The following is a 57,671-nucleotide window of genomic DNA, read 5'->3' as shown; positions in this document are numbered from 1 at the left end:
CAAGGGCTTGGGTGGTGGCGATCAGGCGGTCGAGGAGCGGGCCGAAGAACTGCCAGCCGAGGGCGATCGCGGTGTCGGAGACCTGCAGGTGGGCGCTGCGGCCGTCTGAGCGGCTTCTGAGGCGTTCGACGTGGCCGGCGGCCTCCAGGCGGTGGATCACGGCTGTCGTCGCCTGAGAGGTCATTCCCAGCTGCTGAGCGAGCCAGCTCGGCGTGGCGTCCAGGCCGGCCCGTTCGGCGTCCAGGAGGCGGATGAGCGCCCGTACGTCGGTCCCGTGCAAACCGGTCGTCCGGGCGAACTCCCCCGCCGCCAGCTCGAGCCTCACCGCGACCTCACGCAGCAGGTGCACCAGCTCCAGCGCCGCCGCCCGCTCGGAATCGGCCGGACGCACTCCTTCACGCATGCCGGCAGATTACCTCACTGAGTGAGCTATTCTCGACTCATGACCTTCCAGGACGCGTACGACGCCCTCCTCGCCCGCTGGGGAGTCCCGGTGGAACAACTCAACCTCGGCGGCACCCACGTGAACGCCTGCGGCCCCGCCGATGCCCCTCCCTTGGTGCTGCTGGCCGGGCATGGAGCCACCTCGACGGTCTGGTTCGCCGTCGCTCAGCACCTGGCGGAGGATCGCCGCGTCTACGCCGTCGACCTGATCGGCGACGCAGGCCGCACGATCGGAACGCCACCACGCACGGTCGACGATCTGATGACCTGGCTGACCGGAGTGCTCGATGCTCTGCACCTCGACCGCGCCACGCTGGCCGGACACTCGTACGGCTCATGGATCGCGCTCACTTACGCACTTCGCCACCCGGGAAGAGTCGACAAGCTCACACTGATCGATCCGACGGAATGCTTCGCCGGCCTGAAGGCGAGCTACGTCGCCAGAGCACTCCCCACGCTCCTGAAGCCCAGCCCGGCACATAACGAGTCCTTCCTGCGCTGGGAGACGCAGGGCCTGCCGGTCGCCCCGGACTGGTTGCGTCTGGCCGGACTGGCCACTCTCGAGCCCACCACCCGACCGGTCCGCCCGCAGCGGCCGGCACTGGCTGACATCGAGCGCTTGGACAGCGAGCTCGTTGTCGTCGTCGCGGATCGCGGCAAGGCGCATGATCCCGACGAGATCGCCCGACGCGCCAGTGCCGCCGGGGCGAGCGTCGTACGGATCGCGACCGCGACCCACCACTCGCTGCCGGAGTTGCATGCCGAGGAACTGGCCGGCGCCTTGCTGCGAGCAGGGTCGAAGGGTTTGTAGCTTCGTCTCCTCAGGTCTGTGGGCTCCTTCGGCGGCCACCGAGTGAGCCGAGCAGTGGGAGGCCGAGTTCGCGACCGGACGTGATTCCGCCGGGACGGAGGAGCAAGGTCAGCAGCAGCGTCAGGGCGAGGATCAGCTGCTGGATACCAGGGTGCGGAGCGAGCTCGAGCGGGCCTACATCGCCCCCGGCCTCGATCCTTCGGAGCAGCTCGGCCAGCACCGAGATGAACACGGTCCCGATGACGGCCCCGCTCAGGCTTCGGATTCCGCCGACTATGAGCATGAGCAGTGTGAGCAGCGTGAGCTGGAGGTAGACATCACCCGGGGTCAGCGCTCCGAGGAAGTGGGCATACAGGCCACCGCCGACGCCGCACACGAACGCACTGATGACGAATGCGATCGAGCGGTCGCGACGGATGCGGACCCCCAGCGCGGCGGCGGCGACGGGATCCTCGCGGGAAGCCCGCAGCCGGAAACCGGACCGGCTCAGTTGGTAGGCCAGGGCGACGGCGATCGCTCCGATGAGCCATGGGACGGTGGCGCCGATGGTGAGATCGGCCGGGATCCCCACGATCCCCTGCGAGCCACGCGTGACCGCGTCCCAGTTGCTGATCACGACGTTCACGCTGATGAGCAGTGCCAGGCTTGCGATGCCTGCCGCCATCCCGTCAAGCCGCAGGATCACCAGCGAGAAGACGGCGCCGAGCAGGAGGGAGAGCAGACCGGAGATGAGCAGCGCCTCGGGGAGGCTGAGCTCGAGCGCCGCGAGCCACCCCGGAAGCGCGGGCAGCAGGGCCTGCTTCAGGTTGTGGGGAATGGTCGTCAGCGCGGTGACATACGCACCCACGGCGACGAACACGACGTGACCGAAGGACAGCACGCCCGAGTTGCCGACGAAGATGTACGTGCCGACGGCGATGACACCCATCACGAGCATCTGCGTGGCTGTCCGCTGGGTCGTCTCCGAGCCGATCAGGGCCAGGCCACTGACCGCCAGCACCAGCAGCGTGCAGACGACGGCGGGGGCGCTGCGTGCGAGCACGGAGGTCCGCGGGTGCGTCATACGCGCACCGCCCCGGGGCGGCCCGCGATGCCATGCGGCCGGAACATGAGGATCACGACGATCCCGAGGTACACCAGGGCGTCTCGGTACGGGGCCATCTCGCCGGGCAGATATGCCTGCAGCATCACGGAGAGCAGGGCGAGCACAAACGCACCGAGAGCCGCCGCCCACAGCCGGCCGAGCCCACCGAGCACGACCGCGACGAAGCCGGTGAGCACCGGACTCAAGCCCATGGCCGGCGTCAGCGTGCCCGTTCTCGCAACCAGGAAGATCGCCGCGATCGCCGCGAAGGCGCCGCTCATCCCGAACGCGGCAGCGACGACGAGGTTGGCGCGCACCCCGAGCGCGCGGGCCATTCTGAAGTCCTCGGCCGCAGCACGCATCTGGACGCCGAGCGGCGTCGCCCGCAGGAACCACGCGAGCCCCAGCAGCAGCACCGCGGTGACACCGACGATCGCGATGTCGAGCTTGCCGACGGACAATCCGGCCACCTCCACGCCCGCGCCGAGGCTCCCGAGCACGTCGGCGCTCTTCGGGTTGGCGCCCTCGAACAGCAGGACGCCGCCCTGGACGAACAGGCTGAGGGCGAAGGACGTCATCAGCAGCGTCTCCCCGGTCGCCCCACGCACGGAGCGGAAGGCGAGCCGTTCCATCGCGAGACCGCACCCGATGACGACGGCCACGACGAGCACCGCCGCCACGGCGAAGGGCAGCGCGGCGAACCACAGCAGCGCGTACCCGCCGATCATCACCAGCTCGCCGTGAGCGAAGTTGATCAGTCCCATGATGCTGAACAGCAGGGCGATACCTATGGCGATCAAGGCGTCGAGGCTGCCGAGGCTGAGCGCGTTGACGAGGTTCTGAGCCATCCCGCTCACCCCATGCCCAGGTGCTTGGCCCGGAACGAGGGGTTCCGCAGCAGTTCGCCGGGCTCGTCCACCCGCTCGATCACGCCCCCGCGCAGCGAGTACAGGTGGTCGGCGAGCCTCACCGCCCGCGCGACGTTCTGCTCGACGAGGAGGATCGTCCGGCCCTCGTCGCGCAGCGCGGCGAGGTTGGCGAACAGGTCGTCGAGCACCACCGGAGCGAGCCCGAGCGAGGGCTCGTCGAGGATCAGCAACTCGGGCGCGGCCACCAGTGCCCGTCCGATCGCGAGCTGCTGGCGCTCGCCACCCGACAGCACGGCGGCGCGCTCGGAGAGGCGATCCGCCAGCGCGGGAAAGTGCCGCAGGGCCAACTGCACCCGCTCCGAGACATCGACGCCTCCGGCGAGCGCACAGCCGGCCAGCCGGAGGTTCTCACCGATCGACAGCGTCCGGAACACGCCGCGCGACTCCGGGACGAACGCGATGCCGGCCCGTGCCCTGCGCTCGGGCGCCCAGTCCGTGATGTCCGCGCCGCGCCAGCGGACCGTTCCGCTCCGCGATCGCACCAGACCTTGGATCGCCTGCAGGATGCTGGACTTGCCGGCCCCGTTCGGACCGACGACTGCGACCACGTCGCCTCGTTCGATGCTCAGCGAAACCCCTTTCACGGCGTCGATCGGCCCGTACGAGACCTGCAGGTCGGAGATCTCGAGCAGCGTCATCCCATCGCCTCCGCCCCCAGGTACGCGGACACGACCTCGGGATCGGTCCGGATCTCGTCGGGGCTGCCGACCCGGAGCGTGACGCCGTGGTCGAGGACATGCACGCGATCGCACAGGCTGAGGATCATCCGCACGTCGTGTTCGATCACGACGATCCCGCAGCCGAGCTCCTCGTGAATCTGCCGCACGGTCTGTGCCATCGCGACGCTCTCGTCGTCGTTGAGGCCCGCCGCCGGCTCGTCGAGCAGGAGCACTCGTGGCCGGGCGCACAGGGCGCGCGCCATGCCCAGGCGCCTCTGCACTCCGTACGGCAGGTCGCGGGCGAGGACATCGGCGCTCTCATCCAGGTCGAGCCAGTCCAGCGCCTCGCTCGCACGAGCGCGCGCGGCCGCCCAGGTTCCGCCGCAGCTGACCACCGCCGCCTCGCAGTTCTCGCGCACGGTCATCTGCGGGAACAATCGGACGTCCTGGAACGTCCGGCTGATGCCCGCCCTCGCCCGCCGGGGTGGATCCCAGCCGGTGATCCGGAGGCCGTCGAGCTCGACCTCGCCCGTGGTGGGGCGCTGGAAGCCCGACAGCACGTTGAGCAGCGTCGTCTTCCCGGCCCCGTTCGGCCCGATCAACCCGAGGATCTCGCCGTGGTCCAGCTCGAGTCCGACGTCGTCCAGCGCGCACAGTCCGGCGAAGCGCACGGTGACGTGGCTCGTGCACAGCAGCGGCCGCATCGGGCTCAGCCTTTCGCGATCTTGCGTCCGCCGGCGTACATGGCGACCGGGCTGACCCGGCCTCCGTCGACGCCCATGATCACCGCGGGACGGTCGGTCACGATGTGCTGCGTCGCGCTGTACCCTGCCGGGCCGGCGATCGTCTCGTACGACCCCAGTCCGTCGATCGCCTTCGCCAGCGCAGCGCCGTCGGTGGTCTGAGCCGCCTCGATCGCCTTGGCGATCACCTGGATCGTCGCATAGCCGGTGAGCGCGTAGGCGGTGACAGCCGGCTCGCCGAACTTCGCTTTGTAGCGCGCGAAGAAGTCGTTCACATCCGCGCGCGGATCACCGCCGTACAGCGACCCGAAGGCGTCGTAGTAGAAGTTCTTCAGGTTCGGAACGCTCTGCAGCCAATAGTTGCCGTCCATGGCGATGTTCGACATCACCGGGATGTCGACGCCCGCGGCTCGGAGCTGACGCAGCGCCGTGGCCGCTCCCGGGTTGTAACTGCACAGCTCGAGCACGTCGGCGCCGGACTCGCGCAGCCGCGCGATCTGGCCGGCGAACGACGCGTCGTTCTGCTGGATCGTCTCGGTCCCGACCACCTTGGCCTGCGGCTGGGCACTGAACTTCGAATCGAACGCGGCGCAGGTCTCCTTCGTGTGCGTGATGCTCGGGTCGAGCCAGAGGAACGCCTTCCGGTAACCCTTGTCGTAGGCGAACTGGGCGACGTTCTCCGCACCGGCCGCGCTCTTGGTGCCCATCGAGTACGCAAGCGGTCCCAGCGTGGGCACGTCGAACTGCGAGGAGCCCGCACAGGGCGACACTGCCACAACGTTCTTGCTGGTCGACGCGATGGCAGCGGGACTGCCCAGGTCGAAGTCGCACGTGACGAGCATGACCTGCGCTCCGTGCGACAGCAGGTCGAGCCCCACGGTGGTGCCGAGCGCCCGGTCGGACTTCGTATCGCCGTACTTGAGTTCGAGGTGGTGGCCCAGGACGCCGCCGCGGGCGTTGAGGTCCGCCACGGCGAGCTCGGCGCCGCGAGACGGCCCGAGGTCGTACGCCGCAGCGAACCCGGAGCGCGCGACCGCCATTCCGATGACGATCGACCCGTCCGGCAGCTTCGCCTTCGCGGACGACCGCCCTGAGTCGTCATGGCCGCCGCAGCCGGCGGCCACGGTCAACCCAAGGATCCACACAGTCAGGAGAACGACGATTCGGCGCATCGCAAATTCCTTGATCTCGAGGGCGAGCTTGGCATTTGCAATCTAAGGCACTGAAATCTCAATGTCTAGCATCAGATATCTCAACTGCTCGGATCGGTGGACCAGGCCGGTTCGGGCTCGTGACCCGACTCGGGCCGGTGTGCCGCCTGGGGGATGCGCGGCCAGGTGCGGTGGGAGGTGCTCGCTGGGTCCTCCGCGCGTCGAGCCGTCGTTCAGGGTCGCGGACCTGGCCGCCGGGCTTCGTCGAGCCCGTCGAGTTCTTTACGGAGATTGCTCACCCGATCCCCAGGGTGGCGCGGCGCCGCACCAATTCCTGTGGCGGGCCGAACAATGCGGCGTCCGCCATTCAGAGGCATTCTTCGGGTCGACAAGGAATATGTAACCGCACAATTCTGTAAACGTCCCAAGCAACTCCGGCAAACTGCGCCTGGCCGGTCGGCCACCTCCGCGGAGGCAGTCGGCGTACACGGGCGTTCGACCGTTCCAGGCAAGAGAGTTCCACCGCTACCTGAGCCATCAACGACACAGTTGCGCTGATGTCTGCAAGGTCGGCAGTCGGCGCGGCCACACGCTACATGTGACCGCAGTCACTAATATTCGAGCCCCATTCGCCGGGACCGCGCACGTGCCAATCTGCCAATACTCGCCGTGTGCCGCTAAAACCCCGCGACAACACCGAATGGGTCACTGACAGGAAGGCGCCGGCCAGCACGAAAACTGCCCGCAGGCTTGTCGCATCTCCGCTGTGGAGGTGTGACCAGCCTGCGGGCAGCCGATGCGCCGGCGTCAGGAGAGGGCGGAGCCGGCCTTGTAGACGGCCCAGGTGGTGTTCCAGTCGGTCCAGCCGTTGCCGGGCTCCATGTGGCGGGTGGTGCCGACGACGGTGACGGGGTCGCCGCGCAGGGTCTGGGCGTAGAACCACTGGGCGTCCGCGAGGCTCATGCCGACGCAGCCGTGGCTGACGTTGGCGCTGCCCTGGCTGCCGGCCGACCACGGCGCACCGTGGATGAACTCACCGGAGCTGGTCACCCGCTGGGCCCACTTCACGTCGCTGATGTTGTAGTAGTTCGGGTCGCCCGGCTTGATGCCTACGGTCGCGGCGTCCATCCGCTTGGTGGGGAACTTCTCCATGATCACCTTCACCCCGCTGCGGGTGGTGAAGCCTTCCTTGCCGGCGGTGATCGGGATGGTCCGGGCCAGCTTGCCGTTGATCGCCACGGTCATCGTGTGCTTCGTCACGTTGACGGTGCTGACGACCGACTTGCCGATGCTGAACGCGATCTTGCGGCTGCTCGTGCCCCAGGTGTTGTTGCCGGCGTTGACGCCCTGGGTGTCGATGGTGACGGTCACCTTGGTGCCGGCCGGCCAGTAGTTCATCGGCCGGTAGTTGACCTGCTTGTTGTTCACCCAGTGCCAGGTGCCGGTGACCGGAACCGAGGTGGTCACCTTCAGCCGCTTCTCCACCGCCGCACGGTCCTTGACCGGGTTGTTCCAGTAGATCTGGATCGGCAGCGCGACGCCGACGGTCTCACCGTTGAGCGGGACGACCGAGGCCTTCAGGCTCTTCGTCGCCTTCAGCGTCCTGAAGTTCGAGCTGATCGGCACGGTCCCGCCGTCGGTGCCCTCGGCGGAGCCGCTCAGGGTGTACGACGCGCCCGGCTTGAGGTGGTCCGACGAGGTCCACTGGGTCTTGTCCGTGTTGAAACTGCCGTCGACCTTGTCGCCGTCGTCGTCCTTCAGCGTGACCTCGGACAGCTTGCCCTGGGACGTGGACACGGTCACCGGCTTGTCCGGCTGCACCGACGACGCGCCCTGGGCGGGCACTATCGTGAGATTCGACGCGGCCGGATCCTGCGACGGGGTGGTCGACGCACCCGGGGTCGTCGACGCGCCGGGTGTGCCATTGCCCTGCGTCGTGGACGCACCAGGTGTTGACGGGCTGTTGCCGCCCGCCTCCGTGTCGCTGCACGCCGTGCCGGCCAGCAGCAGCACACAGATCCCCGCCACGGCAAGGCCGTGCTTCCTCACCGAACCGCTCACCATTCCCCAGCTCTCCCCTGTTTGGTCAAACCGTCGCAAGGGTAACCCGCCATACGGACAGTCCCGTGCAACGCACCGCCACCGGAGTGGTACGGACCACAACGGCCTGTTACCGGTGGCGTCTCTAAAGACGCACGAAAACGCCGCCCGGTTCGTTCCCGGACGACGTTTTTCGTACGACGCTCAACTAATGAGCGTGGTCACCGCGGTAGTACTCGAAGATGAAGCCGCTCAGGGTGACGATGCCGATGCCACAGCCGGCGATGAACAGCCACCAGCCGAAGACGATGCCGAGCACGGCCACCGCCAGCGTCAGCGCGGTCCACAGCGGCCACCACGAGTACGGCGGGAAGAAGCCGAGCTCACCGGCTCCCTCGACGATCTCTGCCTCCTTGCGGTCCTCCGGACGGGGGTCCATCCGGCGGGCGGTGATGCTCAGGTAGAACGCCACCAGCAGAGCCAGGAAGAACGTCATCGTCAGCGCGGTGGTGCCGGTCGGGTCGTTCGACATCAGCCAGTAGACCGGCGTGACGACCAGCACGAACACGCTCAGGATCCCGAAGACCCAAGCTTCGACCTTCACGCCTTGTCCTTCCCCTCAGCGTCGGTATCCGCGGCGACGACCTGCCCCAGGTGCTCGACCCGGCCCTCGTCCTCACCCGCGTCCAGCAGGTTGTCCTGGCCGGCCCGGTTGTCCGGGTACTCGGCCAGGGCGAGGTCGGCGTGGTGCAGGTCGAACGCCGGGCTCTCGGACCGGATCCGCGGCAGCTTCTCGAAGTTGTGCCGCGGCGGCGGCGAACTGGTCGCCCACTCCAGCGACCGGCCCCAGCCCCACGGGTCGTCGACGCCGACCTTCGGCGACTTGCGCGACTTGTAGACGTTGTAGAAGAACGGCAGCATCGACAGACCGAGGATGAAGGCACCGACGCTGGACACCTCGTTCAGCGTCGTGAAGCCCTCGTTCGCGCCGTACGACGCGTAGCGCCGCGGCATGCCCTCGACACCGAGCCAGTGCTGCACCAGGAACGTGGTGTGGAAGCCGATGAACAGCAGCCAGAAGTGCAGCTTGCCGAGGCGTTCGTCGAGCATCCGGCCGGTGAACTTCGGCCACCAGAAGTAGAACCCGGCGAACATCGCGAACACGACGGTGCCGAACACGACGTAGTGGAAGTGCGCGACCACGAAGTACGAGTCGGACAGCTGGTAGTCCAGCGCCGGCGAGGCCAGGATGATGCCGGTCAGACCCCCGAAGAGGAAGGTGGTCAGGAAGCCGATCGCCCAGAGCATCGGCGTGTCGAACGACACTGATCCGCCCCACATCGTGCCGATCCAGTTGAAGAACTTCACGCCGGTGGGGACCGCGATCAAGAACGTCATGAACGAGAAGAACGGTAGGTTCACCGCTCCGGTGACGAACATGTGGTGCGCCCACACCGCCACCGACAGGACCGCGATGCCCAGCGTCGCGCTGACCAGACCGATGTAGCCGAAGACCGGCTTGCGGCTGAACACCGGCAGGATCTCGGTGATGATGCCGAAGAACGGCAGCGCGATGATGTACACCTCGGGATGCCCGAAGAACCAGAACAGGTGCTGCCACAGCAGTGGCCCGCCGTTCGCGGCATCGAAGACGTGAGCCCCCAAGGCTCGATCCGCCTCCAGCATCAGCAGCGCGCCGGCCAGGATCGGGAACGCGATCAGGACGAGGATCGACGTGACCAGGATGTTCCAGGTGAAGATCGGCATCCGGAACATCGTCATCCCCGGGGCGCGCATCGTGATGATCGTCGTCACGAAGTTGACCGCACCGAGGATGGTGCCGAGACCGGCCATCCACAGACCCATGATCCACAGGTCACCGCCGATACCCGGCGAGCGGACCGCGTTGGACAGCGGAGCGTACGCGAACCAGCCGAAGTCGGCCGCGCCGCCCGGGGTGAAGAACCCGCTGAGCGTGATCAGGCCGCCGAACAGGAACAGCCAGAAGCTGAACATGTTCAGCCGCGGGAACGCCACGTCGGGGGCGCCGATCTGGATCGGCATGATCTCGTTCGCGAACCCGACGAACAGCGGGGTCGCGAACAGCAGCAGCATGATCGTGCCGTGCATGGTGAAGAGCTGGTTGTAGACCTCTTCGTTCACGATCTGCAGACCCGGCTTGGCCAGCTCGGCCCGCATGACCAGCGCCATCACCCCGCCGATCAGGAAGAACGCGAACGACGTGATCAGGTACATGTGGCCGATCAGCTTGTGGTCGGTGGTGGTCAGCCACTTGACCGCGATCTGGCCCTTGCTGCGCCGCCGCGGCAGCACGGTGGTGGTGGTACCGATAGCGCCGGTGCGCTCGGCGATGTCGGTCACTTGCCGCCCTCCTGCTCCCCGTGACCGGGAATGGTGGTCGCATCCGAGCCGCCGGTGGCGGCGCCGGTCTGGCCCTTGGCGGCCAGCTCGCGCAGATGCGCGTCGTACTCGTCGCGGGAGACCACGTTCACCGAGAACACCATCCGGCTGTGGTAGAGCCCGCAGAGCTCGGCGCACTTGCCGGCGAAGATGCCGGTCTTGGTCGGGGTCAGCTGGAACTTGTTCGTCCGGCCCGGGATGACGTCGAGCTTGAAGTAGAACGACGGCACCCAGAAGGAGTGGATCACGTCCGCCGAGTTCAGGACGAACTCGACCGACTCGTCCACCGGCAGCCACAGCTGGGCGGGCTTGGACAGTGTGCCGGTCTCCCAGACGCCCTGCTGCCCGTCGACGGTGTCCTTGTAGTTGAAGGTCCACTGCCACTGCTGGCCCACCACGTTGATGGTGTGGTCCGTGCTGGCCGACATCTTCGTGACTTCGTTGCCATGCTCGATGGTGTAGAAGAACAACACCCCGATGATCGCGAACGGCGCCAGCGTGTAGAGCACCTCCAGCGGCAGGTTGTACCGCACCTGCCGGGGGGCGTCGTCGTTGCGCTTGTGGTATCGCACCACGACCCACAAGATCAGGCCCCAGACCAGCACGCCCACGATCAGGGCGGCGATCCAGGCACCGACCCAGAGGCTCTCGATGGCCCCGGTCCGATCCGATGCACCCACGGGGAGACCGAACCGTTTCCACTGCTCCTTGGTCGCCTGCGAACAACCGGTCAGCAGGAGGGTGCCGAGCACCACTCCCGTACCGACCAGCAGGCGTCGCTTCGCCGGACGTGTGGCGCCGGCAGGTACTGCCGTGCGCTCCTCCACTCCGGGCGTGCCGTTCGAACCCACGGGGCGCCTTTCCCTTCCCAAGTGAGACTGACGACCAAACACTACTGGACACCTTTGGCGATCTTGCGCACAGGTAGGAGTTAGCGTTTCCCGTGTGAGTCAGCGTGCCTATCTGGATGCCGCGTCGGCCGAGTCGTTGCACCCGGCCGCGCGGGAAATGTTGCTGTCGGCAGTCGATTCCGGGTGGGCGGATCCGGTCCGGTTGCACCACGAGGGACGGACCGCGCGGCTGTTGCTGGACAACGCCCGCGCGGTGCTCGCGGACGCGGTCGGAGTGCGTGCGGACGAGCTGTATCTGACCACCTCGGGTACGGCGGCCATCCACGCCGGACTGACTGCGATCACGGCCGCCCGGACGCGGGCTGGGTCCACCGTTGTCCACAGTGCTGTCGAGCATTCCGCCGTACTGCACACCGCGGGTGCCGACGGTGTAGAGGTCGGCGTGGATTCGGTCGGCCGGGTTGATCTGGATGCGTTTGCGGCGGCGGTGCGGCAGACCGGGGTGGCGGTGGCGGTGCTGCAGTCGGCCAATCACGAGGTCGGCACGCGGCAGCCGATCAAGGCCGCGGCCGAGGCGTGTGGCGACGTACCGCTGTTCGTCGACGCGGCCGCGTCCATCGGGCACGACGCCGTACCCGCGGGGTGGTCGGCGTTGACGGCGAGCGCGCACAAGTGGGGTGGACCCGCGGGCGTCGGCCTGCTGGCGGTCCGGAAGGGCACGCGGATCGCGCCGGCCTGGCCGATGGACGAGCGGGAGGACGGCCTCTCCCCCGGGTTCCCGGACGTGCCGAGTGCGTTGGCAGCCGCTGCCGCGTTGCAGGCCCGGCTCAGCGAGGCCGAGGAGCTGAACAAACAGCACCGGGCCTGGATCGACGAGGTACGACGCCGAGTGGCAGCGGACATCCCGGATGTCGAGGTGGTCGGCGATCCCGACGACCGCCTGCCGCACATCCTCACGTTCTCCTGTCTCTACGTGGACGGCGAAGCACTCGTGACCGCATTGGACGCCGAAGGGTTCGCGGTCTCCAGTGGTTCGGCCTGTACGTCGAGCACGCTCAAGCCCTCGCATGTCCTGGCCGCCATGGGCGTCCTGACTCACGGCAACGTCCGCATTTCCCTGACGCGCGACACGACCTATGCGGAGATCGACCGGTTCTGTGCGGTGGTGCCAGGCGTAGTCCGGCGGATCCGGGCGGAGGTGGGGATGTGAACGTCGACCTCGACTGCAGCGGCCTGCTCTGCCCACTCCCGGTGATCAAACTGGCCAAGACGCTTCCGACCGTTGCCGTCGGCGATACCGTCACGGTCCGCGCAGATGATCCGGCCGCGGCCACCGACATCCCGGCCTGGTGCCGGATGCGCTCCCAGGAACTGGTGTCGGCAGTCGAAAACACGTACGTCGTTCGACGGGTCAGCTGAGAGACTCCGCGGTGTGACCGACTTCGCCCACAAGCCGACCCTGACCGGTGAGCTCGTCATCCTGCGTCCGTTGGACGAGAGCGACTACGACGCGCTGATGGCGGCGATGGCCGATCCCGAGGTGAGCAGGTTCACCGGCGACCACGCCGGTGGTGGCGTCGAGGAGGAGACGTACCGGGACTGGCTGCGGACCCGGAAGGATCAGACCGACCGCCTGGATCTGGCGATCGTGTCGAAGCCGACCGGCCGGACCGTCGGTGAGGCGGTGCTCAACAAGTGGAGTCCGGAGGACGAGTCCTGCAACTTCCGGATCCTGATCGGCTCGGAGGGCCGCGGTCAGGGACTCGGCTCCGAGGCGACCCGGTTGATCGTCGGCTACGGGTTCGAGCAGCTCGGCCTGCACCGGATCTCGCTCATGGTGTTCGCGTTCAACCCGCGGGCACAGCGGGTGTACGAGAAGGCCGGGTTCGTCGAGGAGGGCCGGCTGCGGCACGCGCTCAAGTGGGACGGTGAGTGGGTCGACGACATCGTGATGGCGATCCTGGCTCCCGAATGGGAGGCGCTACGGTCGAAGGCGTGATCGACGCCGAACGCATCGCCGTACTGACCGGAGCCGGGATCTCGACCGCGTCGGGGATCCCCGACTTCCGCGGGCCACAGGGGTTGTGGACGAAGGACCCGGCGGCGCAGGCGATGTTCGACATCGACGAGTACGTCGCCAGTCGCGAGGTCCGCGTGGAGGTGTGGAAGCATCGCCTGGCCGCGCCGGCCTGGACCGCCGAGCCGAACCCGGGTCACCTGGCGCTCGTGGAGCTGGAACGCCAGGGGCTGACCGGACTCATCACCCAGAACGTCGACGGCCTGCACCAGAAGGCCGGCTCGTCGCCTGAACTGGTCCACGAGTTGCACGGCACGGTCTGGTTCGTCGACTGCCTCGGCTGCGGGCGCCGGATCCCGATGGCCGACGTACTCCCCCGGCTCGAGGCCGGCGACGAGGACCCGGCCTGCGAGGTCTGTGGCGGGATCCTGAAGTCGGCGACCGTGTCCTTCGGCCAGTCCCTCGACCAGACGGTCCTCGACCGGGCCGTCGCGGCCACCGAGGCCGCCGACGTCTTCCTCGCCGTCGGCACCTCCCTGCAGGTCTACCCGGCTGCCGGTCTCTGCGACCTCGCACTGACCGCCGGCAAGCCGCTGATCATCCTCAACGCCCAGCCGACCCCGTACGACGACGAGGCCACGACCGTGCTCCGCACGCCGATCGAGACCACGCTGCCCGGCCTCGTCATCTGACCGCGACCTCCCAGCCCTTCCCACGATGGAAGTCGCGGGTTAGCGTCCGCCCAGGGTCACCGGCTGGGAGGGAACCGTGATGCGTGGGTTCAGGCGATGGACGGCAGGCTTCACCGCGGCTGCGGTGATCGTTCTCGGACTAGGTACGGCGACTTCCGCGCCGGCGCAGGTGGCGGCGGAGCGGGTGATCACACTCGCCGGGTCGCTGCAGAGCGAGCTCGGGTGTCCCGCTGACTGGGACCCGGGATGTGACGCGACCAGTCTCGGGACGAGTGCGCCGTACACGAAGGTGTTCGACGTGCCGGCCGGCACGTACGAGTACAAGGTCACCGTGAACCGTGCCTGGGACGAGAACTACGGCGCCGGCGGTGTGCTGAACGGGGCGAACATCCCGCTCGCGATCCAGGGTCCGGCCAAGCTGGTGTTCAGCTACGACGACACCAGTCACGTCGTCACGGTGAAGCCGGTCGATCTCGCCGGGCCGACCGTGACCGCGGCCGACAAGACGCTGGCGTCGCCGAGTCTGCGCAAGGACCTCACGAAGGAGCGGTTCTACTTCCTGATGGCGGACCGGTTCGCCAACGGCAACACGGCGAACGACGCCGGTGGCCTGACCGGCGACCGGTTGCAGACCGGACTGGACCCGGCCGACAAGGGCTTCTACCACGGCGGCGACCTGTCCGGCGTGATCCAGAAGCTCGACTACATCAAGTCCCTGGGTACGACGTCCATCTGGCTGACCCCGTCCTTCAAGAACCGGCCGGTGCAGGGCGACGGCGCGAACGTGAGCGCCGGGTACCACGGCTACTGGATCACCGACTTCACCCAGATCGATCCGCACCTCGGCACCAACGCGGACATGAAGCAGCTGATCAGCCTCGCGCACCGCAAGGGGATGAAGGTCTTCTTCGACATCATCACCAACCACACCGCGGACGTGATCGACTACCAGTCCCATCAGTACGGGTACATCCCGAAGTCGACGTCGCCGTACAAGGATGCTGCCGGCAACGTCTTCGACGACAAGACCTATGCGGGCGGTGACACGTTCCCGCCGCTGGACAAGAACACCTCGTTCCCGAACGTGCCGGTGTTCCGGACGCCGGCGGACGAGACCGTCAAGGTGCCGGGCTGGCTGAACGACCCGACGCTCTACCACAACCGCGGCGACTCGACCTTCGCCGGCGAATCCGCGGAGTACGGCGACTTTGTCGGCCTGGACGACCTGTTCACCGAGCAGCCCAAGGTCCGCGACGGGATGATCGACGTCTACAAGACCTGGGCCGAGTTCGGCATCGACGGGTTCCGGATCGACACCGTCAAGCACGTGAACATCGAGTTCTGGCAGAAGTTCTCCCCGGCGATCCTGGCCGCGGCCAAGAGCGCGGGGTCGAAGAACTTCTTCATGTTCGGCGAGGTGTTCGACGCGAATCCGCAGTTCATGTCGACGTACACGACGAAGGGCGCGTTGCAGGCCACGCTCGACTTCGGCTTCCAGCAGAGCGCGGTCGCCTACGCGAAGGGTGATCCCGGCACCAAGCTGCAGGACTTCTACGCGGGCGACGACTACTACACCGACGCCGACTCGAACGCGTACCAACTGCCGACCTTCCTCGGCAACCACGACATGGGCCGCGTCGGCATGTTCCTCAAACAGGGCGGCGCGTCGGGTCAGGAACTGCTGGCGCGGGACAAGCTGGCGCACTCGCTGATGTTCCTGACCCGCGGGCAGCCGGTCATCTACTACGGCGACGAGCAGGGGTTCACCGGTCCGGGCGGTGACAAGGACGCGCGGCAGGACATGTTCGCGACCAAGACCGCGGACTACGCCGACGACGAGGTCGTCGACGGATCCGGTACGACGACGATCGGCAGCAAGGACCGGTACGACGTCAACGCGCCGATGTACAAGCACATCGCGGCCTTGGAGCAGCTGCGGGCCAAGTACCCGGCGCTGGCCGACGGCCGGCAGGTGCACCGCTACTCGTCGAACACCAACGGCCTGTATGCCTTCAGCCGGCTCGGCACCGACAACGTCGAGTACCTGGTGGTCGCGAACAACTCGAAGACGGCCGCGTCCGCGACGATCCCGACGTACGGCCCGAACACCTGGCTCAAGCCGGTCTATGGCGGCTCCAACGCGGTCAAGACCGACCGTGAGGGCAGAGTGCTGCTCAGCCAGGCGCCGCTGTCCGTGACCGTCTACCAGGCGGCCAACAAGGTCCCGTCGCTCTCGAAGGCGCCGGCTGTCTACATGACCTCGCCGGAGCTCGGTGCGACGGTCGGTGGGCGCGCCGAGATCGGTGCGGCCGTGCCGGAGAACACTCCTGTGACCGTGACCTTCGGCTACCGGCCGGTGGGTACGACGGCCTGGCAGCGACTCGGCTCCGACGACAACGCGCCGTACCGCGTGTTCCAGGACGTGTCCGCGCTGCCCAAGGGGACGCTGCTCGAGTACCGGGCCGTGCTGCGGGATGTGTCGGGCAACTACTCGGTGTCCGGCTCGTACGGTGTGGTCGGCGATGCTCCGACGCCAGGTGGTGGCGGTGGTGGGACCGGTCCCGTCGTACAGCCCGCCAACGTCAGCGTGCCTGGTGATCACAACAGTGAGATGGGCTGCGCCGGTGACTGGGATCCGGCCTGCAGCCAGGCACAGCTGACGCTGGATCCGAAGGACAAGGTGTGGAAGGGGACGTACACCCTCCCGGCCGGTGAGCACGCCTACAAGACTGCGATCAACAAGACCTGGGACGTGAACTACGGTGCCGGCGGCGTCCTGAACGGCGCAAACATCTCCTACACGGCTCCAACCGGTCCGGTCACCTTCTACTACGAACACGGGCGGCATTACGTCACGTCCAATGCCGAGGGCCCGATCATCACTGTGCCCGGCTCGTTCCAGTCGGAGCTCGGCTGTCCGGGCGACTGGGACCCGTCGTGCATGCGACCGTGGCTGACCGACGAGAACGGCGACGGGACCTACACGTGGTCGACCAGTGAGTTGGGAGCGGGGAGTTATGAGGCGAAGGTCGCGCACAACCTGTCCTTCGACGAGAACTACGGCGCCGGCGGAGTCAAGAACGGCGCCAACATCCCGTTCACCGTTCCGGGCGACGGCCTGGTCGTCACCTTCTCCTACGTCATCGCAACCCACGTGCTGACCGTGACAACGTCCCGGCCGGGTGCCCAGCCGGACCTCAGCCAGGCCAAGGCCTACTGGCTGACTCACGACCTGCTCGCCGTACCGCCGGTCGCCCACCCGGAGCAGTCGCGCTGGCGGCTGCACTGGTCGGACGACGGCTCGCTGAAGGTCGACGCGAACGACATCGGTGGCTCGTCGTCCGGACTGCGTTATGACCCGGCCGGGATCCCTGCGTCGGTGCTGGCGAAATTCCCGGCGTTGAAGGGCTATACCGCGCTCAGACTCGACCACGCCGACGTTCAGAAGATCCTCACCGGGCAACTCGGGCTCGCACAGTACGACGACGTGGGACGGTTGCTGGACGCGACCGGCGTCCAGATCCCGGGTGTGCTCGACGATGTCTACGGCAGTGCCGCGGGGCGCACGTATGGCGTGAACTGGCACGGTGGTGCGCCGACGTTCACCTTGTGGGCGCCGACCGCGCAAGCGGTGACGCTGCTGGTCGGGTCCAGCCGGGTGCCGATGCGACTCAACAACGATGGGTCGTGGTCAGTTGACGGACCACGGTCGTGGAAGAACGCGTCGTACCGCTATGAGGTGGAGGTCTACGCGCCTTCGACGGGCAAGGTCGAGACGAACGTCGTCACCGATCCGTACTCGGTCGCGCTCACGACGGACTCGGCGTACTCGGTCGCCGTGGACCTGAACGATCCGGCCGGGAAGCCGGCGCTCTGGTCGGGTACGCCGGCGCCGAAGCTGGCGCGGGGTGTCGACTCGACGATCTACGAGCTGCACGTCCGCGACTTCTCGATCAACGACAGCAGCGTGCCGGCCGCGCACCGCGGGACCTATCTCGCCTTCGCCGACCAGGGCAACGGGACGAAGCACCTGCAGGCACTTGCGGCGGCCGGACTCAACACCGTGCACCTCTTGCCGACGTTCGACATCGCGTCGATCCCGGAGACCGGGCAGCAGACGCCGGCCTGTGATCTGAAGTCGTTCCCGGCGGACTCCGATCAGCAGCAGGCCTGCGTGACGGCGGTCGCGGCGAAGGACGGGTTCAACTGGGGCTACGACCCGTACCACTGGCTTGCGCCCGAGGGCTCGTACGCGACCGCCCGTGATGGCCTGGCCCGCGTCGCCGAGTTCCGCACGATGGTCGGCGGACTGCACAAGTCGGGGCTGCGCGTCGTACTGGATCAGGTCTACAACCACACCCCGGCGGCCGGTCAGGCGCCGACGTCCGTGCTGGACAAGGTCGTGCCCGGGTACTACCAGCGGCTGAACGCGACCGGGAAGGTGGAGACGTCGACCTGCTGCAGCAACATCGCCACCGAGCACGCGATGGCCGAGAAGATCATGGTCGACAGCACCGTCAGCTGGGCGCGCAACTATCGGGTCGACGGCTTCCGGTACGACCTGATGGGCCACCACAGCAAGGAGAACATGCTGAAGATCCGCGTCGCGCTGGACAAGCTGACTCTGGCCAAGGACGGGGTGGACGGCAAGAGCATCTACTTGTACGGCGAGGGCTGGAACTTCGGCGAGGTCGCGAACGACGCGCTGTTCGTCCAAGCGCGGCAGGGCAACCTCGGCGGCACCGGGATCGGTACGTTCTCCGACCGGCTCCGCGACGGGGTCCGCGGCGGCGGTCCGTTCGACGACAATCCGCGGATCCAGGGCTTCGGCTCCGGCGAGGCGAGCGACCCGAACGGCGACCCGATCAACGGCACGCCCTCCGAACGCGCCAAGCGACTCGCCCACGACACGGATCTGATCCAGCTCGGCCTGGCCGGCAACCTGCGCTCGTTCACCTTCCGCTCCACCTCGACCGGCGACGTCGTCCGCGGTGACTCGGTCGACTACAACGGCTCACCGGCCGGGTACGCCGACCAGCCGGACGAGGTGATCAGCTATGTCGATGCCCACGACAACGAGACGTTGTGGGACACGCTGACCTACAAGTTGCCGACAGCCATGACAATGCCGGACCGGATCCGGATGAACACGGTGTCACTGGCAACGACCGCGCTGGCCCAGACGCCGTCGTTCTGGCACGCGGGCGCCGACCTGCTGCGGAGCAAGTCGCTCGACCGCAACTCCTACGACTCGGGCGACTGGTTCAACACCCTCGACTGGACCGGTGCCGACAACGGCTTCGGCCACGGTCTGCCGCCCAAGGCCGACAACGAGGCCAAGTGGTCCTACATGAAGCCGCTGCTCGCGAACCCGGCGCTGAAGCCGACCGCGGCCGACGTGGCGACCGCCTCAGCCGCAGCCGCCGACCTGCTGAAGCTGCGCTTCTCGAGCCCGCTGTTCCGGCTCGGCTCCGCGGAACTGATCAACCAGAAGCTCACCTTCCCGGTCAGCGGCACGACGCCCGGTGTGATCACGATGCGCATCGACGACACCGTGGGTCCCAACGTCGACCCGGCGCTCAAGGGCGTCCTGGTCGTCTTCAACTCGACGGGAGCGGCGGTCTCACAGCAGATCCCGGCCTTGGCCGGCGCCAACCTGGCCCTGTCTCCCGTCCAGGCGAACGGCTCCGACGCCGTCGTCAAGCAGACCACCTGGACCGCCGGAACGGGCACAGCAACAGTCCCACCGCGGACTGTCGCCGTACTCGTCCAGCGCTAGGAGCAGCGGACCGCCAGGCCATCACAATTGCCGCCACCGGGCGGCCCTGACGCTCAACCGCGCTGATGGCAGCCGATTGAGATGGCCTGGCGATCCGGCCTTGCCGCGATGCATGCGGGTTGGTCAGGTGAGCGCCGCGAAACGGCTGGCTGCGACGAAGGAGGCGAGGGCCAGCAGGGTGACGTTGGCCGCGACCGACTTCGGTTCGCGGAGCGAGGCATGGGAGATGGCAGCACCGATCATCACGATGGTGAGGCCGACGGCAGCCAGCGGCGTGAGGACGCGGGCCTTGTCTGTCAGCCAGGGCGCGAAGAGGCCGGCGACGGCGAACAGCTCGGAGATGGCGACGACGCGGACCAGGGGCATCGGGAAGGGCGCGATGCCGGTCTGGCCGGTGGCGATCAGGCGGGAGCGGGACATGGTGGCCTTGACGGCACCGGAGTACGCGAAGATCGCGGCCAGGATTCCGGAGAAGACCCAGGTGACTGTGTTCATGCCGATTGCAGACGATCGGCGATCCGATCCTGTGACACTGTCACTGGGAGACGTCCTCGATCGTCTGTGAAAGGTGTGATGGAGGAACTCAGGCCACTGCTGCTGTCGATCGCGTACCGGATGCTGGGGAGCTTCGGTGACGCGGAGGACGTCGTGCAAGAGGCTTATCTCCGGCTGCATCGAGAGGACCAGGTGGAGTCGCCGAAGGCGTTCCTGACCACGGTGACGACGCGGTTGGCGATCGATCAGTTGCGGTCCGCACGCCGGCAGCGCGAGACCTACCTCGGCCCGTGGCTGCCCGAGCCGGCCGTCGACGAGTACGTCGACCTCGCCGACCGGGCCGCGTTGTCGGACTCGCTGTCCACCGCGTTCCTCGTCGTACTCGAGCGGCTCTCCCCCGACCAGCGCGCGGTCTTCCTGCTCTGCGACGTCTTCGGCTACTCGTACGACGAGGTCGCCGGGATCATCGCGAAGACGCCGGCCGCCTGCCGTCAGCTCGCCGTCCGCGCCCGGCGCCGGATTGCCGACAATCGACCGCGCTACGACGCGTCACCCCAAGAGCGCGACGAACTGGTCCGGCGCTTCGTCGCGGCCGCTGAGGACGGTGAGCTCGACGCCCTCGTCGACCTCCTCGCACCCGACGCCACCTTCACCGGGGACGGCGGCGGCAAGGGCGGCTTCCCGCGACCGGTGCACGGCGCCGGCAATGTCGCCCGGATGCTGATCGGCGCCTTCGGCAAGTTCGGCCACCTGACCGTCGAAGGAGTGCACGTCGGCGGCCAGCCGGCGCTCCGCATCCACGACCCGGCCGATCGCACCATCGCCATCTGGTCGTTCGTCATCACCGAGGGCCGGATCACGACCATCCACGGCGTCGTCAATCCCGACAAACTCACCCATCTGGGGCCGTCAGGGAACCCGCACGACCACGGCTGACGGATCGACCGAGGCGCTGAGTGAGCGGCCGTCGGCGATGGTGTCGCCGTCCAGCTCGCGGCGTACCGTCTTCGCGGCCGTCACCTGGATCCGCTTCCCGGTGAACCGCTGGACATGCTGCTCGCGCATCGACTTCACCACCAGGCTCAACGCCAGCCGCGGCCATTGGCTGACCCGCCGGGGCGACAGCACCACAGCGTCGATGAGCCCGTCGTCAGGGACCGCGTCGGGCAGCAGCGGGATGTTCGCCTGCAGGGTGCCGACGTTGCCGATCACCACGGTCCGCGCCCGGTGGCGTACCGGCGGCTGGTCGTCGACGGTGATCTCGACCCGCACCGACGGATGGTTCAGGTTCTTGATCGTGGACACGACGTACGCCGCCCAGCCGACCCGCTTCTTCAGGTCGTCCGGCGCGTCCGCGATGATCGCCGCGTCCAGTCCGAGTCCCGCCATCACGACGAACCGGTCGGTGGTCAGCTCGTCGCCCTCGATCAGCACACTGTCGATCCGCCGCTCGGTGCCCTCGAGCACCTCGGCCAGCGCGTCGTCCATGTCGAGCGAGATCCCGAGGTTGCGGGCCAGCAGGTTCCCGGTCCCGGCCGGCAGGACGGCGACGGGGATGCCGGTCCCGGCGAGCTCGGCACAGACGATCCGCACGGTGCCGTCCCCGCCGGCGACCACGACCAGGTCGACGGCGTCCTTGACCGCCCGCTGGGCCATCGTCACGCCCGCATCGTCCTCGGTCGTCTCCAGCCACAGCGCGATGTCGACGCCGCGCTCGGTCACCGCGGTCTCGACGGTCCGGCGAAAGTCGTCGGGCACCTTGATCGGATTGACAATGACAGCTGCTCGTCTGGCGGAACTCACCTGATATTTGTCCGTTCGGGAAGATAACGTGCTTGGAATGAGCAGACTTGCACGGAGTACGCCAGAAGCCCAGGGGTTGTCCGCCGCAGCGCTCGACGCATTCGTCGCGGCGCTCGACGCGTCCACGCCGGAGATCCAGACCGTGATGCTGCTTCGGCACGGTCACGTCGTCCTCGAGGAGGCCTGGTCACCCTACCGGCTGACCGATCCGCACCTGCTGTTCTCGGTGTCGAAGAGCTTCACCTCGACCGGCGTCGGCCTGGCGATCGACGCCGGCCTGCTGTCGCTGGACGACCAGGTCATCTCGTTCTTCGAGCCCGACGAGTTGCCCGCGACGATCAGCGACAACCTGGCCGCGATGAAGGTCCGGCACCTGCTGACCATGACCACCGGGCACAGCCAGGACACCGTCGAGGCGCTCTCCCGGGACCGCCGGATGATCAAGGTCTTCCTCGGGCTCGACGTCGACCACGAGCCGGGCACGGTGTTCGTGTACGACACTGGCGCGACGTACATGCTGTCGGCGATCCTGCAGCGACTGACCGGTGAGCGGCTGCTCGACTACCTGCGCCCCCGGCTGTTCGAGCCGCTCGGCGCGACCGAGGCGTCCTGGCAGGTGTCGACGGAGGGCATCACCGTCGGCGGCTGGGGGCTGAGCATCAACACCGAGTCGCTGGCCTGCTTCGGTCAGCTCGTGCTCCAGCGCGGCGTGTGGGAGGGCAAGCAACTCGTCCCCGCCGAGTGGTACGAGGCGGCCACCTCCAAGCAGGTGCCCAACGACAATCAGGACAACCCGGACTGGAAGCAGGGGTACGGCTTCCAGTTCTGGCGCGGCCGCCACGACACCTACCGCGGCGACGGCGCGTTCGGCCAGTTCTGCCTGGTCTTCCCGGCGTACGACGCCGTCCTGATCGTCACGAGCGCGACGGAGGACATGCAGGCGATCCTGAACACCGTCTGGGATCACCTGCTCCCGGCCCTCGAAGGCAAGGAGGTCACCCCGGTCGCCCGCCCGTCGCGGCTTGAGTTGGCGCCGCCGACCGGTGCCGCACCGGCCGGCGGGAACGGACAGACCTACCGGTTCGCCGACGACAACGCCACCGGGCTGACCGCGGTCCGGCTGGACCCGGACGGGACCGGCACGTTCACGTTCGCCGGGCTCGAGCCCGGCGCGACCGACCCGGTGGACATCGTCTGCGAGCCGGGCGACTGGCGGGAGCTCACCTCCGTCGGCGTTCTCAAGGAGGCCGATCCCCAGGCCCGGCAGCGCGTCGTCTCCAGTGCCCACGCGGACGGTGACAAGTTCGTGGCGACGATCCGCTTCCTCGAGACGCCGTTCGTCCTCACCCTCGCCTGCCACCCGCCGACCGACCACCTGACCATCGACGTCACCCAGAACGTGTCCTTCGGGCCGACCTCGTTCACGGTCACCTCGGAGGCGTGATCGGCGTCACTGTCACACGCCGAGGCCGGCGCGTGTCCTCCGGGTCGTAACGACAGACGACGGAGGAATGACATGAAGGTCTTGGTAGCAGGTGCGACCGGCGGACTGGGCCGGTCGCTGGTGCCGCAACTGGTCGCGGCTGGGCACGAGGTGACCGGGATGATCCGGTCGGAGTCCAGCGCGGCCGGGGTGCGGGCGTTCGGGGCGGACGTGGTTTTCGCGGACGGCCTCGACGCTGCCGCGGTGACAGCTGCGGTGGAGTCGGTCCGGCCGGAGGTCGTCGTACACCAGATGACGGCACTCAAGGGTGGGATCGACTTCAAGAAGTTCGACGACAGCTTCGCGCTGACGAACCGGCTCCGCACCGAGGGCACCGACAACCTGCTCGCCGCTTCCCAGGCTGCCGGCGTACGACGGTTCGTCGTCCAGTCGTACGCCGGCTGGAACTTGCAGCACGGTGGCTCCGCGACGAAGACCGAGGCGGATCCGCTCGACGCCGAGCCGGCGACGGCGCAGCGCAAGACGATGGCGGGGATCAGGCACCTCGAGTCGGTGGTGACGAACGCCGAGGGGATTGAGGGCGTCGCGCTGCGGTACGGGAGCTTCTACGGCCCGACCGGTGACATCGGCAAGGGCGGCTCGATGGTGGAGCTGATCCAGAAGCGCAAGCTGCCGGTGATCGGCGACGGCGCCGGAGTGTGGTCGTTCATCCACTACGACGACGCGGCCGACGCGACGGTGAAGGCGGTCGAGAGCGACGCGACCGGAATCTTCCAGATCGCCGACGACGACCCGGCGCAGGCGGCGGTGTGGTTGCCGGAGTTCGCCCGCATCCTCGGGGCGAAGCCGCCGCGGCACGTTCCCGCGTGGCTGGGCCGGCTCGCGGCCGGCGATGTCGGGGTCGCGGCCTTCACCGAGATCCGTGGCGCGGACAACAGCCTCGCCAAGGCGACCTTCGGCTGGCAGCCCGGCTACGCCTCCTGGCGCGAGGGCTTCCGCAACGGTCTCTGAGGCTTGGCTGGGACCGCCCGACTCGCCCTAGCGCCGGTCGAACGAAAGAGTTTCGCCGCGGGCGCCGCACATCCGGCGGTCCTGACAAGCCGCGGCGAACTCCTCGAGGTTCTCGACGACCCTCCGAACACGTTGCCCCGGACCCAGCCCTTGTCCAGGCTGACGGTGATGTGCTTGCTCAGCGTGCCTCCAAGGTGGGTGTGCGGAGATGCCAGTCGGTGGCCGCTTGATACGCCTGGCCGACGCGCAGGGTGAGCGCATCCGCATGCCTCGCCGCAACCACCTGCAGTCCAACGGGAAGCCCCGCCTGCGTGAACCCACACGGCACGCTGAGCGCCGGCTGCTGGGTGAGATTGAACGGATAGGTGTACGGCGTCCAGCTCGTCCAATCCGGTGACGCCGAACCGTCCGGCACATCCTGGCCGACCGGGAACGCCGTGATCGGCAGCGTCGGCGTCACGAGGACGTCGTACGTCTGATGGAACCGTCCCATCAGCTGCCCGAGCTCCATCCGGGTAGAGGTCGCGTCCAGGACATCCGAGGCCGAGTACGACGCTCCGAGCGCGGCAACCCGGCGCAGTCCGGGATCGACGCGATCGTCGACCTCGTACGCCGACAGCACCTTCGCGGCGCCCGACCACCACAGCACGTGGAACGCGTCGACCGGGTCCGCGAACCCCGGATCGACTTCGCTCACCTCGGCCCCGGCGTCCGCCAGCACACCGACCGCTGTGCGGACGAGCGCCTCGACCTCGGGGTCATTGTCGACAATCCCAAGATCGGACGAGAAGGCAATCCGCAGGCCGGCAACACCGTCGTCGAGCCCACGCAGGAACGACGTGGCCGGCGTGGGCATCGCGGACCAGTCGCGGGCGTCGTACCCGGTGATCACGTCGAGCAGCGCGGCCGCGTCCCGGACCGACCGCGTCATCGGCCCGCCGTGCGACAACGTCCCGAACGCGCTCGGCGGATACAACGGGATCAGCCCGTACGTCGGCTTGAGCGCGACCGTTCCGGTGAACGCGGCCGGGATCCGGACCGATCCCCCACCGTCGGTGCCGACCGACCACGCGCCCATGCCGAGCGCGACCGCGGTCGCTGATCCGCCGCTCGAACCGCCGGGGGTCGTCGACGGATCCCAGGGGTTGCGCGTCACGCCGTACCTGGAGGAGTCGGTGACGCCCTTCCACGAGTACTCAGGCGTGGTCGTCTTGCCGAGGATGACGGCGCCGGTCTCCCGGAGGCGGGCGACGGCCGGGGCGTCCTCGTCCCACGGCCCGGCCTCGTCGATCAGCGTGCTGCCTCGCAGGGTCGGCCATCCCTTTGTCCACAAGGCGTCCTTGATCGACGTCGGTACGCCGTCGCCGGGGCCCACTGGCTCCCCAGAATGCCACCGGGCCTCCGACTCCTTCGCGGCGGCGAGGGCGCCCTCGGCATCCACCAGGACGAACGCGTTGACCTGGTCGTCGTACTGTTCGATCGCGTCCAGTGCCGCTTGCGTCGCCTCCACCGGCGAGATCGTGCCGTTCCGATATCCGTCGACCAATTCGGTTGCCTGCGTCATCGGGCTCCTGTCGGGACGTAGCCGAGCTTCTTGTCCACCACGTTGAGCAGGGGTTCCCCGGCCAGCCAGCGCCGGACGTTGGTGGCGAACTGTGCGGCCAGGGTGTCCCGCCAGCCGATCACGTCGCCGGACATGTGGGCGGTGATCGTCACGTTCGGCTCGTCCCACAACGGATGGTCAGGCGGCAACGGTTCGCGGTCGAAGACGTCGAGGGTGGCCGCGATTCGCCCGTCCGGCAGGGCGTTCAGGAGCGCGACTTCGTCGACAATCGGACCGCGCGCGATGTTGATCAGGTGCGTTCCGGGCCGCATCGCCGCCAATACCTCGGCGTCGACCAGTCCTCGGGTCGCGTCCGTCAGCGGCGCCGCCAGGACCACGTGATCGGCCCACCCCACCTCGGCGGAAAGATTGCTACTGGCAACGACCTCGCCGAAGTCCGGGTCGTCCGGGCGTGCGACCCGTCCGGCGCCACGGACCTGCAGACCGGCCGCGCTGAGCAGCCGGGCCGTCTCGCGTCCGATCGCCCCGGTGCCGACAATCAGCGCGGTCGCACCGAGGATGCTGCGGGTCTCGCGATGCTGCCACTCGTGCCGTCGCTGCAACTCCAGGCTGCGCCGGCCGTCCTTCGCATGCGCGATCACCGCGCCCAGCACGTACTCCGCGATCGGCCGGTCAAACACACCATGAGCATTCGTCACCACCACGTCCGAGTCCCGAAGCTCGTCGAACAGCAACGTGTCCACCCCGGCCGCCGTCACATGAATCCACTCGACCGAACCCGCCTCAGCCCACACATCCCGAACCGCCGTCGAAAAGAAGTCCCACAACATCAACCCCCGAGCCCCCCGCACCGCCTCCCCCAACCCGCCCGCATCACAAAACCGAAACTCAACCCCCAACCCCTCCAACCCCGGCGGCACCAACAACCCACCCACACCCGGCTCCGCGCCGACACCCACCTCGGCGCCCACACCCGCACCTGGCACCGTGCCCGCACCCGGCGCCCTCGCCGCACCCGGCTCCGTGGCTGCCGCTGGGGACCGTTTGCAGAGCACCGTGATGATGGGGCGCTCGGCGGGGGGTGGCATGCGTCGAGGCTAGGAACCCGTCCGTAGGATTGTCAACAATCCTGCCCAGCCGCACACTGTCGCATGTTCACGCGTCCGTCTGTTCGAACCGATCGTGGTCACCGCCGGCGGCGTCGAGCGCCTGAGCGATCTGTCCGACGAGCTGACCAGCAGGAGGTAGTTCCGTGCAAGCTCTCCCGTACGCCGCACGCGTCGCCGGGCTCGTCGGGTCGGTGATCGACTCGAGTACGTCGTTACTGCACAAGCAGACCCACGACATCGTCCGGTTCGCGATGGGATCACCGGCCGCGGAAGCAGTACCGTCGAACGTCCTCGCCGCGATCGCTGCCGAACAACTGAGCCGCCCCGACGCGTACGACTACGCGGCCACCGAAGGAGATCCACCGCTGCACGCCGCCCTGCTCGAGATGCTCCGCGGCACCTCCGACGAGACCACGGCCGACCGGCTCACCATCACGGCCGGCGGGATGCAGGGCCTCGACCTGTTCTGCAAGCTCTTCGTCGACCCCGGAGACCTGGTCGTCGTCGAATCGCCGACGTACACGAACGGCAGTGCGACCGCACTCTCGTACGGCGCCGAACTGCTGGAGGTCCCGGTCGATGTCGACGGGATGATTGTCGACGATCTACCACGGCTCCTCGATGGAAGACGGCCGAAGGCGATCTACACGATCCCGACGTTCCAGAACCCGTCCGGCGCGACACTCTCCCTCGAGCGGCGGCACAAGCTGCTCGACCTCGCCCGCGCGTGGGGCTCGATGGTGATCGACGACGATCCGTACGGGCTGCTGCGGTTCGCCGGGGACCCGTTGCCGTCACTGCGTGAGCTCGGCGCGGGCGATCCGCTCGTGTTCGCCGTACGCACGTTCTCGAAGATCGTCGCGCCGGGACTCCGGGTCGGCTGGGTCGACACCGATCCCGAACTGCAGCCGTTGCTGATCAACGCGAAGCAGGCGATGGACACCTGCACGAACCTGCCGGCCCAGCGGCTGCTCACCGGGTTCCTGACCGGCGGCCACCTCGAGGAGCACCTGGTCACGCAGCGACTCGAGTACAAGTGCCGCAAGGACGCGATGCACACGGCACTGCAGGAGAACTTCGCTGACATCGCCCGCTGGACCGATCCCGAGGGTGGCTTCTTCCTCTGGGTCACATTGGAGAACGGCATCGACACGAGCGAGTTGTTCGAGATCGCGCTGGCCGAAGGCGTCGCGTTCATCCCCGGCCCGGCCTTCTCTCCCACCGGCCGCTTCCACGACGCGCTCCGACTCTGCTTCGCCTCGACGCCACCGGACCGCATCCACGAGGGCGTCGCCCGCCTGCGCCGGGCCGCTGACAAACTGTTGCCCTAGGCAATCCCGGCCCATGGAACCGCTGCAACCGCAGCCCGCGGGCGCCGGCAGAGCTCTCTGTCCTCTCACCACTTCGGCCCCCGGTGAGAGGATTCGTTAACCGTCTCGTTACACCTCAGGACGCCCACCGAAACCGGCGCGCCCTGAACTAAAGAAGACCCGCCGCCAGGGCGGGGCGCCCCTAGGGTTCCGCTGCCGATCGCGGCAGGTCTGGTCCGAGAGGGGAGGCGGTGCCGTCACGACGGCGCCGTTCCACGGCGGGACAAAAGCCCGGGAGGCCTTGAAGGCCCCGGGTGCCGTGTGCGTTCCGGGCCGATCCGATGGAGGCCGGAATGTCAGCCACCCCTGAAACACTGACCTCACCCACCGACGACCTCGGCGCGAACGACCTGGGCCGGTTCGGCTACACCCAGCAGCTCTCGCGCCGGGTCGGTAGCTACGCCTCGTTCGCGGCCGGCTTCTCGTTCGTGTCGATCCTCACCACGGTCTTCCAGTTGTTCGGACTGGGCTTCGGCTTCGGCGGTACGGCGTTCTTCTGGACCTGGCCTGCGGTCCTGGCCGGCCAGCTGATGGTGGCGTTGTGCTTCGCCGAACTCGCCGCGCGCTACCCGTTGTCCGGAGCGATCTATCAATGGGCCAGGCGGCTCGGCGGCGCCGTCATCGGCTGGTTCGCCGGCTGGACGATGGTGATCGCGCAGATCATCACGCTAGCCACCGCGGCGATCGCCCTGCAGGTCGTGCTGCCCGCGGTCTGGTCGGGCTTCCAGCTGGTCGGGACCGACTCGGCGCTCTCGTCGAAGGATGGCGCGGCGAACGCCGTCGTCCTTGGCTGCCTGCTCCTCATCGCCACCACCCTTCTCAACGCGACCAGCGTCCGCATCACCGCGGTGGTCAACTCGGTCGGCGTGACCTGCGAGCTGGTCGGTGTCGTGCTGATCGTCGTTTTGTTGACAACCAGAGCCGAGCGCGGGCCGTCCGTCGTACTGCACACGACGAACCTCGACAGCACCACCGGGTACGTCGTACCGCTGCTCATCTCGGCGCTGATGGCGGCGTACGTGCTGGTCGGGTTCGACAGCGCGGGTGAGTTGTCGGAGGAGACCCACCGGCCGAGGGCGACCACGCCGCGGACGATCATCCGGGCCGTTGTCGCATCCGGGATCGGCGGGGCGTTCCTTATCGTCGCCGCGCTGATGGCGGCGCCCTCGCTGACCGACGGCGACCTCGCGACGCAGGGTCTCCCCTATGTACTGACCAGCCGGCTTGGTTCGACGGCCGGCAAACTGCTGCTCCTCGACGTCGCGCTCGCCGTGTGCGTCTGCACGCTCGCGATCCAGACCGCGGCTGCGCGGATGATCTTCTCGATGGCACGAGACAACGTCCTGCCGGCGTCGCGTCAGTTGCGCCAGGTGTCCCGCCGTACCGGCACGCCGGTCGCGGCGACCATCGTGCCCGGCGTCCTCGCCGCCGTCTGCCTGGTGGTGAACGTGGGCAACGCGGGCCTGTTCCTCGGCCTCGCCAGCGTTTGCATCATGCTGCTCTACGTCGCGTATCTGATGGTGACCGCACCTCTGCTGGTACGACGGCTGAGCGGCAACGGACCGGCCGCCGGGGTCGACGAACAAGGCCGGCCGCTGTTCTCGCTCGGACGGTTCGGTCTGATTGTCAACATCGTCGCGGTTTCCTACGGGCTCGCGATGGCGATCAACCTCGGTTGGCCGCGGGCTGAGGTGTACGACCCGGCCGGCGCGGGCTGGTATCTGCACTATCTGCCGCTGATCACCCTCGCGATCGTGGGCCTCGGCGGAGTGATCGCCTACCGGTACCAGCGCCGCGCGTACCACGCCTCGATCGGCCTGGTCCTGCCGTCAGCTGCGGCGCCCGCCGTCGCCGAAGCGGAAGGAGCCGGCGCATGAACCACGAGATCCCTGCCGCCGCGGCCTGGTCGGCACCGGTCCGGGCGGGGCGAAGCCTGACCCTCACCGCACTGGCCGACGGCGCGAATGCGTCGGTGCTGATCATCGGGTCCGACCGGCTCGATCGGCTGAACATCCCGGACACACTGAAGTCGCAGATGTCCGCGCGGATCCGCACCGGCATGGTCCTGATGTCCGACCGCGGCCTCGCCCTGGCGACCGTTGTCGCATCGACGCTCGATTGGCACGATTGCCTCACCGGCGGGCGCCCCGATCGATTGGTGCTGCTCGAACTGGCCAAGCACGGTTTCGGAGCAGCCGATCTGCATGCCTGCATCAACTTCTTCTCGAAGGTCGCGATCTCTGACGACCCGCACGCATCGCTGGCGTTCGTACCGGCACACGCACGAGCCGGCGACACCGTGACACTGCGAGCCGAGCAGGACCTGCTGGTCGTCATCTCCGCCGCGCCGCATCTGCTGTCCGACGGTCCGGCCGCGGGAGTCGCCGTACACATCGAAGCCGCCACCCCAGGCGATCCGGAGCTTCGCGAGGAAGCGGTGCGTGCGCTCGAGCTGACCCGGGAGCTGATCGCATGACCATCACCGAGACGAGTACCGCTCTGGATACCGTGGTCGAGCCTGGCGATGGCGCACTGCTCACCGTGCCGGCAGGTGGTCGATTGCAGATTGTCGACCTGCAGGGCAATCAGGCTGTCGACACCTTGCTGTACGACGCGCACGACATCGACAACCGGTACTCCGCCTTCGACACGATCCGCGAGCAACGGGCTGTCTTCCTCACGACCGGATCACGGCTGTTGTCGACCAGGCTCGACGAGCTCGCGGTGATCAGCGACGACACCTGCGGCCGGCACGACACCGTCGGCGGCGCGTGTTCCCAGGAGAGCAACGTCATCCGGTACGGCGAGCACACCCGGCACCAGCACGCCTGCCGCCAGACCTTCCTCTGGTACGGCGCGCAGGCCGGCATCGGGCAGCGTCAGCTCACCCACAACATCAACTTCTTCATGAACGTCCCGGTCACCTCCGGCGGAGACCTGAGGTTCGACGACGGTCTCTCCGCCCCGGGCCGGTACGTCGAGCTCACCGCCTCCCGGGACATCCTGGTGCTGATCAGCAATTGTCCGCAGGTCAACAATCCCTGCAACGGCTGGAATCCGACGCCGATCCAACTCGTGGGCTGGTGGTGACGGTGGCCGTCATCACCATCGTCACTCCCGGGACCCAGACCACGATCCAGGACCTAACCGGTCGGCCGGGGCTGTGGGACGTCGGCGTACCGCCTTCCGGCGCGGCCGACGAACTGACCTTCGCACTGGTCAACGCCGCGGTGGGCAACCCGGACAGCGCGGCCGGACTGGAGTGTGTGGTCACCGGACCAGTGCTGACCTGCGACGAGGACCGGCTGATCTGCGTTGGTGGCGCGGTCCGCAACGCGACGATCGACGGGTTCGGGGTCCGCCCTGGCATGGTCGTCCGCCTGCCCGCCGGGGCCGTGCTCGACCTTGGTGCATTGGACGGCCCGGGTCTGCGCGCGTACCTGGCGATCGAAGGCGGCCTGGACGTCCCGCGCATCCTCGGCAGCCGATCGACCTTCGTGCTCGGTGGTTTCGGCGGTCACGACGGCCGCGCGCTCACGGCAGGCGACCAGCTCCCCTTGGGTCGGCGGGAGAACCTGCTCACCCCGCTGTCGGTCGACCTTCCGGAGCTCTCCGGGAGTTGGCGAGTCCGGGTGATCGCCGGCCCGCACGGCGCCCCGGACCATCTCACCGCTGAGGGTGTCGACGAGTTCTTTGCCAACCGTTGGATTGTCGACCATCGATCCGATCGCACCGGGATCAGGCTGGTCGGACCGGTGCCGGGCTGGGCCAGGACCGACGGCGGTGAGGCCGGATTGCATCCCTCCAACGTGCACGACTCCGCGTATCCGGTCGGCGGCATCATGCTGTCCGGAGACACCCCGGTCATCGTCGGAAAGGACGGCCCGTCGCTTGGCGGCTTCGTCGTACCGGCCGTGGTGATCGAGGCCGATCGATGGATGCTCGGGCAGCTCCGCGCCGGCGACACGGTCGACCTGGTCCCGGTGACGATGGCCGCGGCGACCGAAGCAATCCGGGTACGGCGTCATTGGTTGAGTGATCTCCGGCAGGACCCGGCCGAGCTCGCCTCCCCGATCAGCACCACGGACCGTCCGAAGGCTCTACACCATGCCGAACGCGCGACCACGGCTCCGCCGTACACGATCAGATGCGCGGGCGAGCGGCATCTGCTGGTCGAAGCAGGCCCGGCAGAGCTCGATCTCACGGTCCGGGTGTGGATCCATCTGCTGGCGCAGTCCTTGCGCGCCGACCGGCCGGACGGTGTGACGGAGATCGTCGAGGGTGTGCGGTCGATGCTGGTGGCGGTCGACTCGTCGCGGCTCGCGCTGACCCAGCTCGCGGAGCGACTGGCGTTCCTCGCCGCCGGGCTCGAGGATCCTGAGACCGTGGTGCTGCCGGCGCGCGACGTGACGCTGCCGATCGCGTTCGACCACCCGGAGGCCCATGAGGCGATGCGCCGGTACGCGACCTCGGTCCGGCCGGACGCGCCCTGGTGCCCGGACAACGTGGAGTTCATCCGGCGGGTCAACGATCTGCGCGAACGCGACGAGGTCTTCGAGATCGTGCAGGCCGCGACGTACCTGGTGGTCGGACTCGGCGACGTCTACCTCGGCGCGCCGGTCGCTGTACCGATCGATCCGCGGCACCGGCTGGTGACGACGAAGTACAACCCGGCACGCACCTGGACGCCGCAGAACGCGGTCGGGATCGGCGGGATCTATCTGTGCGTGTACGGGATGGAGGGACCCGGCGGCTACCAGTTGGTCGGCCGGACCGTCCCGGTCTGGCGGCTCTCCCCCGCAGACGAGCAGCCTTGGTTGCTGCGGCAGTTCGACCTGATCCGCTTCACCCCGGTGAGCGCAGAGCAACTCGCCCACGAGCGAGCCGAGATCGCAGCCGGCCGGGCCGACCTCCGGGTCACCCCGTCCACGTTCTCGATCGCCGACGTACGCCGCATCGAACAGGAGGCACCCGTGGACATCGCAACCCTACGAGCCAAACGCCGAGCCGCCTTCGAGGCCGAGCGGGCCCGGTGGGGCGCATGAACGAATGGATCACCCGCGTCGAGCCGGTCGAAGCTCGGCCCGGGCCGCTGCATGGGCTCACGATGGCGTTGAAGGACAACATCGACCTGGCTGGGGTGCCTACGACCGCTGGGGATCCGCGCAATGCCGAGCAGGCGGCGCAGAACGCCTTTGTGGTCGACCGGTTGGTTGCAGCGGGCGCCGTACCGCTCGGGAAGACGAATCTCGATCAGTATGCGACCGGGCTGGTTGGCACGCGGTCGCCATACGGCGCTTGTCACTCGGTCTACTCGGCGGAGCATGTGTCGGGTGGATCGAGTTCGGGCAGCGCAGTCGCGGTTGCGAGCGGGCAGGTCGACTTCGCGCTCGGTACGGACACCGCCGGGAGCGGCCGGGTGCCGGCTGCCTTCAATCGGATTGTCGGCATCAAACCGAGTCGCGGGATCGTCTCCGCGCGTGGCGTCGTACCGGCCTGTCGGTCGCTCGACTGCGTGACGGTGATGGCCCGGTCGGTCGCCACTGCGCGCCGCGCCTTCGATGTGATGGTTGCCTTTGACCCGGAGGACGCGTGGTCCCGGCGGTACGAGTCGCTGCCGCACAGCCGGCCGGGCCGAGTGCCCGGGTCCCCCGCGGTGATCGGCGTACCGGATGTGTCTCTCGAGCTCGACCCACTGCCCGAGGAGGCGTGGCAGGCGACACTGGACCAGGCTTATCGGCTCGGCGACGTGGTGAAGGTGGATGTGCAGCCGCTGCTGGCGGCCGCCGACCTGCTGTACTCCGGCCCTTGGCTGGCCGAGCGTTGGCTGGCCTTCGGGGACAAGCTCGTCGATGATCCGGCGGTGGACCCAACTGTGCGGTCGATTGTCCACAATGGTGCCGCCCTGACCGCGGCCGATGCGTTCGCCGGGTTCGATCGACTGGCGATCCTGGCGCGGGCGAGCGAACACCTGTGGACGCAACTCGACGCACTGCTGCTGCCGGTGACGCCGGAGCATCCGACCCTGGCGGAGGTCGCGGCGGATCCGATCGGCGTGAACAGCCGGCTCGGACGGTTCACCAACATGGTCAACCTGCTCGATCTGTGCGCTGTCGCCTTCCCCGGGCCGGACCGGAGCGACGGGCTGCCGTTCGGGATCCAGTTGCTCGCGCCGGCGGGGCACGACCGCGTACTGATCGACCTCGCGGCGACCTGGGGTGGTGAACCCGCGGAGGAGATCCTGCTCGCGGTCGCGGGGGCACATCTGTCCGGGCAGCCGCTCAACCACGAACTGGTACGACGGGGTGGACGGCTCGCGTTCGATGCGCGGACGGATGCGTCGTACCGGATGTATCTGGTGGACGGACCACGGCCTGGTCTGACCCGGACGGTGCCGGATCAGGGCGGCGCCGGGATCGAGGTGGAGGTCTGGAGTTTGCCGGCGCTTGAGTTCGGCGGGTTCTTGGCGACGGTCGAGCCGCCGTTGGCGATCGGCCCGGTGGAGTTGTCGGACGGGCAGCGGGTGCTCGGGTTCGTGTGTACGGCTGATGGCGCGGATCCGGCGCGCGACATCACGTCGTACGGCGGCTGGCGCGCGTACCTGGCAGGGAGGTCGGCCTAGGCCAGGGCTGTCTCAGCGCGGTGACCGGTCGAGAGTGCGCGCGGTTCTCAGCTGCCTCGCAGTCCGATGCTTTGTCCTCGAGGTGCGGCTCCAGGGAAGAAGCGGTCCGGATACAGTCGTCCGGTGTCCCGGTCTCGCGGGCGACGAGCACGGGGGCGCGGCGAGTCCGTCCCGCCGGCCGCGAGACTCCGCAATGCATCCGGGCGGCGAGAGCAAGGAGGAGCGAGATGATCACGTGCGTCGTCGACTACGTCATCGATCCGGCGGAGATCGAGGCGTTCGAGGAGTTCGGCCGGCGGTGGATCGAGCTCGTCGAGCGGCATGGTGGTACTCATCACGGGTACTTCTTGCCTGCGGAAGGCGCCAGCGATCGGGCGCTTGGGTTGTTCAGTTTCCCGAGCCTGGCGGCGTACGAGAAGTACCGCGCGCTGTTCGGGGTGGATCCGGATTTCGTTGCCGCGGACAAGATTCGGGACGACAGCGGGTGCGTGCTGCGTTACGACCGCAGCTTCCTCCGCCCGCTCGAGCGGTGAAGGTTTCCGCTGCCGGCCCCGGAGGACGATGCGGCGGAGTCGGCGCGGCAGTTGTTCCGGTCACGTCGTACGGCGGCTGGCGGGCCAACCTGACCGGGAGGTCGGCCTAGGCTAGGGCAGCATGAGCGTGACGTCCGCCGAGCAGGCTGTGCTGGATCGTATCGACGAGGATCTGCTGGTGCGGGTCACCACGGAACTGTTGCGGGCGCCTGGGCAGAACCCGCCCGGCGATGAGGCGGCGACAGTCGCGGTTCTGGCCGCGGCAGGCCGGGAGCTCGGGCTCGAGGTGGCCACCACGCCCGTCGAGCCCGGCCGCGACAACCTCACCATCACTCTTGCCTCCGGCAATGATGCGGGGGTGTTGCTGCTTGGGCACACGGACGTCGTGCCTGTTGGTGACGGGTGGACGACCGATCCGTTCGGCGGGGAGGTTCGCGACGGGCGGATCTACGGCCGCGGAGCCTCCGACATGAAGGGCGGCCTCGCGGCGGCCCTGGTTGCTCTCGCCGCGCTCCGCGGCACCCGCCTGAGCGGACCGGTCGAGCTGGCGGCGGTCATGGACGAGGAGGAGACCGGCAAAGGCATCCGCGCGTACGTCGCCGACGCGCAACGATCCTTCGTCGGGTGCGTCACCGCCGAACCGACCGACCTGCAGACAATCATCGCCGCTCGGGGCGACTCGTACCTACGCGTCGCAGTCCACGGCCGCGCCTGTCACGCCGGCAACCCGGCAGATGGCGCGAACGCGATCTACGGCGCGGCCGCAGTCGTCGCCGAAATCGAACGGCTGCACACGATCCTTGCCGCTGACCCCCATCCGCTGCTCGGCCCCGCGACCTGGAGCGTGGGTCAGATCAACGGCGGCACCGGCGGATCGATCGTCCCGGCCGAGTGCGTGATCGTCGCCGATCGCCGGCTCCTCCCGGGCGAGTCGCCGGCCGCCGTACTCGACGATCTCCGTCACCGCGTCGCGGCGCTCCGGCTGGAGGACCGTGGGCTGACGGTCGACCTCGACATGCCGATGGAGATGCCCGCCTTCGAGACCGCGGCCGATACCGACCTCGTCCGCATCACCGAGGCCGCCCGGGTCGACGCCGGCGGTCCTGAGCTCCCGTTGGGCGGCTGGACCGCGGCTTGCGACGGCGGGTACGTCGCTCGCGATCTCGGCGTACCCGTCGTCGTCCTCGGCCCCGGCTCGGTCACTACGCAGGCGCACCGTGCCGACGAATCCGTAGCGATCCACGAGCTCGTGACGGCTGCCCGCGCGTACGCCCTCACCGCCCTGCGCCTTCTGAGCTGAACAGGATCAGCCCCCGGCAGGGCTCACGTGCACTGTGGCGCTGTGGAGTTTGGGCAGGGAGTGGGACAGGCGGTGGTGGGCGTCATGCGCAATCGCGTGCGCATCGGCGAGAGTCAGGGACGGATCGACGACAACGCTCGTCTCGGCCCGGATGCGATGTCCCGTCCAGCGGAGGCGGAGGTCCTCGATCGCGGTCACGCCGGGCGTGCCACGCAGGGTGGTCTCGGCGGTGACGAGCAGCTCCGGATCGATCGCGTCCATCAGCCGCCGGTAGACGTCGGTCCACGCGCTCTTCAGTACGACGAGGATCGCGACCGTGATACCGAGGCCGACGAGTGGGTCGGCCAGCGGGAAGCCGGCCAGTACGCCGATCGCGCCGAGCACGACCGCGAGTGAGGTGAACCCGTCGGCGCGGGCATGCAGTCCGTCCGCGACCAGCGCCGCGGAGCCGATCCGGCGGCCGACCCGGATCCGGTACGCCGCGACGAGTTCGTTGCCGGCGAATCCGACCAGACCGGCGATGATCAGCACCGCCAGGTGCTCGGGTGGCCGCGGGTCGACGAGTCGGCGGATCGACTCGTACCCGGCGACGACTGCCGACAGCGCGATCATCGCGACGATGAAGATCCCGGCGAGATCCTCGGCGCGCCCGTACCCATAGGTGTAGCGCCGGGTCGCCGGCCGGCGCGCCAGTACGAAGGCCGCCCAGAGCGGGACGGCGGTCAACGCGTCCGAGAAGTTGTGGATGGTATCGGCGAGCAGCGCTACCGAGCCGGTGAGGAGGACAAGACTGGCCTGGGCGATCCCAGTCAGGCCGAGGCCGGCCAGGCTGAGCTTGACTGCGCGGATGCCCTCCGCACTCCCTTCGAGTGCGGCGTCGACCGACTCCGCCGCGTCGTGCCGATGCGGCCTGACCATCCGCACCACCCACCCGACCACCCCGCGCCGCCCACCACCGGCCTCATGCCCATGCCCGTGACCGTGACCGAGCCCGTGATCGTGGCCGTGACCACGCCCGTGACCGTGATCGTCGCCTTGATCGTGATCGTGACCACGCCCGTGCTCGTGACCACGCTCGCCACCCGCCTCAAGACCATGCCCGCCACCGGCCTCGTGACCATCCCCGTCACCACGCCCGCGATCATGATCGTGGCCGTGACCGTGATCGTGCGATCGACCGTGATCCGCTGGAGCTCCGTGTCCTGCATTCATGAGATCATGTTATCTGCGCATCCATGCATATACGCAAGTAGGCAGGTCCCAGGTAGAGTGCCGGGCATGCACTCGTCGATCGACGATTTCGAGATGCCGAACGAGGAGCAGGTGCATCTCGCCGCCGAATCCTTCCGCCTGCTCGCCGACCCGACGCGGATCCGCGTGCTGTGGGCACTCCTCCAAGGCGAGTCGTCAGTCGCCTGCCTGGCCGAGCTCACCGGTGCCGCACCGGCGGCGGTCAGCCAGCACCTGGCGAAACTCCGCCTGGCCGGCCTGGTCCGCGGCCGCCGCGAAGGCACGTTCGTCTACTACTCGGCCGCCGACCACCACGTCCGCAAACTCCTCGACCAGGCCCTCTTCCACGCCGACCACCTCGACCGCGACCTCCCCAACTAGCCACCGGGCAGTCGCACCACCGGCCCACGGCACCATCCGCACCAACAGGCAGCCGCGCCATCGCACCACCCGCCCACCGGGCCATCCGCACCGCCGCCCGCCGCGCCACCCGCACCGCCGCGCCCCTCTGCCGCCGCGCCCGCCGGGCTACCGGTGCATAGTTACAGCCGCGGGCCGCGGTCCTCGCCTTGCGGGCAGAGTGCGGTTGCGAGGAGTTCGGCCAGGTGGTGGGCTCGGCGTGAGGTCCCGTGGGCGATCTGGGTGCGGCAACTGAAGCCGTCGGCCAGGACGGCGGTTGCTTCGGGCAACGCTCGTACGGCGGGGAGCAGAACGCGCTCACCGATCGCCCTCGAGACGTCGTAGTGGTCGCGCTCAAACCCGAAGTTGCCGGCCAGGCCGCAGCACCCGGAGTCGGGCACGGTGGCGTCGATGCCTGCCGCCGCCATCACCCGGCGGTCGGCGTCGAACCCGAGCACAGCGTACTGATGGCAATGCGTCTGTACTAGCGCCTCTCCCCCGACCTGCGGAGGTTCCCAACCCGACTCGACCAGGAACTCGGCGAACGTCCGCGTAGCGTGCGCGGCCTGGTCGACGAGTGGATTGTCGGCAATCAGATCAGGTGCGTCGTGCCGGAGGGCCGCAGTACAACTCGGTTCGAGACCCACGATCGGCGTACCTGCGGCGAGATGCGGCGCGAGGATCCGCAGCGAACGGTTGAGGACGCGCCGGGCCTTCTTCAGCTGCCCGGTCGAGATCCAGGTCAGACCGCAGCACACGGGCTTGTCCGGCAGTACCACCTCGAACCCGGCCGCCTCCAGCACCTCGACCGCCGCCCGCCCGATCTCAGGCGCCAGGTGATCGGTGAACGTATCCGGCCACAACACGACCTTGCTGCCACCGGTCGACGAACCCCCACGAGCAGCAAACCAAGAAGTAAAGGTCTGCCGGGCGAAGGGCGGAACTTCGCGCTCGGCCGCGATCCCACCAAGCCGCTTGGTCAGCCGCGCCCTCGCAAAACGATTCGCCAGCCCCGGTACCGGCGACGCGAGCCGGGCCCACAACGGCAGCCACCCCATCGACCAATGCGACAACGGCCGCGCCCACGGGCGGCGCGCGTAGTGATGGTGGGTGAACTCGGCCTTGTACGTCGCCATGTCCACATTGACCGGACAATCGGACAGACATCCCTTGCAGGACAGGCAAAGGTCCAACCCATCGCGTACTTCGGTCGACCGCCAGCCGTCCGCGATCACGTCGCCCTGCAGCATCTCCCAGAGCAGGTGCGCGCGGCCGCGGGTCGAATGCAGTTCGTCGTGCGTCACCTGATAACTCGGGCACATCACGCCGCCCGAACTCTGCCGGCACTTGCCGATCCCCACACACCGGCGTTGCGCCTGCGCGAACTCGTGCCCGTCGTCCGGATACGTGAAGATTGTCGGCAATCGACGATCCTTCGCCGGCCCGTCGTGACGGATCGCCAGGTCGAGCGGCGGCGGGTCGACGATCATGCCGGGGTTCATCACCCGCGCCGGATCCCAGATCTCCTTCAGTTCCGCGAACAACCGCACCCCGTCGGCGCCGTACATCCGGCTGAGCAACTCCGACCGCGCCCGACCGTCGCCGTGCTCACCGGAGACCGAACCGCCCAACCCGACCACGAGCTCCGTCGCCTGCTCGACGAACTCGCGGTACCTCGCGATGCCGCGCGTACTGAGCAGGTCGAAGTCGATCCGCATGTGCATGCAGCCCTCACCGAAATGCCCGTACGACGCACCGGACAGACCATGCCTGCCCAGCAACTCATCAAGGCCACGGAGATACGCACCCAACTGCGCCGGCGGTACGGCGGCGTCCTCCCAACCACCCCACGCCTCAGCCCCATCCGCACGCCGAGTCGCCAACCCAGCCGCATCCGTCCGACACCGCCACAAGACAGCCTGAGCCCCCGGATCCGTCACCAGATTGGCCGTCGCAGCCGCCCGGCCCCCCACCGAGCCCAACCTCGCGACCGCCCCGAACAACGCGGCGCCCGATGAGCCGGTCGCAGGTGAGCCGGCGGCCGGTGAGCCCGAACCCACGCCTGCCCCGGACGAGGCCGCGGCCGATGAGCCGGCAGCGGGTGAGCCGGCGGCCGGTGAGCTCGGGTCGGTGCTTGTCGTAGGTGGGGCGGAGTCGCGGAGTTCGTCGAGCATGGCCTGGGCGGCGCGGGCGGCCAGCACCTCGTCGTCTCCGCCCATCTCGACGAGCAACCACGCCTTCCCCGCCGGCAACCCGGCGCGCACCGCGGCATCGCGGACCTCCGACGGCAGGCGCTCGACCAGGTCGCTGTTGATCGACTCCATCGTCAGCGGGTGATGTCGCAACACGATCGGCACACAGTCCGCCGAACTGATCGAGTCCCCGAACCCGAGCACACACAAGACCTTTGCCTTCGGCAACTCACTCAACCGCACCGTCGCCCGCAGCGTCGCCGCCAGCCCGCCTTCGCTCCCGGAGAGCAGCGCCGCCACGTTGTACCCGTACTCCGGCAACAACCGCTGCAGCGCATACCCGGAGATCTGCCGGCTGAACTGCCCGAACCTCCGCCGGATCAGCAACTCATTCCGATCCACCAACGCTTGCAGCGCCCGGTGTACCTCCCCCTCGCGCCCGAGCCTTGCCGCACACTCGGCGCGGTCTCCGGTGGACCCGACCGTCATCCTGGCGCCGTCGGCAAGCACCACATCGAGCGATTGCAGATTGTCGGCAGTCGTCCCCCAGGCCACGGAATGCGCCCCGCACGCATTGTTGGCAATCATCCCGCCGAGCGTCGCCCGGCTCCCCGACGACGGATCCGCGCCGAACGCCAAGCCGTACGGCTTCGCCGCCACCAGCAGATCCGTCAACACGACCCCCGGCTCGACGACTGCCGTCCGCGCGCCCGGGTCGATCTCCAGAATCCGGTTCACATGCCGCGATGCATCGATCACCACGCCACCGATCGCGTTGCCGGCCATCGACGTACCCCCGCCGCGCAGCACCACCGGCGCCCCGGCCGCCGCGGTCAGCGTGACCGCGATCGCCAGCTCCTCGGCATCGGCCGGTACGACGACCAAGTCAGGTACGGCGCGATAGTTCGAACCGTCCGTCGCGTAGAGCGCCCGGGTCCGTCGGTCGTCCGCCACGGACCCCTTGAGTTCCCGGCGAAGACCGGCCGCCAGCCGCGCAACGTCGTACCCGAGACCGGAGCCCGCCCGCGGATCGACTCTTCCAGCGGCGAGATTGTCTGGGGTTAGCATTGTCGACAATCTACCTATTTGCGCGCCGGTCAGCCAGGAGGAGGCGGCGATCGGCAAGCCAGTGCTCACCGCGAACCAGGTGACGGTGTGGAAAGGGCTCGATTTGCTTGGCCCAGTACCGTCTCTGCCAAGCTTGGGCAGTCTGTTTTCATCAAGGGGGACCTACGCGTGACCAGTTACATCGAGCCGCTGACGCAGGAGTCGACGCCGAGCATCATCGCCGACAAACTGCGCAAGGCGATCGGAGCCGGCGAGCTCAAGCCCGGCGCCCAGCTCGGCGAGGCGGACCTGGCCCGCAAGCTCGGCGTCAGCCGCGGGCCGCTCCGGGAAGGCATGCAGCGGCTCACCCAGGAAGGCCTGCTGGTCCCGATCCGCAACCGCGGCCTGTTCGTCATCGACATGACGGTGGACGAGATCCGCGACATGTACCTGGCCCGCGAGGCGATCGAACGCACCGCCGCCCGCCGAGTCGTCGCCGGCGACTACGAGGCGGCTGGAGACGAACTCCTCGCCGTAGTCCGCAAAATGAGCGAAGCCGAAGGCGACCCAGCCGCCGTCGGCGAGATCGACATCGCCTTCCACGAACTCCTGGTCCACCTGGCCGCCAGCCCCCGCCTGACCCGCATCCACAAAACCCTCATCACCGAAACCCGGATGTGCATCCACGCCCTCGCGGCCAGCTACTCGGGAGCCGAGGCCCGCGTCGACGAACACCGACACATCGCCGAGGCCATCCGCGCCGGCGACCACCTCCAAGCCGACGACCTCCTGGCCGCCCACATGGAAGACGCCATCGCCCGCCTCACCAGCAGCTAGTTAGCGGTCGCCGGTTAGCCGCAGGGTGTCAGCGGTTGCCCGGGCTTTCGGAGGCTGGTGGGTTGGTTGACTCTGACACTGTGTGAGGGCGTAGACCGGCGGCATGATGACGACGGCTACGGAGATTGCGGAGCGGATTCGGCGCGGTGAGGTCACGTCGCGGGCGGCGACCGAGGGCATGCTGGCGCGGATCGCGGGTGACGACGCGGTGAATGCGGTCGTGGAGACGCGGGCGGAGTTTGCACTGCGAGCCGCGGATGCGGCTGATGCGGCTGTCGCGGAGGGGCGTGCGGTCGGACCGCTGCACGGCGTACCGATGACGATCAAGGAGTGCTTCAACGTCGCGGGGATGCGTACGACGTGGGGCAATCCGGCGTTCGCGGAGTACGTCGCGGATCGGGATGCGACTGTGGTCGAGCGACTCAGCCGGGCCGGCGCGATCATTGTCGGCAAGAGCAATGTCCACACCATGCTCGCGGATTTCGGGCAGACCTCGAACGAGATCTATGGACGGACAAACAACCCGGCCGACCTGACCCGTACGCCGGGCGGCTCGGGCGGAGGTGGCGCGGCGGCGACGGCCGCGGGACTGAGCTACCTCGAGTACGGGTCGGACCTCGTCGGGTCGATCCGGCTGCCCGCGGCGTACTGCGGTGTCTACGGGCTGAAGCCGACCACCGGACTGGTCCCACTGCAGGGATTCCAGGTGCCGGGCCCGCCGGAACTGCCGAACGAGTTCCCGAACTTGTCGACAATCGGACCACTCGCGCGATCGGCCGCGGACCTGCGGACGGCACTGCGGGTGACCGGCGGGCCGGCGGCGCCGTTCTCGTGGGAGCTTCGGCCCTCGCGGCGGCAGCGGCTTGCGGACTTCCGGGTCGGCGTTGTGTCCGACCATGCGGCCGCGCCCGTGTCGAGCGAGGTGGGCGCGGCGCTGTCCGAGACGATCGATCGGCTCGGTCGGAGTGGCGCGAAGATCGTCGAGGGCTGGCCCGACGGGGTCGATCCCGATGAGCAGGCCGAGGCGTTCGGATCCCAAGTCGAGCTGTTCTTCGCGTTGCACGGCGGCGCACCGTCGTCCGCGAGTCTCGCCGAGGTGATCGAGCAGGAGCGTCGGCGGATGGTCGGGCGACAGAAGTGGCAGCAGTACTTCGAGGATGTCGATGTGTTCCTGTGTCCGACCAGCTTCACCGCCGCGTTCCCCCACGACGACCGGCCGTTCGAGGAGCGGACGATCAGGACGTCGTACGGCGAGCAGCGGTACGACGCTCAGGCGTTCTGGATCGCCCACGCCTCGCTGATCGGTCATCCCGCGCTCAGCATGCCGATCGGACAGACGCCGGACGGCCTGCCCGTCGGCGCACAGGTGATCGGTCCGTGGCACGAGGACGACACCGCCATCACCTTCGCAGAACTGCTCGCTGCTTGAGTCACTCGGCAGCTGGTTGAGCCGGCGAGGACCCGCCGCTGGCGACGCGTGAGCGTCACCTCGATGGCAGCGTGCGAGTGTCGCCCCGGACCGGAGCGCGCGAGCGTCGCCTCAGACGGGAGCGCGCGAACCTCGGCTCAGATGGGCGCACGCGAGCCTCGCCTCGGATGGGCGGGGCGCGCGAGCACTCGGCTAAATGGGCCGGCACGCGAGCATCGGATCGGATGGGGGTGCGTTAGCGTCGAGTTGGAAGGGAGTGGGGATTGTTCGCCATCGGGGAGTTCGCGCGGCACGGGCGGGTGTCGGTTCGGATGTTGCGGCATTACGACGCGATTGGGCTGCTGCGGCCGGCGTACGTCGATCCGACGACGGGCTATCGCAGTTACACCGCCGGGCAGTTCGCCGAGCTGAACCGGATCGTCGCGTTGAAGGACCTCGGCTTCGGGCTCGAGCAGGTGCGGACGATGATCGCGGACGAGATCAGCCCGGCCGAGCTGCGCGCATTGTTGACAATCCGACGCGCGGAACTGGAGTCGAGCGTCGCCGAGAGCTATGCCAGGCTTGCGCAAGTCGAGTCGCGGCTGCGTGGCATCACGGGCGATCTGCCCGCCGCCGACGTGGTGATCAAGGATCTGCCCGCGATCCGGCTGGTCGGACTGACCACCACGGCTGCGAGCTTCACTCCGGAGGACATCGGCCCGGTTATCCGTCCGCTCTGTAACGAACTCGGCTGCCGGCTCCCCGATGCTGATGTCCGACCGGTCGGCCGCTTGACGTGTCTGTACGAACGGTCGCGACCGCAGTCGGGCGAGGATGAGGACGAGGTCGTCGTACGCGCGACTGTCCCGGCCACTCTCGATGCCGACAGCAACCTGAAGGGGGCTGACAGCAACCAGGAGGCAGCCGGCCGCGACACCGAACGGGCTCGTGGCAATGCGGCACTGGCTGACGGCAACGCGGAGCGGGTCGGTGGCAACGCGGAGCGGGTCGGCGGCAACCTCAATGGGCTTGAGGTGATTGATATGCCGGCGGTGCGAGTTGCGACGCTGGTGTATCGCGGGCCGATCGACCAGGTGCTGCCTGCGTGGCAGGCGCTGGCTCGCTGGATCGACGACAACGGCTATCGGTCCAGCGAGCCTGCCCGGGAGCTCTACCTCGACTGCCCGGAGGACCCTTCTGACTGGGTCACCGAACTCCAAGAGCCGATCGAGCCATCAAGCCTTGGCGAGTAGTCAGGCTGCGGCGAGCAGTCAGGCCTCGGCGAATAGGTAGACCCAGCGAAAGCGCGGCCGCAGCGCGGGGCTGGGATTGCGGCTCCTTCGGCGGCGGGCAGGGAGCCGGGAGACGCTGGACGCGGCGCAGGCTGGGGCGCGGGCTGGGGGCGGGGTTATGGGGTTTCGGCTAGGGCGGCTAGGCCGGCGACTATGACGGTGAGGCCGAATTCGAAGCGGGCGTCGGTGGTGGCGCCGGAGGTGAGGGGGCCGGCTAGGGCGATGGTCAGGGGGTAGCGGTCGGCGGGGAGGGAGGCGAAGAAGTTGCGGAGGCCGGCGACGAAGCCTTCGACGTCTGCTTCGGTCCAGCCGGCGGCTCCCTGCACGCTCTCCTCGAAGGCGATCGCCGTGACGTAGAGCGGGATCAGGTCGACGGCCCAGGCGGCGGCCTGGTCGGGGAGGTTGCCGGCCTTGAGGATGCCGAGGATCCGTTCGGTGCTGAGCAGGGCCCGCTCCCCCAGCGGTACCTGCCCGATCGCGGCTCGGGCGACGCCCGGGTTCGCCCGCATCACCCGGAGCAGTTCACGCATCGCGTCCTTCAGTTGCTCCTGCCAGCGCTCCGGATCCGGCGTCTCAGGGAGCTTCATGTCCTGCGCCGCGCGGTCGACCAGCAGCTGATCGAGCTCCTTCTTGTTCGCGACGTGCGCGTAGAGCGACGCAGGTCCGGTCCCGAGCGCCGAGGCGACCTTGCGCATGGACACGGCCTCGTACCCCTGCTCGACCAGCACCCGCATGGCCGCGTCGACGATCCGCTCCCGGGTCAGCGGCGCTCGGGCCGCGCGGACGGGCTTCTCGGGACTGATCGGCTGCCACGGCGACTGGGTCATGGCCCCACTGTAGCGAACACCGTACTTGACAGGAACACTGTTCGCGCGTAGAACAGTGTTCGTCAACGAACACCGTTCGCAATCCCAGGAGCCACCGATGAGCACCTCGACCGCCACCTCCTCGGCCAACCCGGCCACGCCTGCCACCCGGGCCAACCCAGCCGCCCAACCACCGACCGGCTCCGCGAGTACGCCGTACCGCTGGCGCTGGCTCGTCCTCGCGACCGTGCTGATCGCCGAGATCATGGACCTCGTCGACGCGACGATCGTCAACATCGCGGCGCCGTCGATCCGGGCCGAGCTGGGCGGGTCGGAGTCGGCGATGCAGTGGATGCTGGCCGGGTACACGCTGGCGTTCGCGATCGGGCTGATCAGCTTCGGCCGGCTCGGCGACCTGGTCGGCCGGCGGCGGCTCTTCCTGATCGGCGCCGTCGGGTTCACCGTCGCCTCCGCGATCTGCGGATTGTCGACAAGCCCTGAGCTACTGATCGGCAGCCGGGTGGCGCAGGGTCTGCTCGGCGCGGTGATGATCCCGCAGGGCTTCGCGATCCTGAAGGCGGTCTTCCCGGCGGACGAGATCGGCAAGGCGTTCGCGATGTTCGGCCCGGTGATGGGTCTGTCGGCGGTGGCCGGCCCGATCATCGCCGGTGCCCTGATCGACGCGAACTGGTTCGACGCCGGCTGGCGGATGATCTTCTTCATCAACGTCCCGATCGGCATCGCGGCCCTGGTCGGCGCGCTCCGGTTCATGCCCGAGGTGAAGACGCCGGGCGCGTCCCGGCTCGACGCGGCCGGTGTGATCCTGGTCAGCCTCGCGTCCGGTCTGCTGATCTACCCACTGGTCCAGGGCCGCGAGCTCGGCTGGCCGTTGTGGACAATCCTGATGATGGTCGCGTCGGTGCCGACATTCGTCCTGTTCGGCCGGCGTGAGCGCCGCTCCGGCAACCCGGTGATCGACCCGTCCCTGTTCCGCAACCGCGGGTACGTCGCCGGCCTCGGCGTGATCACCACGTTCTTCCTGGCGATGTCCGGCTTCATGCTGGTCTTCAACCTGTTCACCCAGCTCGGACTGCACTACAGCCCGCTGAAGGCCGGCCTCGCGATGGTGCCGTTCTCGCTCGGGATCGCGATCGGCGCGCCGCTGTCCGGCGGCCTGCTCGCTCCGAAGCTCGGGCGGAAGGCACTACAGCTGGGCGTCGCGGTGATGACGCTGGCGATGGGCGGTGTCTGGTTCACCCTGCACGCGTACGGCGATGCGACCACGATCTGGAACCTTGTGCCGGCGACCCTCGCCACCGGGATCGGTGCCGGCCTGGTGTTCGCGCCGCTGTTCGACATCATCCTGGCATCGATCGACGACCAGGCCGCGGGCTCGGCGTCCGGCGTACTGACCGCCATGCAGCAGTTCGGCGGCGCGATCGGAGTCGCGGTGATCGGCACGATCTTCTTCCAGCTGCTGCCGGCGCACGCGTTCCTCGGCGCCACCAAGACAGCTGTGCTGGTCGCGATCGGGATGTTCCTGATCAGCCTCGCGGTCACCTGGCTGCTGCCGAAGCGCGCCCGCGAAGGAGCCTCGGCGCACTGATCCGGGCGTGACGAAGCCCCGCTCGCCTAGTGTGGCGAGCGGGGCTTCGGCGGTAGATCAGTTGAACGAATCGCCGCAGGCGCAGGAGCCGGTCGCGTTCGGGTTGTCGATCGTGAAGCCCTGCTTCTCGATGGTGTCGACGAAGTCGATCGAGGCGCCCTTCAGGTACGGCGCGCTCATCCGGTCCGTCACGACGTTCACGCCACCGAAGCCGGCGACCACGTCGCCGTCGAGCTGACGCTCGTCGAAGAACAGCTGGTACCGCAGGCCGGAGCAACCACCCGGCTGCACGGCGACTCGCAGCGCGAGGTCGTCGCGACCTTCCTGCTCGAGCAGCGCCTTCACCTTGGCGGCGGCCCCGTCGGTGAGGATCACACCCGTGGCGACGGCCTGCTCGGTCTGCGCTTCAGTCATTCCTGACTCCAGTCATCTCGTGAGCGCCCGGCTGCGTGGCAGGCAGCCGTGCGCGGAAAGTCCGCTGTCATTCCGCACCAACAAGCGCCGATCCGGAACCATTCCCATGGTCGCACACCAATTTCCAGGATCAACTACCCCGGTCAAAGGCTGGTCAGCGAGCCCAGGTGCGGGCAACACGCTCCGCAACCGCCGCGAGCGATCCGTGTGCATCCGCGAAGGCGCGCTCCTCGCCGACCAGGTCCACCAAGGAGTACGCCGACTCGACGCCCATCGTGCGCATCTCGCGGGCCCCGATGAGGACCTTTCCTGCCAGTACGACGCATGGCCGCATCGCGTCGTTGGCCACCTTCGCGACCCCGGCGATCACCTTGCCGTCGCGGGACTGGAAATCGAACGCACCCTCGCCGCTGAGCACCAGGTCCACCCGCGACGCCTTCTCCTTCAGCCCGGTCAGCTCCGCGACCAGGTCGATCCCGGACACCCGCTCGGCGCCCAGCAGCAGCAGCGCGTACCCGAGCCCGCCCGCGGCGCCGGCGCCCTTCTTGTCCGCGGTCTTCCGGTCGGCCAGCTCGGCGAAGTGGGTCAGCCACCCGTCGACCTGGGGCTTGCGGTCGTCGGTGATCCCCTTCTGGGTGCCGAAGATGTTGGTGGCGCCACGGAGCCCGAGCATCGGGTTCTCGACGTCACTCGCCGCGACGAACTCGATCCCCGCCATCCGCGCCCGAGCCGGCTCCAGGTCCACCGACGTCAACCCGGCGAGCCCGGCAGCCCCGGCGTCCAGCCGACCACTCGACGCACCCACCGCCGAATCACCGCCGGTCAACTGGCCACCATCGGCCGCCTGACCACCGCCGGTCGCTTGACCACCGCCGGCCGCCCGACCAGCATCGGCCGCTTGACCACCATCGGCCGCTTGACCACCATCGGCCGCCTGATCACCGCCGGTCGCCCGACCGTCGCCGGTCGCTTGACCACCGTCGGGCGTCTGATCACCGCCGGGCATCTGATCACCGTCGGGCGTCTGATGACCGCTGGTTGCCGTTGCGCCGAGGGCGGCGAGTAGTCCGGCGCCGGCGTCGTTCGTGCCCGAGCCGCCGAGTCCGAGGATGATCCGCTTCGCCCCGGCGTCGACCGCGGCCGCGATCAGCTGACCCACGCCGTACGTCGTCGCGTCCTCGGGCCTGCGCAGCTTCGGCTCCACGAGGTGCAACCCGCACGCCTGCGCGGTCTCGACGTACGCCGTTTCGCCCGCGAGCAGCACCGTCGCCGGGGTGTCGTCGCCGAGCAGTCCGCGAACGGTGACCGACAGCAGCGTCCCGCCGACGACCGCGGAGAGTACGTCGATGAACCCGGGCCCGCCGTCCGCCATCGGCGCCACCAGCACCTCGGCCTCCGGATCCCGCCGCCGCCACCCTTCCTCGATGGCCGCGGCCGCCTCCACGGCCGTCAACGTGCCCGCGAACTTGTCCGGCGCAATCAGCACTCGCATGCCGCCATCCTCTCCTACCCCGGGCGATCGTTGACCCCGCGTATCACGACCAGTTGGATCGTCGGCATGAAGACGATCCTGTTCGCGCTCCGCGTCAGTGACCTCGGCCGGTCGCTCGAGTTCTACCGGGCCGTGGGCTACACCGAGCTCGGCACTGTCCCGTTCGATGACGGATCCAGCCTGGTCTGGCTCAAGCTGCCCGGCGAGACGTCGGTGTCGCTCGAACTCGTGCACACGCCGGGCGCGGGCCCGGTCGAGGCCGGCGGCTTCGAACACTTCGCCATCGAGGCCGACTCCCTCGACACCACCCTCGAGCGCCTCACCGCAGCCGGCCTGAACCCAGGCGCCCCCGAACTCCCCGGTGGCCCCGAGGGCCCGAAGACCTCCTGGCTCACAGACCCCGACGGCTACCGCATCGAGCTGGTCGAGTGGCCACCCGGCGGCCCACCCGTCCCCGACCAGTTCTGATCGGCCGATCTTCGGAAAGGAATCGTCACCCAGTGGCAGCAATGTTCCGGAAATGAGCAATGGTGCCGCACCGGCCACTGTCGCAGCATGGCTGACGACCCTCCGCGGTGCCCGGGTCCACGAGGCATGAGTACGGCGAGCGGGTCGGGCGGACCGCTTCGCTGAGGTTGGTGCGGCCGCGGCGGTGATGGATGGAGATCGGCTGCTGCTGACTCGGCGGAGCGACAACGGTGAGTGGTGTCTGCCGGGTGGTGGAGTCGCTCCGGGCGAACGGCCGGCTGAGGGCGACCCTCGCCCGCCCGTCAGCGGCGGAGTAGTCGGCGGAGAATGAGGGCTACGATCGCGCCGATGATGTACGGGCGGGCTCGGCGGGCCAGCACGGGGAGCAGTGTTGTCCCGAGGTTGAGCGACACTTCCGCGACGGTCTCTGTTTCAGGCTCCGTGCTTGTGCGGGAGGCGGTCGAGGTGTCCGCGGGTGACGGGGGCCGGTCAGGCGAGGTGGCGCCCGCGGCCGATGCTGCACCTCCAACTGACACTGCACCTCCGGCTGACGTGGTGCCTTCGGGTGACGTGGCTGCGTCAGCTGACGGTGCCGGCCCGGCCTGAGCGGCCGGCGAGGTCGGCTCAGCCGCGGGTGCGGCGGCAACCGAGGCTGCCAGGCCCGTGGAAGGCGCCGCCTCGACTGGGGCTTCCAGTTTGGTGACCAGGCACGCGATGAAGTCGTCGAGGAGTTTGTTGGAGACCTCCTGGATCAGGCCGCGGCCGAACTGGGCCGGCCGGCCGGTGATGGTGAGGTCGGTGGCGACGGTGACCTCCGTGGACGTCGGCCCGGACGCGGTGAGGTACGTGGTGACCTTCGCGATCGCCGTACCGTTGCCGCGCCGGTCCTTGCCCTTGGCCTCGATCACCGCGTGGTGATCCGCCGGATCGCGCTCGGCGAAGGCGCCGTTGCCGGTGTACTGCAACGAGATCGGCCCGAGCTTCACCTTGACCGAGCCGGTGAACTCGTTGCCGTCGTACGACGTCAGGGTGGCGCCGGGGAAACACGGCACCACCCGTTCGAGGTCGTTGAACGCGGCCCAGGTCTGCTCGATCGGAGCCGGTACGACGAACTTGTGCTCCAGCCTCATCCGGTACCTGCCGCAGCCAGGACCGCCCGCCGGGTGAGCACCGTCGCCAGATGCCGCCGATAGTCCGCATCACCATTGATGTCGGTCACCGGCGACGTCCCCTCCGCGGCCCGGGCAGCGGCCTCGCGCACCGCTTCGGCTGTCGCGGGCCGGCCGATCAGCGCATCCTCGACCGCGCTCGCCCGGATCGGCGTCGACCCCATGTTGCCGAGCGCAACGCGCGCCTCCGCGATCGAGTCGCCGTCCAGCCGGACGGCCGCCGCGACGGACACGATCGACCACGCCTGGGCGACCCGGTTGAACTTCTCGTAGTGCGCTCCCCAACCGGTGTACTTCGGCACCCGGATCTCGACCAGCACTTCGTCCTCGGCGAGCGCCGTACTGAACACTCCCTGGAAGAAGTCCGCCGCGGCCACGGTACGCCGACCATCCGGCCCGGCTATCACGAACGACGCGTCGAGTGCGACCGCCACCGCGGGGAGATCACCGGCTGGATCGGCATGGGCGAGCGAGCCGCCGAACGTGCCGCGGTGCCGGATCTGCGGGTCCCCGACCGTTGCCGTCGCCAACGAAATCAACCGGGCATGCTCGCCGACCAGCGGATCGGACTCCACCGTACTGTGCGGTGTCATCGCGCCGAGGACCAGCGCGTCCCCGTCGTCACGGATGCCCCGCAGCTCGTCGATCTTGCCGAGGTCGACGATCGTCTCCGGCGCCGCCAGCCGCAACCGCAGCACCGGCGTCAGGCTCTGCCCACCGGCCAGCACCTTCGCGTCGGAGTGCTCACGCAGCAAGGCCACTGCCTCGTCCACCGACGTCGGGCTGAAGTACTCGAACGCCGCGGGAATCATGACTTGGCTCCTTCCTGCAACGCCTTCCACACGCGGTACGGCGTACATGGCATCGCGACATCCGTCACACCGAGGTGCCGGACCGCGTCGACAATCGCATTGACGACCGCCGGCGTGGACGCGATCGTGCCGGCCTCGCCGACACCCTTCACACCCAGCTGGTTCGTCGTCGCCGGAGTCTCCGTGCGTGCCGTCTCGAACCTCGGCAGATCGGGCGCGCCCGGCAGCAGATACTGGTCGAACGACCCGGTGACCAGCGTGCCAGAATCGTCGTGCACCGCCTCCTCGAACAGCGCCTGCGCGATGCCTTGCGCCAGACCGCCGTGCACCTGCCCCTCGACGATCAGTGGATTGACCACGACTCCTACGTCGTCGACGCTCACATAGGACCGGATGGTCGTCGCCCCGGTCTCGGTGTCGACCTCGACCGCGCAGAGGTGGGTGCCGTGCGGGAACGAGAAGTCGTCCGGGTCGAGGGTCGCCTCGGCGTCCAGGCAACCTTCCGCCGAACCGTCCAGCTTGTGCCCCTGGAAGACCGCGAACGCGAGCTCGGCCATCGTCATCCCCGACTCGGTACCGCGGACGCCGTACCGGCCGGCCGTGAACTCGAGGTCGTCGACATTGGCCTCGAGCAGCTGGGCCGCGATCGGCTTCGCCTTCTCGATCACCCGGTCGGCCGCGGCGAGCACCGCCATCCCGCCGACCGACAGCGAGCGGGAGCCGTAGGTGTCCAGGCCACGCGGGGCGACCTGCGTGTCACCGTGCAGGACTTCGATGTCCTCGAACGCGACGCCGAGCCGGTCGGCGACCAGCTGGCTCCACGCGGTCTCGTGCCCCTGGCCGTGCGGGCTGGTCCCGGTGATCACTTCGACCTTCCCGGTCGGCAGCATCCGGACCGCCGCGTGCTCCCAGCCGCCGCCGACGTACCCCATCGAGCCGAGCCAGCGCGACGGCGCCAGCCCGCACATCTCGGTGTACGTCGAGATACCGATGCCGAGCTGGACCGGGTCGCCGGCCTCGCGCCGCTTCAGTTGCTCCGCGCGCAGCTCGTCGTACCCGAAGAGTTCCTTGGCCTTCGCGGTCGCCGCCTCGTAGTTGCCGGAGTCGTAGCGCAGCCCGGACACCGTCGAGAACGGGAACTCCTCGTGCTTGATCCAGTTCCGCTCGCGGATCTCCAGCGGGTCGGCGCCGACCCGGACCGCGAGCTCGTCCATCAGCCGCTCGATCGCGAACGTCGCCTCCGGCCGCCCGGCGCCCCGGTAGGCGTCGGTCCAGGTCGTGTTGGTGAAGACGTTGGTGATGCCGAGGCGGTACGACGGGAACTTGTAGATGCCGTTGTACATGAAGGCCCCGAGCAGCGGGATCGCCGAGGTGACCAAACCGAGGTACGCGCCCATGTTCGCGATCAGGTCGACCTTGAGCCCGGTCACCGTGCCGTCGGCGTTCGCGGCCAGCGTGAGCTTCTGCCACTGGTCCCGGCCGTGGTGCGCCGCCATCAGCGACTCGGACCTGGTTTCGTTGTATTTACAGGGCTTTCCGGTGTGACGCGCCGCGATGACCGTGAGCACTTCCTCCGGCGTGAACTGGAGCTTGCCGCCGAAGCCACCGCCGACGTCCGGCGCGATCACGCGGATCTTGTGCTCCGGGATGCCGAGCACCAGTGCGATGAAGATCTTCACGAAGTGTGGCACCTGGGTCGACGACCAGACCGTCATCTGCTCGGTGGTCGGATCGACGACGATCGAGCGAGGTTCCATGAACGCCGGGATCAGCCGCTGCTGGCGGATCTCCTTCTCGATCACGATCCCGCCGTCACGGGCCGCCGCGATCGCCGCGTCCACGTCGTCACCGGAGCCGGCCTCGGCCGAGTCGTAGGACCAGACCGCCGACACGTTCGTCCCGAGGTCCGGGTGGGCGATCACCTCGTCCGCGGCCGCGGCCCGCAGGTCGAGCGCGGGTGCGAGTTCCTCGTAGTCGACGTCGACCAGATCGGCGGCGTCGTTCGCCTCGGCCGCGTTCCGCGCGATGACCATGGCAACGATCTCGCCGGCGAAGGCGACGTGCTCGACCGCCATCGACGGGTGGACGGGGGCCTTCTGATCGGAGACGACGGCCCACGCGTTCGGCAGGCCGCCTTGCTCGTCGGCGATGTCCGCACCGGTCAGGACGGCGATCACACCGGTGGCAGCGCGGGCCGCCGCGGTGTCGATGGCGGTGATCCGGGCGTGCGCGAACGGGCTCCGGACCATCGCGAGATGCAGCATGCCGGGCAGGACGATGTTGTCGGTCCAGCGGGTCCGGCCGGTGATCAGGCGCGCGTCCTCCTTGCGGCGGCGCGGATTGCCGATCTCGGTCGCCGGGCGGTCCTCGGTGGTGGTCATCGGCCACCTCCCGCGGCGGCTGCGGCCCGGACGGCCTTCACGATGTTCTGGTAGCCGGTGCAGCGGCAGAGGTTGCCTTCGAGGCCGAGGCGGACCTCGTCCTCGGTGGGATCCGGATTGTCGGCAATCAGATCGATGGATTGCATGATCATGCCGGGTGTGCAGTATCCACACTGCAAGGCATGGTTCTCGTGGAAGGCCTGCTGCATCGGATGCAGCTGCCCGTCGGTCGCGAGGCCCTCGATCGTGGTCACCTCGTGCCCGTCGGCCTGGACGGCGAACAGTGAGCAGGACTTCACGCTCCGCCCGTCCAGGTGCACTGTGCAGGCGCCGCAGTTGCCGGTGTCACAGCCGACCACAGTGCCCGTCTTTCCCAGCTGCTCGCGCAGATAATGCACCAGCAGCGTGCGCGGCTCCACGTCGTCCGTGAAGCTGCTTCCGTCGACCTCGACCGTGATCCGGGTCATTGCCCCGCCTCCAGATGTCAGCAACCGCCGTACGGTTGATCCTGCTCCGCTGTGATCTCGACCACAAGAGATCGGATCAGTGGTGGATGCGGCCCGCGCGTCGCGAGAGGCGGTCGCCGGCGCCGCCCCAGTGCTGGGCGATGATCTCGGCGGCGATGCTGACGGCGGTCTCCTCCGGGGTGCGGGCGCCGAGGTCGAGGCCGATGGGGCTGGCGAGACGGTCCAGCTCGGCGTCGGTCAGACCGGCTTCCCGGAGCCGTTCGAGGCGGTCGTCGTGGGTGCGGCGGGAGCCCATCGCACCGATGTAGGCGACCTCGGGCAGACGCAGCGCGACCTCCAGTAGCGGTACGTCGAACTTCGGGTCGTGGGTGAGCACACAGATCGCGGTCCGGCCGTCGATCCGGCCCGCGGCGGCCTCGGCGGACAGGTAGCGATGCGGCCAGTCGACGATCACCTCGTCGGCAGACGGGAAGCGTGAAGCGGTCGCGAAGACCGCCCGTGCGTCGCAGACCGTCACGCGATAGCCGAGGAACGACCCGAGCCGCGCGACCGCGGCCGCGAAGTCGATCGCCCCGAACACCAGCAACCGCGGCACCGGCGCGTACGACGACACGAACACCCGCATCCCCTCACCTCGCCGCTGCCCGTCCGGCCCGTACTCCAACGTCTCCGTACGGCCGTTCTCCAGCAGTCCGCGAGCGTCGTCGACCACCGCGTCGTCGGCCCGCTCCGACCCGAGACTCCCGGCGACCGGCCGGCCCTCCGGTCTGACCACCAGCCGCCGGCCGACCCGCGCCGGATCCGGGTGCGCGACCACGGTCGCCACCGCCACCGGACGCCCGGCAGCGATGTCGCCGGCCACCTCGGCGAGCTCCGGGTACGACGTCCGGTCGATCCGTTCCACGAAGATATCGATGATCCCGCCGCAGGTGAGGCCCACGGCGAAGGCCGACTCGTCGCTGACGCCGTACCGCTGCAGGACCGGCTCGCCCGAGGCCAGGATCTCCTCACCGAGCTGGTAAACGGCGCCCTCGACGCAGCCGCCCGAGACACTGCCGACGGCTTCCAGGCCGGGCCCGACCAGCATCACCGCACCCGGTTGCCGCGGCGCCGAGTCGAACGTCGCGACGACGGTGCCCACGGCAACCGACTCCCCCGCGTCCCACCAGGTCATCAACCGCTCCAGCACGTCACGCATCGGCGACCACCTCCAGAAGGTCCGCGAAGCTGGCCAGGCTGTGCCCGGCGACGAGGTCGTCGACGTGCGGTAGGACGGCGACGATCCCGGCCTGCACCGGCAGGTACCCGGGCTTGCCCCGATGCGGGTTGAGCCAGACCACGCGATGCGCCAGCCCGGCCAGTTGCTCCAGTTGCGCCCCCAGCAGCGCGGCGTCCCCGCGCTCCCATCCGTCGCTGCAGACCACGACGACGGCACGCCGCGCCATCCCCCGCCGGCCCCAGCGGTCCAGGAACACCTTCAGCACCTCGCCAAGGCGGGTACCACCCGACCAGTCCGGTACGACGTCCCCCGCCGCACGGAGCGCGAACTCGGCGTCGCGGCGACGCAGCGCCGGGGTCACCCGGGTCAACCGGGTGCCGATGGTGAAGACCTCGACCGAGCGCGGGGCCTGCTGGACCATCGTGTGCGCGAGCCGCAGCAGGCTGTCGGCGTACGGGCGCATCGAGCCGGAGACATCGACGAGTACGACGATCCGGCGCGGGCGGGTGCCGCGCCGGCGGTACTGGACGCGGGCCGGCTCGCCGACCTGTCGCAGCTGGGCCCGGAGCGTCCGCCGCGGGTCGATCTCCCCCCGGTACGACGGGCGTCGCCGCGTCGCACGCCGGACCGGAACTCGCGGCCGTAGCGTGCCGAAGAGTCGCGCCAGCTCGGCCCGGTCGCTCGCCGAGAGTTCGGCGACATCGCGGTGTCGGAGGACTTCCGTCGTGCTCGCGGAGACGTTCACGGTCCGGTCGCTGTCCTCCCCCGCGGCGCCGTCGTCGGCATCGAGTGCGGCCTGCACCGAAGATTGCGGCGTACGGCGGACAACCCCGCCCGACCGCTCCCCGGAGAACCAGGCCGAGAAGACCTCGTCGTACTTCGCCGTATCGTCCGGTCCACTGCAGAGCGCGGCTCGGCCGGACCAGTACACGTCGGCGGTCATGGTCGCATCGAGGGTGGCGACCGCTCGGAGGAAGACGTGGACGCGGTCGGCGGTCACGGCCAGACCCGCGTACCGCAGGGCCGATGCGAAGCCGGCGAGGGCGACATCGGGTGTGGTCATCTCGGCTCAGCTCGCCAGCAACCGGTCGAGCGACGCGCGGACGCGGTCGATGTCCTCGCGGTACTTCAGGACCGCGCCGAGGGTCGCGGCCGCGGTCTCCACGTCGAGGATGTCGGTGCCGAGGGCATCGAGCGCGCGAGCCCAGTCGAGGGTCTCGGCGACGCCGGGCGGCTTGAGCAGGTCGAGTTCACGCATCCGCTGCACCGACCGGGCGACCTGTTCGGCCAGGCGGGCGGACACCTCGGGCAGGCGGGTGCGGACGATCTCCACCTCGCGGGCCAGGCCCGGGTGGTCGATCCAGTGGTAGAGGCAACGGCGCTTCAGCGCGTCGTGGACCTCGCGGGTGCGGTTGGAGGTGAGGACGACGATCGGCGGCTCGTCGGCGGTGATCGTGCCGAGCTCGGGGATCGTCACCTCATGCGTCGAGAGCACCTCGAGCAGGAACGCCTCAAACTCGTCGTCGGCGCGGTCGATCTCGTCCACCAGCAGGACGGCGG

The 57,671-nt window shown here is 68.8% G+C and carries 50 protein-coding genes and 1 riboswitch (2 of these 51 only partly in view); of the genes, 24 read left to right on the top strand and 26 right to left on the bottom strand.

Going from position 1 to position 57,671, the window contains the following annotated elements:
* Nucleotides 1–403, bottom strand: partial view of a MarR family winged helix-turn-helix transcriptional regulator gene (locus OG558_RS28785; RefSeq protein ID WP_405065794.1) — the 5' portion only. The gene continues 62 nt to the left of window position 1, outside the view; the window shows 403 of its 465 coding nt (coding positions 1–403); its start codon is at nt 401–403; its stop codon lies off the left edge, out of view.
* A gap of 39 nt (nt 404–442) precedes the next feature.
* On the opposite strand from OG558_RS28785, the gene OG558_RS28780 reads away from it, so the two are divergent.
* Entirely contained in the window at nt 443–1,255 is an 813-nt protein-coding gene (locus OG558_RS28780; RefSeq protein ID WP_405065793.1) for an alpha/beta fold hydrolase, read from the top strand.
* A 10-nt stretch (nt 1,256–1,265) separates the two neighbouring features.
* Here OG558_RS28780 and OG558_RS28775 read toward each other — a convergent pair whose 3' ends face one another.
* From OG558_RS28775 to coxB, 9 genes are all read right to left on the bottom strand, one after another.
* Nucleotides 1,266–2,318 (bottom strand): branched-chain amino acid ABC transporter permease, encoded by a 1,053-nt coding sequence (locus OG558_RS28775; protein ID WP_405065792.1) that lies wholly within the window; start codon nt 2,316–2,318, stop codon nt 1,266–1,268.
* Nucleotides 2,315–3,187 carry a branched-chain amino acid ABC transporter permease gene (locus OG558_RS28770; RefSeq protein ID WP_405065791.1) on the bottom strand — a complete coding sequence of 291 codons (873 nt, stop codon included), beginning with the start codon at nt 3,185–3,187 and terminating at the stop codon, nt 2,315–2,317. Before OG558_RS28770 ends, OG558_RS28775 begins: the two co-directional genes overlap by 4 nt.
* Nucleotides 3,188–3,192: 5 nt before the next feature.
* On the bottom strand, nt 3,193–3,906 hold the full coding sequence (locus OG558_RS28765) for an ABC transporter ATP-binding protein (protein ID WP_405065790.1): 714 nt from the start codon (nt 3,904–3,906) through the stop codon (nt 3,193–3,195).
* Nucleotides 3,903–4,631 (bottom strand): ABC transporter ATP-binding protein, encoded by a 729-nt coding sequence (locus tag OG558_RS28760; protein ID WP_329475729.1) that lies wholly within the window; start codon nt 4,629–4,631, stop codon nt 3,903–3,905. Before OG558_RS28760 ends, OG558_RS28765 begins: the two co-directional genes overlap by 4 nt.
* Before the next feature lie 5 nt (nt 4,632–4,636).
* Nucleotides 4,637–5,842 (bottom strand): ABC transporter substrate-binding protein, encoded by a 1,206-nt coding sequence (locus OG558_RS28755; protein WP_405065789.1) that lies wholly within the window; start codon nt 5,840–5,842, stop codon nt 4,637–4,639.
* 786 nt (nt 5,843–6,628) lie between these two features.
* Nucleotides 6,629–7,870, bottom strand: coding sequence for an Ig-like domain-containing protein (locus OG558_RS28750; RefSeq protein WP_329475727.1), 1,242 nt, complete (start codon nt 7,868–7,870; stop codon nt 6,629–6,631).
* A 199-nt stretch (nt 7,871–8,069) separates the two neighbouring features.
* The gene (locus OG558_RS28745) at nt 8,070–8,465 is read right to left on the bottom strand and encodes a cytochrome c oxidase subunit 4 (RefSeq protein WP_405065788.1); all 396 of its coding nucleotides are present in this window, start codon (nt 8,463–8,465) and stop codon (nt 8,070–8,072) included.
* Entirely contained in the window at nt 8,462–10,243 is a 1,782-nt protein-coding gene (ctaD, locus tag OG558_RS28740; RefSeq protein WP_405065787.1) for a cytochrome c oxidase subunit I, read from the bottom strand. The genes OG558_RS28745 and ctaD overlap by 4 nt, the downstream gene beginning before the upstream one ends.
* Nucleotides 10,240–11,133 carry a cytochrome c oxidase subunit II gene (gene coxB, locus OG558_RS28735; RefSeq protein ID WP_405065786.1) on the bottom strand — a complete coding sequence of 298 codons (894 nt, stop codon included), beginning with the start codon at nt 11,131–11,133 and terminating at the stop codon, nt 10,240–10,242. The genes ctaD and coxB overlap by 4 nt, the downstream gene beginning before the upstream one ends.
* A gap of 94 nt (nt 11,134–11,227) precedes the next feature.
* On the opposite strand from coxB, the gene OG558_RS28730 reads away from it, so the two are divergent.
* The 5 genes from OG558_RS28730 to pulA all read left to right on the top strand — a co-directional run bounded on the left by OG558_RS28730 (nt 11,228) and on the right by pulA (nt 19,621).
* Nucleotides 11,228–12,343: a cysteine desulfurase family protein gene (locus OG558_RS28730; RefSeq protein WP_405065785.1), complete on the top strand. Its 1,116-nt coding sequence runs from the start codon at nt 11,228–11,230 to the stop codon at nt 12,341–12,343.
* Nucleotides 12,340–12,552: a sulfurtransferase TusA family protein gene (locus OG558_RS28725; protein ID WP_329475723.1), complete on the top strand. Its 213-nt coding sequence runs from the start codon at nt 12,340–12,342 to the stop codon at nt 12,550–12,552. Before OG558_RS28730 ends, OG558_RS28725 begins: the two co-directional genes overlap by 4 nt.
* Nucleotides 12,553–12,565: 13 nt before the next feature.
* Nucleotides 12,566–13,132 (top strand): GNAT family N-acetyltransferase, encoded by a 567-nt coding sequence (locus tag OG558_RS28720; protein WP_405065784.1) that lies wholly within the window; start codon nt 12,566–12,568, stop codon nt 13,130–13,132.
* Nucleotides 13,129–13,842 (top strand): SIR2 family NAD-dependent protein deacylase, encoded by a 714-nt coding sequence (locus tag OG558_RS28715; RefSeq protein ID WP_405065783.1) that lies wholly within the window; start codon nt 13,129–13,131, stop codon nt 13,840–13,842. The genes OG558_RS28720 and OG558_RS28715 overlap by 4 nt, the downstream gene beginning before the upstream one ends.
* 79 nt (nt 13,843–13,921) lie before the next feature.
* The gene (gene pulA, locus OG558_RS28710) at nt 13,922–19,621 is read left to right on the top strand and encodes a pullulanase-type alpha-1,6-glucosidase (RefSeq protein ID WP_405065782.1); all 5,700 of its coding nucleotides are present in this window, start codon (nt 13,922–13,924) and stop codon (nt 19,619–19,621) included.
* A gap of 123 nt (nt 19,622–19,744) precedes the next feature.
* On the opposite strand, the gene OG558_RS28705 is transcribed toward pulA, so the two are convergent.
* On the bottom strand, nt 19,745–20,116 hold the full coding sequence (locus OG558_RS28705; protein WP_405065781.1) for a DoxX family protein: 372 nt from the start codon (nt 20,114–20,116) through the stop codon (nt 19,745–19,747).
* A gap of 78 nt (nt 20,117–20,194) precedes the next feature.
* Between OG558_RS28705 and sigJ the strand changes: the two genes are divergently transcribed.
* On the top strand, nt 20,195–21,052 hold the full coding sequence (gene sigJ / locus OG558_RS28700) for an RNA polymerase sigma factor SigJ (protein ID WP_405065780.1): 858 nt from the start codon (nt 20,195–20,197) through the stop codon (nt 21,050–21,052).
* Here sigJ and OG558_RS28695 read toward each other — a convergent pair.
* A complete protein-coding gene (locus OG558_RS28695) occupies nt 21,026–21,919 on the bottom strand; it encodes a diacylglycerol/lipid kinase family protein (RefSeq protein ID WP_405065779.1) in 894 nt (297 codons plus the stop codon). The two genes, sigJ and OG558_RS28695, sit on opposite strands and share 27 nt — an antisense overlap.
* A 37-nt stretch (nt 21,920–21,956) precedes the next feature.
* On the opposite strand from OG558_RS28695, the gene OG558_RS28690 reads away from it, so the two are divergent.
* Both OG558_RS28690 and OG558_RS28685 read left to right on the top strand, forming a co-directional pair.
* Nucleotides 21,957–23,363 carry a serine hydrolase domain-containing protein gene (locus OG558_RS28690; protein WP_405065778.1) on the top strand — a complete coding sequence of 469 codons (1,407 nt, stop codon included), beginning with the start codon at nt 21,957–21,959 and terminating at the stop codon, nt 23,361–23,363.
* A 72-nt stretch (nt 23,364–23,435) separates the two neighbouring features.
* Nucleotides 23,436–24,374, top strand: a complete 939-nt coding sequence (locus OG558_RS28685) for an NAD-dependent epimerase/dehydratase family protein (protein ID WP_405065777.1) — start codon at nt 23,436–23,438, stop codon at nt 24,372–24,374.
* A gap of 178 nt (nt 24,375–24,552) precedes the next feature.
* Here the strand turns inward: OG558_RS28685 and OG558_RS28680 are convergent, their stop codons facing one another.
* Both OG558_RS28680 and OG558_RS28675 read right to left on the bottom strand, forming a co-directional pair.
* Nucleotides 24,553–25,938, bottom strand: a complete 1,386-nt coding sequence (locus tag OG558_RS28680) for an amidase (RefSeq protein ID WP_405065776.1) — start codon at nt 25,936–25,938, stop codon at nt 24,553–24,555.
* Entirely contained in the window at nt 25,935–26,909 is a 975-nt protein-coding gene (locus OG558_RS28675) for a D-2-hydroxyacid dehydrogenase (protein ID WP_405065775.1), read from the bottom strand. The genes OG558_RS28680 and OG558_RS28675 overlap by 4 nt, the downstream gene beginning before the upstream one ends.
* A 281-nt stretch (nt 26,910–27,190) precedes the next feature.
* On the opposite strand from OG558_RS28675, the gene OG558_RS28670 reads away from it, so the two are divergent.
* The 8 genes from OG558_RS28670 to OG558_RS28635 all read left to right on the top strand — a co-directional run bounded on the left by OG558_RS28670 (nt 27,191) and on the right by OG558_RS28635 (nt 36,872).
* Complete coding sequence (locus OG558_RS28670; protein ID WP_405065774.1) at nt 27,191–28,378, top strand: PLP-dependent aminotransferase family protein; 1,188 nt, start codon at nt 27,191–27,193, stop codon at nt 28,376–28,378.
* A gap of 170 nt (nt 28,379–28,548) precedes the next feature.
* A riboswitch (guanidine-I (ykkC/yxkD leader) is annotated at nt 28,549–28,657 on the top strand.
* Between the two features lie 53 nt (nt 28,658–28,710).
* On the top strand, nt 28,711–30,294 hold the full coding sequence (locus tag OG558_RS28665) for an amino acid permease (RefSeq protein ID WP_405065773.1): 1,584 nt from the start codon (nt 28,711–28,713) through the stop codon (nt 30,292–30,294).
* Entirely contained in the window at nt 30,291–30,893 is a 603-nt protein-coding gene (locus OG558_RS28660; protein WP_405065772.1) for a DUF1989 domain-containing protein, read from the top strand. The genes OG558_RS28665 and OG558_RS28660 overlap by 4 nt, the downstream gene beginning before the upstream one ends.
* Entirely contained in the window at nt 30,890–31,507 is a 618-nt protein-coding gene (locus OG558_RS28655) for an urea amidolyase associated protein UAAP2 (protein ID WP_405065771.1), read from the top strand. Before OG558_RS28660 ends, OG558_RS28655 begins: the two co-directional genes overlap by 4 nt.
* 2 nt (nt 31,508–31,509) lie before the next feature.
* On the top strand, nt 31,510–33,462 hold the full coding sequence (locus OG558_RS28650) for a 5-oxoprolinase/urea amidolyase family protein (RefSeq protein WP_405065770.1): 1,953 nt from the start codon (nt 31,510–31,512) through the stop codon (nt 33,460–33,462).
* On the top strand, nt 33,459–35,039 hold the full coding sequence (gene atzF / locus OG558_RS28645) for an allophanate hydrolase (RefSeq protein WP_405065769.1): 1,581 nt from the start codon (nt 33,459–33,461) through the stop codon (nt 35,037–35,039). Before OG558_RS28650 ends, atzF begins: the two co-directional genes overlap by 4 nt.
* Before the next feature lie 227 nt (nt 35,040–35,266).
* Nucleotides 35,267–35,572 (top strand): NIPSNAP family protein, encoded by a 306-nt coding sequence (locus tag OG558_RS28640; protein WP_405065768.1) that lies wholly within the window; start codon nt 35,267–35,269, stop codon nt 35,570–35,572.
* Nucleotides 35,573–35,693: 121 nt separating this feature from the next.
* Nucleotides 35,694–36,872 (top strand): M20 family metallopeptidase, encoded by a 1,179-nt coding sequence (locus tag OG558_RS28635; protein ID WP_405065767.1) that lies wholly within the window; start codon nt 35,694–35,696, stop codon nt 36,870–36,872.
* A 6-nt stretch (nt 36,873–36,878) separates the two neighbouring features.
* Here OG558_RS28635 and OG558_RS28630 read toward each other — a convergent pair whose 3' ends face one another.
* The gene (locus OG558_RS28630; RefSeq protein WP_405065766.1) at nt 36,879–37,790 is read right to left on the bottom strand and encodes a cation diffusion facilitator family transporter; all 912 of its coding nucleotides are present in this window, start codon (nt 37,788–37,790) and stop codon (nt 36,879–36,881) included.
* A 45-nt stretch (nt 37,791–37,835) separates the two neighbouring features.
* Here OG558_RS28630 and OG558_RS28625 point away from each other — a divergent pair, with 45 nt between their 5' ends.
* Nucleotides 37,836–38,483 carry an ArsR/SmtB family transcription factor gene (locus OG558_RS28625; protein WP_405065765.1) on the top strand — a complete coding sequence of 216 codons (648 nt, stop codon included), beginning with the start codon at nt 37,836–37,838 and terminating at the stop codon, nt 38,481–38,483.
* A 161-nt stretch (nt 38,484–38,644) separates the two neighbouring features.
* On the opposite strand, the gene OG558_RS28620 is transcribed toward OG558_RS28625, so the two are convergent.
* On the bottom strand, nt 38,645–41,761 hold the full coding sequence (locus OG558_RS28620; RefSeq protein ID WP_405065764.1) for an FAD-binding and (Fe-S)-binding domain-containing protein: 3,117 nt from the start codon (nt 41,759–41,761) through the stop codon (nt 38,645–38,647).
* A 168-nt stretch (nt 41,762–41,929) separates the two neighbouring features.
* On the opposite strand from OG558_RS28620, the gene OG558_RS28615 reads away from it, so the two are divergent.
* From OG558_RS28615 to OG558_RS28605, 3 genes are all read left to right on the top strand, one after another.
* The gene (locus OG558_RS28615; protein ID WP_405065763.1) at nt 41,930–42,577 is read left to right on the top strand and encodes a GntR family transcriptional regulator; all 648 of its coding nucleotides are present in this window, start codon (nt 41,930–41,932) and stop codon (nt 42,575–42,577) included.
* A gap of 103 nt (nt 42,578–42,680) precedes the next feature.
* Complete coding sequence (locus OG558_RS28610; protein WP_405065762.1) at nt 42,681–44,006, top strand: amidase family protein; 1,326 nt, start codon at nt 42,681–42,683, stop codon at nt 44,004–44,006.
* Nucleotides 44,007–44,269: 263 nt separating this feature from the next.
* Complete coding sequence (locus OG558_RS28605; protein WP_405065761.1) at nt 44,270–45,238, top strand: MerR family transcriptional regulator; 969 nt, start codon at nt 44,270–44,272, stop codon at nt 45,236–45,238.
* Nucleotides 45,239–45,393: 155 nt separating this feature from the next.
* Here the strand turns inward: OG558_RS28605 and OG558_RS28600 are convergent, their stop codons facing one another.
* A complete protein-coding gene (locus OG558_RS28600; RefSeq protein ID WP_405065760.1) occupies nt 45,394–46,104 on the bottom strand; it encodes a TetR/AcrR family transcriptional regulator in 711 nt (236 codons plus the stop codon).
* Nucleotides 46,105–46,201: 97 nt separating this feature from the next.
* Here OG558_RS28600 and OG558_RS28595 point away from each other — a divergent pair, with 97 nt between their 5' ends.
* Entirely contained in the window at nt 46,202–47,689 is a 1,488-nt protein-coding gene (locus tag OG558_RS28595) for a DHA2 family efflux MFS transporter permease subunit (RefSeq protein WP_405065759.1), read from the top strand.
* 57 nt (nt 47,690–47,746) lie between these two features.
* On the opposite strand, the gene OG558_RS28590 is transcribed toward OG558_RS28595, so the two are convergent.
* Both OG558_RS28590 and OG558_RS28585 read right to left on the bottom strand, forming a co-directional pair.
* Nucleotides 47,747–48,103 (bottom strand): iron-sulfur cluster assembly accessory protein, encoded by a 357-nt coding sequence (locus tag OG558_RS28590; RefSeq protein WP_328521926.1) that lies wholly within the window; start codon nt 48,101–48,103, stop codon nt 47,747–47,749.
* A gap of 154 nt (nt 48,104–48,257) precedes the next feature.
* Nucleotides 48,258–49,595 (bottom strand): glycerate kinase, encoded by a 1,338-nt coding sequence (locus OG558_RS28585; protein ID WP_405065758.1) that lies wholly within the window; start codon nt 49,593–49,595, stop codon nt 48,258–48,260.
* 66 nt (nt 49,596–49,661) lie between these two features.
* Between OG558_RS28585 and OG558_RS28580 the strand changes: the two genes are divergently transcribed.
* Entirely contained in the window at nt 49,662–50,063 is a 402-nt protein-coding gene (locus OG558_RS28580; RefSeq protein ID WP_405065757.1) for a VOC family protein, read from the top strand.
* A 187-nt stretch (nt 50,064–50,250) separates the two neighbouring features.
* Nucleotides 50,251–50,394 (top strand): NUDIX domain-containing protein, encoded by a 144-nt coding sequence (locus OG558_RS28575; RefSeq protein WP_405072228.1) that lies wholly within the window; start codon nt 50,251–50,253, stop codon nt 50,392–50,394.
* Here the strand turns inward: OG558_RS28575 and OG558_RS28570 are convergent.
* The 7 genes from OG558_RS28570 to OG558_RS28540 all read right to left on the bottom strand — a co-directional run.
* Nucleotides 50,366–51,193, bottom strand: a complete 828-nt coding sequence (locus tag OG558_RS28570) for an SRPBCC family protein (protein WP_405065756.1) — start codon at nt 51,191–51,193, stop codon at nt 50,366–50,368. The two genes, OG558_RS28575 and OG558_RS28570, sit on opposite strands and share 29 nt — an antisense overlap.
* On the bottom strand, nt 51,190–52,044 hold the full coding sequence (locus tag OG558_RS28565) for an FAD binding domain-containing protein (protein ID WP_405065755.1): 855 nt from the start codon (nt 52,042–52,044) through the stop codon (nt 51,190–51,192). The genes OG558_RS28570 and OG558_RS28565 overlap by 4 nt, the downstream gene beginning before the upstream one ends.
* Nucleotides 52,041–54,425: a xanthine dehydrogenase family protein molybdopterin-binding subunit gene (locus OG558_RS28560; RefSeq protein ID WP_405065754.1), complete on the bottom strand. Its 2,385-nt coding sequence runs from the start codon at nt 54,423–54,425 to the stop codon at nt 52,041–52,043. Before OG558_RS28560 ends, OG558_RS28565 begins: the two co-directional genes overlap by 4 nt.
* A complete protein-coding gene (locus OG558_RS28555) occupies nt 54,422–54,892 on the bottom strand; it encodes a (2Fe-2S)-binding protein (protein ID WP_328521933.1) in 471 nt (156 codons plus the stop codon). Before OG558_RS28555 ends, OG558_RS28560 begins: the two co-directional genes overlap by 4 nt.
* Nucleotides 54,893–54,968: 76 nt before the next feature.
* The gene (locus tag OG558_RS28550; protein ID WP_405065753.1) at nt 54,969–56,090 is read right to left on the bottom strand and encodes an XdhC family protein; all 1,122 of its coding nucleotides are present in this window, start codon (nt 56,088–56,090) and stop codon (nt 54,969–54,971) included.
* Entirely contained in the window at nt 56,083–57,174 is a 1,092-nt protein-coding gene (locus OG558_RS28545; RefSeq protein WP_405065752.1) for a vWA domain-containing protein, read from the bottom strand. Before OG558_RS28545 ends, OG558_RS28550 begins: the two co-directional genes overlap by 8 nt.
* A gap of 6 nt (nt 57,175–57,180) precedes the next feature.
* Nucleotides 57,181–57,671, bottom strand: partial view of a MoxR family ATPase gene (locus tag OG558_RS28540; RefSeq protein ID WP_328521936.1) — the 3' portion only. It continues 385 nt past the right edge of the window; only the last 491 of its 876 coding nucleotides appear in the window; the start codon falls outside the window, past its right edge; its stop codon occupies nt 57,181–57,183.

The organism is Kribbella sp. NBC_01510, assembly GCF_045040325.1.
Lineage (GTDB): Bacteria > Actinomycetota > Actinomycetes > Propionibacteriales > Kribbellaceae > Kribbella.
Note: the sequence above shows the minus strand (reverse complement) of the source record. Positions and strands in the feature narration are given on the sequence as shown.

Bases quoted from the DNA above. Each gene is read 5' to 3' on its own strand.
- OG558_RS28780 (WP_405065793.1), top strand. From the start codon at position 443: ATGACCTTCCAGGACGCGTACGACGCCCTCCTCGCCCGCTGGGGAGTC.
- OG558_RS28775 (WP_405065792.1), bottom strand. From the start codon at position 2,318: ATGACGCACCCGCGGACCTCCGTGCTCGCACGCAGCGCCCCCGCCGTC.
- OG558_RS28770 (WP_405065791.1), bottom strand. From the start codon at position 3,187: ATGGCTCAGAACCTCGTCAACGCGCTCAGCCTCGGCAGCCTCGACGCC.
- OG558_RS28765 (WP_405065790.1), bottom strand. From the start codon at position 3,906: ATGACGCTGCTCGAGATCTCCGACCTGCAGGTCTCGTACGGGCCGATC.
- OG558_RS28760 (WP_329475729.1), bottom strand. From the start codon at position 4,631: ATGCGGCCGCTGCTGTGCACGAGCCACGTCACCGTGCGCTTCGCCGGA.
- OG558_RS28755 (WP_405065789.1), bottom strand. From the start codon at position 5,842: ATGCGCCGAATCGTCGTTCTCCTGACTGTGTGGATCCTTGGGTTGACC.
- pulA (WP_405065782.1), top strand. From the start codon at position 13,922: ATGCGTGGGTTCAGGCGATGGACGGCAGGCTTCACCGCGGCTGCGGTG.
- OG558_RS28705 (WP_405065781.1), bottom strand. From the start codon at position 20,116: ATGAACACAGTCACCTGGGTCTTCTCCGGAATCCTGGCCGCGATCTTC.
- sigJ (WP_405065780.1), top strand. From the start codon at position 20,195: ATGGAGGAACTCAGGCCACTGCTGCTGTCGATCGCGTACCGGATGCTG.
- OG558_RS28690 (WP_405065778.1), top strand. From the start codon at position 21,957: ATGAGCAGACTTGCACGGAGTACGCCAGAAGCCCAGGGGTTGTCCGCC.
- OG558_RS28685 (WP_405065777.1), top strand. From the start codon at position 23,436: ATGAAGGTCTTGGTAGCAGGTGCGACCGGCGGACTGGGCCGGTCGCTG.
- OG558_RS28680 (WP_405065776.1), bottom strand. From the start codon at position 25,938: ATGACGCAGGCAACCGAATTGGTCGACGGATATCGGAACGGCACGATC.
- OG558_RS28665 (WP_405065773.1), top strand. From the start codon at position 28,711: ATGTCAGCCACCCCTGAAACACTGACCTCACCCACCGACGACCTCGGC.
- OG558_RS28660 (WP_405065772.1), top strand. From the start codon at position 30,291: ATGAACCACGAGATCCCTGCCGCCGCGGCCTGGTCGGCACCGGTCCGG.
- OG558_RS28655 (WP_405065771.1), top strand. From the start codon at position 30,890: ATGACCATCACCGAGACGAGTACCGCTCTGGATACCGTGGTCGAGCCT.
- atzF (WP_405065769.1), top strand. From the start codon at position 33,459: ATGAACGAATGGATCACCCGCGTCGAGCCGGTCGAAGCTCGGCCCGGG.
- OG558_RS28640 (WP_405065768.1), top strand. From the start codon at position 35,267: ATGATCACGTGCGTCGTCGACTACGTCATCGATCCGGCGGAGATCGAG.
- OG558_RS28635 (WP_405065767.1), top strand. From the start codon at position 35,694: ATGAGCGTGACGTCCGCCGAGCAGGCTGTGCTGGATCGTATCGACGAG.
- OG558_RS28630 (WP_405065766.1), bottom strand. From the start codon at position 37,790: ATGGTCAGGCCGCATCGGCACGACGCGGCGGAGTCGGTCGACGCCGCA.
- OG558_RS28625 (WP_405065765.1), top strand. From the start codon at position 37,836: ATGCCCATGCCCGTGACCGTGACCGAGCCCGTGATCGTGGCCGTGACC.
- OG558_RS28620 (WP_405065764.1), bottom strand. From the start codon at position 41,761: ATGCTAACCCCAGACAATCTCGCCGCTGGAAGAGTCGATCCGCGGGCG.
- OG558_RS28610 (WP_405065762.1), top strand. From the start codon at position 42,681: ATGATGACGACGGCTACGGAGATTGCGGAGCGGATTCGGCGCGGTGAG.
- OG558_RS28600 (WP_405065760.1), bottom strand. From the start codon at position 46,104: ATGACCCAGTCGCCGTGGCAGCCGATCAGTCCCGAGAAGCCCGTCCGC.
- OG558_RS28595 (WP_405065759.1), top strand. From the start codon at position 46,202: ATGAGCACCTCGACCGCCACCTCCTCGGCCAACCCGGCCACGCCTGCC.
- OG558_RS28590 (WP_328521926.1), bottom strand. From the start codon at position 48,103: ATGACTGAAGCGCAGACCGAGCAGGCCGTCGCCACGGGTGTGATCCTC.
- OG558_RS28585 (WP_405065758.1), bottom strand. From the start codon at position 49,595: ATGCGAGTGCTGATTGCGCCGGACAAGTTCGCGGGCACGTTGACGGCC.
- OG558_RS28580 (WP_405065757.1), top strand. From the start codon at position 49,662: ATGAAGACGATCCTGTTCGCGCTCCGCGTCAGTGACCTCGGCCGGTCG.
- OG558_RS28575 (WP_405072228.1), top strand. From the start codon at position 50,251: ATGGATGGAGATCGGCTGCTGCTGACTCGGCGGAGCGACAACGGTGAG.
- OG558_RS28570 (WP_405065756.1), bottom strand. From the start codon at position 51,193: ATGAGGCTGGAGCACAAGTTCGTCGTACCGGCTCCGATCGAGCAGACC.
- OG558_RS28565 (WP_405065755.1), bottom strand. From the start codon at position 52,044: ATGATTCCCGCGGCGTTCGAGTACTTCAGCCCGACGTCGGTGGACGAG.
- OG558_RS28560 (WP_405065754.1), bottom strand. From the start codon at position 54,425: ATGACCACCACCGAGGACCGCCCGGCGACCGAGATCGGCAATCCGCGC.
- OG558_RS28555 (WP_328521933.1), bottom strand. From the start codon at position 54,892: ATGACCCGGATCACGGTCGAGGTCGACGGAAGCAGCTTCACGGACGAC.
- OG558_RS28550 (WP_405065753.1), bottom strand. From the start codon at position 56,090: ATGCGTGACGTGCTGGAGCGGTTGATGACCTGGTGGGACGCGGGGGAG.
- OG558_RS28545 (WP_405065752.1), bottom strand. From the start codon at position 57,174: ATGACCACACCCGATGTCGCCCTCGCCGGCTTCGCATCGGCCCTGCGG.